The 57,377-nt window shown below is 71.8% G+C and carries 52 protein-coding genes (2 of these 52 only partly in view); 37 read left to right on the top strand and 15 right to left on the bottom strand.

The window, feature by feature from the left end:
* From AC07DU_RS18790 to AC07DU_RS18780, 3 genes are all read right to left on the bottom strand, one after another.
* On the bottom strand, positions 1–1,051 hold the 5' portion of the coding sequence (locus AC07DU_RS18790; RefSeq protein ID WP_479032648.1) for a DUF58 domain-containing protein. Its footprint begins 350 nt before the window's first position; only the first 1,051 of its 1,401 coding nucleotides appear in the window; the start codon lies at positions 1,049–1,051; its stop codon lies beyond the left edge, outside the window.
* Complete coding sequence (locus tag AC07DU_RS18785) at positions 1,051–2,061, bottom strand: AAA family ATPase (RefSeq protein WP_453374780.1); 1,011 nt, start codon at positions 2,059–2,061, stop codon at positions 1,051–1,053. The genes AC07DU_RS18790 and AC07DU_RS18785 overlap by 1 nt, the downstream gene beginning before the upstream one ends.
* 136 nt (positions 2,062–2,197) lie before the next feature.
* The gene (locus AC07DU_RS18780) at positions 2,198–2,749 is read right to left on the bottom strand and encodes a beta-class carbonic anhydrase (RefSeq protein WP_360901018.1); all 552 of its coding nucleotides are present in this window, start codon (positions 2,747–2,749) and stop codon (positions 2,198–2,200) included.
* Between the two features lie 474 nt (positions 2,750–3,223).
* On the opposite strand from AC07DU_RS18780, the gene rsmH reads away from it, so the two are divergent.
* The 16 genes from rsmH to AC07DU_RS18700 all read left to right on the top strand — a co-directional run bounded on the left by rsmH (position 3,224) and on the right by AC07DU_RS18700 (position 21,587).
* On the top strand, positions 3,224–4,183 hold the full coding sequence (gene rsmH / locus AC07DU_RS18775; RefSeq protein WP_366868553.1) for a 16S rRNA (cytosine(1402)-N(4))-methyltransferase RsmH: 960 nt from the start codon (positions 3,224–3,226) through the stop codon (positions 4,181–4,183).
* Complete coding sequence (gene ftsL, locus AC07DU_RS18770; protein WP_479112377.1) at positions 4,180–4,716, top strand: cell division protein FtsL; 537 nt, start codon at positions 4,180–4,182, stop codon at positions 4,714–4,716. The genes rsmH and ftsL overlap by 4 nt, the downstream gene beginning before the upstream one ends.
* A 231-nt stretch (positions 4,717–4,947) precedes the next feature.
* On the top strand, positions 4,948–6,969 hold the full coding sequence (locus AC07DU_RS18765) for a peptidoglycan D,D-transpeptidase FtsI family protein (protein ID WP_479112375.1): 2,022 nt from the start codon (positions 4,948–4,950) through the stop codon (positions 6,967–6,969).
* Positions 6,970–7,015: 46 nt separating this feature from the next.
* On the top strand, positions 7,016–8,752 hold the full coding sequence (locus tag AC07DU_RS18760) for a UDP-N-acetylmuramoyl-L-alanyl-D-glutamate--2,6-diaminopimelate ligase (RefSeq protein WP_479112373.1): 1,737 nt from the start codon (positions 7,016–7,018) through the stop codon (positions 8,750–8,752).
* Positions 8,749–10,179 (top strand): UDP-N-acetylmuramoyl-tripeptide--D-alanyl-D-alanine ligase, encoded by a 1,431-nt coding sequence (locus tag AC07DU_RS18755; protein ID WP_360903822.1) that lies wholly within the window; start codon positions 8,749–8,751, stop codon positions 10,177–10,179. The genes AC07DU_RS18760 and AC07DU_RS18755 overlap by 4 nt, the downstream gene beginning before the upstream one ends.
* Positions 10,176–11,246 carry a phospho-N-acetylmuramoyl-pentapeptide-transferase gene (gene mraY, locus AC07DU_RS18750; RefSeq protein WP_360903825.1) on the top strand — a complete coding sequence of 357 codons (1,071 nt, stop codon included), beginning with the start codon at positions 10,176–10,178 and terminating at the stop codon, positions 11,244–11,246. Before AC07DU_RS18755 ends, mraY begins: the two co-directional genes overlap by 4 nt.
* Complete coding sequence (murD, locus tag AC07DU_RS18745; RefSeq protein WP_479112371.1) at positions 11,228–12,790, top strand: UDP-N-acetylmuramoyl-L-alanine--D-glutamate ligase; 1,563 nt, start codon at positions 11,228–11,230, stop codon at positions 12,788–12,790. The genes mraY and murD overlap by 19 nt, the downstream gene beginning before the upstream one ends.
* Positions 12,791–12,847: 57 nt before the next feature.
* The gene (gene ftsW / locus AC07DU_RS18740; protein ID WP_360903831.1) at positions 12,848–14,209 is read left to right on the top strand and encodes a putative lipid II flippase FtsW; all 1,362 of its coding nucleotides are present in this window, start codon (positions 12,848–12,850) and stop codon (positions 14,207–14,209) included.
* 6 nt (positions 14,210–14,215) lie between these two features.
* Positions 14,216–15,310: an undecaprenyldiphospho-muramoylpentapeptide beta-N-acetylglucosaminyltransferase gene (gene murG / locus AC07DU_RS18735; RefSeq protein WP_360903834.1), complete on the top strand. Its 1,095-nt coding sequence runs from the start codon at positions 14,216–14,218 to the stop codon at positions 15,308–15,310.
* Between the two features lie 33 nt (positions 15,311–15,343).
* Positions 15,344–16,198 (top strand): cell division protein FtsQ/DivIB, encoded by an 855-nt coding sequence (locus tag AC07DU_RS18730; RefSeq protein ID WP_479112368.1) that lies wholly within the window; start codon positions 15,344–15,346, stop codon positions 16,196–16,198.
* Between the two features lie 277 nt (positions 16,199–16,475).
* Positions 16,476–17,690 carry a cell division protein FtsZ gene (ftsZ, locus tag AC07DU_RS18725; RefSeq protein WP_479112366.1) on the top strand — a complete coding sequence of 405 codons (1,215 nt, stop codon included), beginning with the start codon at positions 16,476–16,478 and terminating at the stop codon, positions 17,688–17,690.
* On the top strand, positions 17,687–18,475 hold the full coding sequence (gene pgeF / locus AC07DU_RS18720) for a peptidoglycan editing factor PgeF (RefSeq protein ID WP_360903840.1): 789 nt from the start codon (positions 17,687–17,689) through the stop codon (positions 18,473–18,475). The genes ftsZ and pgeF overlap by 4 nt, the downstream gene beginning before the upstream one ends.
* Entirely contained in the window at positions 18,462–19,181 is a 720-nt protein-coding gene (locus AC07DU_RS18715) for a YggS family pyridoxal phosphate-dependent enzyme (protein WP_479112364.1), read from the top strand. The genes pgeF and AC07DU_RS18715 overlap by 14 nt, the downstream gene beginning before the upstream one ends.
* A gap of 149 nt (positions 19,182–19,330) precedes the next feature.
* Positions 19,331–19,939, top strand: a complete 609-nt coding sequence (locus tag AC07DU_RS18710) for a cell division protein SepF (RefSeq protein WP_360903846.1) — start codon at positions 19,331–19,333, stop codon at positions 19,937–19,939.
* 60 nt (positions 19,940–19,999) lie between these two features.
* The gene (locus tag AC07DU_RS18705) at positions 20,000–20,296 is read left to right on the top strand and encodes a YggT family protein (protein ID WP_360903849.1); all 297 of its coding nucleotides are present in this window, start codon (positions 20,000–20,002) and stop codon (positions 20,294–20,296) included.
* An 82-nt stretch (positions 20,297–20,378) separates the two neighbouring features.
* Entirely contained in the window at positions 20,379–21,587 is a 1,209-nt protein-coding gene (locus tag AC07DU_RS18700) for a DivIVA domain-containing protein (protein ID WP_479032669.1), read from the top strand.
* 517 nt (positions 21,588–22,104) lie between these two features.
* Here AC07DU_RS18700 and ileS read toward each other — a convergent pair.
* The gene (gene ileS, locus AC07DU_RS18695) at positions 22,105–25,251 is read right to left on the bottom strand and encodes an isoleucine--tRNA ligase (protein WP_479112362.1); all 3,147 of its coding nucleotides are present in this window, start codon (positions 25,249–25,251) and stop codon (positions 22,105–22,107) included.
* Positions 25,252–25,823: 572 nt separating this feature from the next.
* Between ileS and AC07DU_RS18690 the strand changes: the two genes are divergently transcribed.
* The 5 genes from AC07DU_RS18690 (at position 25,824) to AC07DU_RS18670 (ending at position 30,559) form a co-directional block, all read left to right on the top strand.
* The gene (locus AC07DU_RS18690) at positions 25,824–26,759 is read left to right on the top strand and encodes a TraR/DksA family transcriptional regulator (RefSeq protein ID WP_479112360.1); all 936 of its coding nucleotides are present in this window, start codon (positions 25,824–25,826) and stop codon (positions 26,757–26,759) included.
* A gap of 76 nt (positions 26,760–26,835) precedes the next feature.
* Positions 26,836–27,396 carry a signal peptidase II gene (gene lspA, locus AC07DU_RS18685; RefSeq protein ID WP_479112358.1) on the top strand — a complete coding sequence of 187 codons (561 nt, stop codon included), beginning with the start codon at positions 26,836–26,838 and terminating at the stop codon, positions 27,394–27,396.
* A gap of 41 nt (positions 27,397–27,437) precedes the next feature.
* Positions 27,438–28,379: an RluA family pseudouridine synthase gene (locus AC07DU_RS18680; protein ID WP_360890650.1), complete on the top strand. Its 942-nt coding sequence runs from the start codon at positions 27,438–27,440 to the stop codon at positions 28,377–28,379.
* A 44-nt stretch (positions 28,380–28,423) separates the two neighbouring features.
* Positions 28,424–28,852 carry a GNAT family N-acetyltransferase gene (locus AC07DU_RS18675; protein WP_453374929.1) on the top strand — a complete coding sequence of 143 codons (429 nt, stop codon included), beginning with the start codon at positions 28,424–28,426 and terminating at the stop codon, positions 28,850–28,852.
* A 114-nt stretch (positions 28,853–28,966) separates the two neighbouring features.
* Positions 28,967–30,559, top strand: coding sequence for a Na+/H+ antiporter (locus AC07DU_RS18670; protein WP_479112356.1), 1,593 nt, complete (start codon positions 28,967–28,969; stop codon positions 30,557–30,559).
* A gap of 277 nt (positions 30,560–30,836) precedes the next feature.
* Here the strand turns inward: AC07DU_RS18670 and AC07DU_RS18665 are convergent, their stop codons facing one another.
* Positions 30,837–31,880, bottom strand: coding sequence for a mechanosensitive ion channel family protein (locus AC07DU_RS18665; protein ID WP_360890714.1), 1,044 nt, complete (start codon positions 31,878–31,880; stop codon positions 30,837–30,839).
* A gap of 86 nt (positions 31,881–31,966) precedes the next feature.
* Here AC07DU_RS18665 and AC07DU_RS18660 point away from each other — a divergent pair, with 86 nt between their 5' ends.
* Positions 31,967–32,536: a dienelactone hydrolase family protein gene (locus tag AC07DU_RS18660; protein ID WP_479112354.1), complete on the top strand. Its 570-nt coding sequence runs from the start codon at positions 31,967–31,969 to the stop codon at positions 32,534–32,536.
* 75 nt (positions 32,537–32,611) lie between these two features.
* On the opposite strand, the gene AC07DU_RS18655 is transcribed toward AC07DU_RS18660, so the two are convergent.
* From AC07DU_RS18655 to AC07DU_RS18635, 5 genes are all read right to left on the bottom strand, one after another.
* Positions 32,612–33,559: a zinc metalloprotease gene (locus tag AC07DU_RS18655; RefSeq protein WP_360890711.1), complete on the bottom strand. Its 948-nt coding sequence runs from the start codon at positions 33,557–33,559 to the stop codon at positions 32,612–32,614.
* Positions 33,560–33,781: 222 nt separating this feature from the next.
* Positions 33,782–35,443, bottom strand: a complete 1,662-nt coding sequence (locus AC07DU_RS18650; RefSeq protein ID WP_479112352.1) for an alkaline phosphatase D family protein — start codon at positions 35,441–35,443, stop codon at positions 33,782–33,784.
* A gap of 148 nt (positions 35,444–35,591) precedes the next feature.
* Complete coding sequence (locus AC07DU_RS18645; RefSeq protein ID WP_360890638.1) at positions 35,592–36,386, bottom strand: DsbA family protein; 795 nt, start codon at positions 36,384–36,386, stop codon at positions 35,592–35,594.
* A gap of 86 nt (positions 36,387–36,472) precedes the next feature.
* Positions 36,473–37,162 (bottom strand): hypothetical protein, encoded by a 690-nt coding sequence (locus AC07DU_RS18640; protein ID WP_479112350.1) that lies wholly within the window; start codon positions 37,160–37,162, stop codon positions 36,473–36,475.
* A 124-nt stretch (positions 37,163–37,286) separates the two neighbouring features.
* Positions 37,287–38,612: a DUF2252 domain-containing protein gene (locus AC07DU_RS18635; protein ID WP_360890708.1), complete on the bottom strand. Its 1,326-nt coding sequence runs from the start codon at positions 38,610–38,612 to the stop codon at positions 37,287–37,289.
* Positions 38,613–38,771: 159 nt separating this feature from the next.
* On the opposite strand from AC07DU_RS18635, the gene dnaE reads away from it, so the two are divergent.
* Positions 38,772–42,314: a DNA polymerase III subunit alpha gene (gene dnaE / locus AC07DU_RS18630; protein WP_360890632.1), complete on the top strand. Its 3,543-nt coding sequence runs from the start codon at positions 38,772–38,774 to the stop codon at positions 42,312–42,314.
* Between the two features lie 99 nt (positions 42,315–42,413).
* Here dnaE and AC07DU_RS18625 read toward each other — a convergent pair whose 3' ends face one another.
* Positions 42,414–42,578 (bottom strand): hypothetical protein, encoded by a 165-nt coding sequence (locus tag AC07DU_RS18625; RefSeq protein WP_479032686.1) that lies wholly within the window; start codon positions 42,576–42,578, stop codon positions 42,414–42,416.
* Between the two features lie 222 nt (positions 42,579–42,800).
* Between AC07DU_RS18625 and AC07DU_RS18620 the strand changes: the two genes are divergently transcribed.
* The 4 genes from AC07DU_RS18620 (at position 42,801) to AC07DU_RS18605 (ending at position 46,710) form a co-directional block, all read left to right on the top strand.
* Positions 42,801–44,111 carry an NYN domain-containing protein gene (locus tag AC07DU_RS18620; RefSeq protein WP_479112347.1) on the top strand — a complete coding sequence of 437 codons (1,311 nt, stop codon included), beginning with the start codon at positions 42,801–42,803 and terminating at the stop codon, positions 44,109–44,111.
* 28 nt (positions 44,112–44,139) lie between these two features.
* The gene (locus tag AC07DU_RS18615; RefSeq protein WP_479032691.1) at positions 44,140–45,177 is read left to right on the top strand and encodes an ABC transporter ATP-binding protein; all 1,038 of its coding nucleotides are present in this window, start codon (positions 44,140–44,142) and stop codon (positions 45,175–45,177) included.
* A 98-nt stretch (positions 45,178–45,275) separates the two neighbouring features.
* Positions 45,276–46,052: an ABC transporter permease gene (locus tag AC07DU_RS18610; protein WP_479112411.1), complete on the top strand. Its 777-nt coding sequence runs from the start codon at positions 45,276–45,278 to the stop codon at positions 46,050–46,052.
* Positions 46,053–46,086: 34 nt separating this feature from the next.
* Positions 46,087–46,710: a hypothetical protein gene (locus tag AC07DU_RS18605; protein WP_479112345.1), complete on the top strand. Its 624-nt coding sequence runs from the start codon at positions 46,087–46,089 to the stop codon at positions 46,708–46,710.
* Between the two features lie 106 nt (positions 46,711–46,816).
* Here AC07DU_RS18605 and ybaK read toward each other — a convergent pair whose 3' ends face one another.
* The 3 genes from ybaK to AC07DU_RS18590 are packed head-to-tail and all read right to left on the bottom strand — an operon-like array spanning position 46,817 to position 49,689.
* Positions 46,817–47,311, bottom strand: coding sequence for a Cys-tRNA(Pro) deacylase (gene ybaK / locus AC07DU_RS18600; RefSeq protein WP_479032697.1), 495 nt, complete (start codon positions 47,309–47,311; stop codon positions 46,817–46,819).
* A 10-nt stretch (positions 47,312–47,321) separates the two neighbouring features.
* Positions 47,322–48,059: an LON peptidase substrate-binding domain-containing protein gene (locus AC07DU_RS18595; RefSeq protein WP_453375109.1), complete on the bottom strand. Its 738-nt coding sequence runs from the start codon at positions 48,057–48,059 to the stop codon at positions 47,322–47,324.
* Positions 48,060–48,093: 34 nt separating this feature from the next.
* On the bottom strand, positions 48,094–49,689 hold the full coding sequence (locus AC07DU_RS18590) for an oxidoreductase (protein WP_479112343.1): 1,596 nt from the start codon (positions 49,687–49,689) through the stop codon (positions 48,094–48,096).
* 157 nt (positions 49,690–49,846) lie between these two features.
* On the opposite strand from AC07DU_RS18590, the gene hisD reads away from it, so the two are divergent.
* The 8 genes from hisD to hisF are packed head-to-tail and all read left to right on the top strand — an operon-like array spanning position 49,847 to position 55,542.
* Positions 49,847–51,169: a histidinol dehydrogenase gene (hisD, locus tag AC07DU_RS18585; RefSeq protein ID WP_360890608.1), complete on the top strand. Its 1,323-nt coding sequence runs from the start codon at positions 49,847–49,849 to the stop codon at positions 51,167–51,169.
* Positions 51,166–52,278 (top strand): histidinol-phosphate transaminase, encoded by a 1,113-nt coding sequence (locus tag AC07DU_RS18580; RefSeq protein ID WP_479112341.1) that lies wholly within the window; start codon positions 51,166–51,168, stop codon positions 52,276–52,278. Before hisD ends, AC07DU_RS18580 begins: the two co-directional genes overlap by 4 nt.
* Positions 52,275–52,868, top strand: a complete 594-nt coding sequence (gene hisB, locus AC07DU_RS18575) for an imidazoleglycerol-phosphate dehydratase HisB (RefSeq protein ID WP_326591415.1) — start codon at positions 52,275–52,277, stop codon at positions 52,866–52,868. Before AC07DU_RS18580 ends, hisB begins: the two co-directional genes overlap by 4 nt.
* A 2-nt stretch (positions 52,869–52,870) precedes the next feature.
* Positions 52,871–53,038 (top strand): hypothetical protein, encoded by a 168-nt coding sequence (locus tag AC07DU_RS18570; protein ID WP_360890602.1) that lies wholly within the window; start codon positions 52,871–52,873, stop codon positions 53,036–53,038.
* Positions 53,035–53,676 (top strand): imidazole glycerol phosphate synthase subunit HisH, encoded by a 642-nt coding sequence (gene hisH, locus AC07DU_RS18565; protein ID WP_361948782.1) that lies wholly within the window; start codon positions 53,035–53,037, stop codon positions 53,674–53,676. Before AC07DU_RS18570 ends, hisH begins: the two co-directional genes overlap by 4 nt.
* Positions 53,676–54,404, top strand: coding sequence for a bifunctional 1-(5-phosphoribosyl)-5-((5-phosphoribosylamino)methylideneamino)imidazole-4-carboxamide isomerase/phosphoribosylanthranilate isomerase PriA (gene priA, locus AC07DU_RS18560; RefSeq protein ID WP_360890596.1), 729 nt, complete (start codon positions 53,676–53,678; stop codon positions 54,402–54,404). The genes hisH and priA overlap by 1 nt, the downstream gene beginning before the upstream one ends.
* Positions 54,401–54,790 (top strand): RidA family protein, encoded by a 390-nt coding sequence (locus AC07DU_RS18555; protein ID WP_360890593.1) that lies wholly within the window; start codon positions 54,401–54,403, stop codon positions 54,788–54,790. The genes priA and AC07DU_RS18555 overlap by 4 nt, the downstream gene beginning before the upstream one ends.
* A complete protein-coding gene (hisF, locus tag AC07DU_RS18550; protein WP_360890590.1) occupies positions 54,787–55,542 on the top strand; it encodes an imidazole glycerol phosphate synthase subunit HisF in 756 nt (251 codons plus the stop codon). Before AC07DU_RS18555 ends, hisF begins: the two co-directional genes overlap by 4 nt.
* 426 nt (positions 55,543–55,968) lie before the next feature.
* Here hisF and AC07DU_RS18545 read toward each other — a convergent pair whose 3' ends face one another.
* The gene (locus AC07DU_RS18545; protein WP_360890587.1) at positions 55,969–56,601 is read right to left on the bottom strand and encodes a TIGR03085 family metal-binding protein; all 633 of its coding nucleotides are present in this window, start codon (positions 56,599–56,601) and stop codon (positions 55,969–55,971) included.
* Positions 56,602–56,693: 92 nt separating this feature from the next.
* On the opposite strand from AC07DU_RS18545, the gene hisI reads away from it, so the two are divergent.
* Positions 56,694–57,062 carry a phosphoribosyl-AMP cyclohydrolase gene (gene hisI, locus AC07DU_RS18540; protein WP_360890584.1) on the top strand — a complete coding sequence of 123 codons (369 nt, stop codon included), beginning with the start codon at positions 56,694–56,696 and terminating at the stop codon, positions 57,060–57,062.
* Positions 57,063–57,077: 15 nt separating this feature from the next.
* On the top strand, positions 57,078–57,377 hold the start of the coding sequence (locus AC07DU_RS18535) for an anthranilate synthase component I (protein WP_479112338.1). 1,191 nt of this gene lie beyond the right edge of the window; the window shows 300 of its 1,491 coding nt (coding positions 1–300); the start codon lies at positions 57,078–57,080; its stop codon lies beyond the right edge, outside the window.

The following is a 57,377-nucleotide window of genomic DNA, read 5'->3' as shown; positions in this document are numbered from 1 at the left end:
GGCCCGCTCCGTCGGAGTGCCCGACCACCGCGAGGGTGTCCATCATCAGCCCGGCGGCCTCCGCGGACTCCTGGCCGCCGCCGGAGGCGCCCCTGCTCTCGAAACCGCCGCCGCCCCCGGGCACCGAGTCCCCGGTGTCCATGAGGAGCCGTACCGAGAAGCCCTGCTCCAGCACGTGCAGCAGGCTGGAGGCGGCCGCCGAGACGGCCCACTCGAAGGCGGAGTCGGGACCCGCGCCGTCGTAGGCCAGGCGCCGGGTGTCGAGCAGGACCGTGGCCTTGCTGCGCTGCGGCTGTTCCTCGCGGCGGACCATCAGCTCGCCGTAGCGGGCGGTGGAGCGCCAGTGCACCCGGCGCAGGTCGTCGCCGCGCCGGTAGCCGCGCGGGATCACGTCGTCGTCGCCGGCCAGGGCCAGCGAGCGGCGGCTGCCGTCGCCGTAGCCGTTGGACTCGCCGGCCAGGCGCAGCGGCGGCAGCGGCTCGGTGCGCGGGATGACGGTGAGGGTGTCGTAGGTGCTGAACGAGCGGGTCAGCTCGACCAGCCCGAAGGGGTCGGACAGCCGCAGCTGGAGCGGCCCCAGCGGGTAGCGGCCGCGCAGGTCGGAGCGGACCCGGTAGGACACGTCGCGGCGGCCGCCCGGCTCGACCCGGTCCAGGACGAAGCGGGGCCGCGGGCCCAGGACGTAGGGCACCCGGTCCTGGAGCATCAGCAGGCCGGTGGGCAGCCGGGAGACGTTGTCCATGCGCAGCTGAACGCGGGCCTCGGCGCCCGCCGGCACCCGTCCCGGGGTCAGCCGGCGGCTGCCGGAGACCCGGTAGCGGGTGCGGTGCAGGGCGTAGACGCAGATCAGCGGCAGGGCGGCGAGCAGCAGGCCGACGCGCAGCAGTTCGCCCTGGCCCAGGACGTACGCGCAGCCCGCTGCGGCGATCCCGGCGGCCAGGAACGAGCGGCCGCGGGTGGTCAGCCCGGACAGCGACGCGCGCAGCCCGCCGTCCCCGCCCTGACCCGTACCACCCGGCCCGCCGGCGCCGCGCGGGGCACCGGCGCCCATCAGAAGCCCCGGATGCCCGCGCCGGGCGGCATCTCGCCGCGGGAGTGCGCGGCGGGGACGGGGGTGCGCTGGAGGATGTCGTGGACGACCTGCTCGGCGCTGCGCCGGGCCAGCTGGGCCTGCGCGGACACCAGCAGCCGGTGCGCGAGGACGGGCGCGGCCAGCGCCTGGACGTCGTCGGGCAGGACGTAGTCGCGGCCGGACAGCGCGGCGGAGGCCTTCACGGCGCGCAGCAGGTGCAGGGTGGCGCGGGGCGAGGCGCCCAGGCGCAGGTCGGGGTGGCTGCGGGTGGCGGCGACCAGGTCGACGACGTACCGCTTGACGGGCTCGGCCACGTACACCTCGCGGACCGCCTCGATGAGCTTGACGATCTCGTGGGCGTGCGCGACGGCCGTCAGGTCGTCGAGCGGGGAGAGCCCGCCGTGCACGTCGAGCATCTGGAGCTCGGCGTCGGGGCTGGGGTAGCCGACCGAGACGCGGGCCATGAAGCGGTCGCGCTGCGCCTCGGGCAGCGGATAGGTGCCCTCCATCTCCACCGGGTTCTGGGTGGCGACGACCATGAAGGGGGTCGGCAGCGTGTACGTGGTGCCGTCGATGGTGACCTGGCGCTCCTCCATCGACTCCAGCAGCGCGGACTGGGTCTTCGGCGAGGCGCGGTTGATCTCGTCGCCGATGACGATCTGCGCGAAGATCGCGCCCGGCTTGAACTCGAACTCGCGGCGCTGCTGGTCGTAGATGCTGACACCGGTGATGTCGGAGGGCAGCAGGTCCGGGGTGAACTGGATGCGCTGGACCGAACAGTCGATGGACTTCGCGAGCGTCTTGGCCAGCATCGTCTTGCCGACGCCCGGCACGTCCTCGATCAGCAGGTGCCCCTCGGCGAGGAGCACGGTCAGCGCGAGGCGTACGACCTCGGGCTTGCCCTCGATCACGCTCTCGACCGACTGGCGCACCCGCTCCACCGTGCTGGTCAGATCCGCGAGGCTCGCTCGGTCGTCATACGTCGTCACCTGGTTCTCCTCGGCCCATTCCCAGGGCCGACGCCCTTGGCGCATGACCGGCCCACCCCGAAACACGGACACCGGACCCGGGGGATCCCGGGTGGTGCCACCCCGCATTCTTGACGGCGTTACGGCCTTGTGTCACTCAAGAGCTGGGATCGATCTCCCGCAGGAGCCCGGTGTGCACATCGAAGACGAAGCCTCGCACATCGTCCTTGTGGGGCAGGAAGGGGTTGGTGCGAACCCGCTGCATGGACTGCCGGACGTCCTGGTCCACGTCCCGGAAGGCCTCCACGGCCCAGGCCGGACGCTGGCCGACCTCGTCCTCCAGCTCGTGCCGGAAGTCCTCGGTCAGGCTTTCGAGACCGCAGCCGGTGTGGTGGATCAGTATCACCGTGCGGGTGCCGAGGGCCCGCTGGCTGATGGTGAGGGAGCGGATGGTGTCGTCGGTGACCACGCCACCGGCGTTGCGGATCGTGTGACAGTCGCCGAGCTGCAGGCCGAGGGCGGCGTGGAGGTCGAGGCGGGCGTCCATACAGGCCACGACGGCCACCTGGAGAACGGGGCGGGCGTCCATGCCGGGGTCGGAGAACTGCGCCGCGTAGCGCTCGTTCGCCGCGACCAGCCGGTCCGTGACGGATCCGCCGCGGGGGGCCTCGGGCGCGGACTCTGCGGGGAGGGATGCGGAAGTCGTCATGGGTACGACGTTAGTGGTCACAGCAGGTAAAGGCCTTGCGTGAGTGTGGACAAAGAACGACAACGAGGCTTGTTGTGAGCTAACCCACAGGAGTGGGGGCGGGGCGGCCGTCCGGGTGATTCGCGCGTTTTGCCGGTTGGGTCCGAGAGGGGCGCACGGCGCGCGGGGCGGTTCGTTGACCGCGGCGACCGTTGCACTAAAGTGACGCGAACCGGCCGGAGCCCGGCCCTTAAGCGGTCTCTGGGAGTGGGGCACGTCTCCGCGCCGCCCGGCACGGCACCTCGCCGCACCGCCGCATCGCCCGAGTACGTCCAGTACACGGGTGATGCGGCAGCACGCCGAGGCACCGCACCGGACGACGCGGAAGCGCACCCCACTCCCGGAGACCGCTTAGCCCGGCCGCCCGGCCCCTTGGTAACACTCCGCGTGCGCGGCGCGGCGTACGCCTGCCGCGCCGTTATCTGAGAGGGCGCTTTGACTAGCGAGTCCCGACATGTCCCGGTGATGCTCCAGCGGTGCCTGGACCTGTTGGCCCCGGCGCTGGAGAGGCCGGGGGCCGTCGTCGTCGACTGCACCCTCGGCCTCGGCGGCCACAGCGAGGCCCTGCTGACCCGGTTCCCCGAGGCCCACCTGATCGGCCTCGACCGCGACAAGGAAGCCCTGCGGCTCTCCGGCGAGCGCCTCGCGCCCTTCGGGGAGCGGGCCACCCTCGTCCACGCGATCTACGCCGACCTGGCCGAGGTACTGGACGGGCTCGGCATCCCGACCGTCCAGGGCATCCTCTTCGACCTCGGCGTCTCCTCCATGCAGCTCGACGAGGCCGACCGCGGGTTCGCCTACGCGCAGGACGCGCCGCTGGACATGCGGATGGACCAGACGACGGGGATCAGCGCCGCCGAGGTCCTGAACACCTACGCGCCCGGCGAGCTCGTACGGATCCTGCGCCAGTACGGCGAGGAGAAGCAGGCCAAGCGGATCGTGTCCGCGATCGTCCGGGAGCGGGAGAAGGAGCCGTTCTCCAACAGCGCCCGGCTCGTGGAACTGATCCGTGACGCCCTGCCGCAGGCGGCGAAGCGCACCGGCGGCAACCCGGCGAAGCGCACCTTCCAGGCGCTGCGGATCGAGGTCAACGGAGAGCTGTCCGGGCTGGAGAAGGCCATTCCGGCGGCGGTGGACCGGATCGCGGTCGGCGGCCGGATCGCCGTGCTCTCGTACCACTCGCTGGAGGACCGGCTGGTCAAGCAGGTCTTCGCGGCGGGCGCGGCCTCCACGGCGCCGCCCGGGCTGCCGGTGGTCCCGGAGAAGTACCAGCCGAAGCTGAAGCTGCTGACGCGCGGTGCGGAGCTGCCGACCGAGGAGGAGATCGCCGAGAACCGGCGGGCCGCCCCGGCGAGGTTCCGCGGCGTCGAACGCATCCGGGAGGCGCGGCTGTGACCAAGGCCGGGACCGGCAAGTTCGCCACGCTCACCCGCGGCCGGGCGGCCCGTCTCGGCCGGGCGCTCGGCGCGCGGCCGGTCCGGGCCGCCCGGCCCGCCAGGCCGCGTCCCGGGGGGCAGGCCGCGCGGATGCCGTTCGTCCTGCTCGTGGTGGCGCTGCTCGGCGGCGGCCTGATCAGCCTGCTGCTGCTGAACTCGGCCCTGAACGAGGGCTCCTTCCAGCTGACCAAGCTGAAGAAGGAGACCACCGTCCTCACGGACGAGGAGCAGGCGCTGCAGCGCGACGTGGACGCCTACTCGGCCCCCGACGCGTTGCAGCGGCGGGCGCAGGAGCTGGGCCTGGTCCCGGGCGGCAGCCCGGTCTTCATCGGCCCCGACGGCAAGGTCGCGGGCACGGCGGTGGCGGCGGAACCGCCCGCGCCGCCGTCGGCTTCGCAGAGCCCGGCCGCCCCCGCCCAGCCCTCGGCGGCCGCCGCGCCGCCCCAGACCCAGCCTTCGCAGCAGCAGCCCACCCCCAACCCAGGTCGGTGACGTCGTGACGCGGACCCCTGCGGGGCCCTTCCCCACCCCACCCTTCCTCCGTTCCCCGGGCGCCGCCCGGACCCGCCGGGGGCTCCGCCCCCGGACCCCCGCGCCTCACACGCCGACGGGGCTGAATCACCCGGCCCCGCCGCACCCTCCAGCCTCGACGGCGTTCGAGGCGCGGGGTCTGGGGCGGAGCCCCGGCAGCGGCAGCCTCGGCGCCGCACCGGCGGTGTCGGCGTGAGCCCCGTGGGGGAGCCGCCGCGGCGGCGGGTGCCCGGGCCGGGGCGGCCCAGGACCGGGGAGCGGGCGCGGGCCGGGGCTCGGCCGGCGACGCGTCGGCCCGCCGCGCCGCGCAAGCCGCACACCATCCGCCTCGGCGCGCCCCGCCCCCGGCTGCGCCTCGTCAGCGTCGGCCTGACCCTCGTCATGCTCGCGTTCGTCGTCCGCCTGCTCCAGGTGCAGGCCGTCGACGCCTCGGCCTTCTCCGCCGAGGCCTCCAAGAACCGCTACACCAGCGTCAGGCTGGCCGCCGAGCGCGGGGAGATCACCGACCGCCGGGGCGTGGCCCTGGCCACCAGCGTCGACGCGTACGACATCACCGCCGACCCGAAGATGTTCACCCCGCAGGAGAGCAAGGCCCCGGACGCCCCCGCGCAGGCCGCCGCCCTCCTCGCGCCCATCCTCGGCAAGGACGCCAAGGAGCTCACCGAGCGGCTGAGCACCAAGAACACCCGCTACGTGGTCCTCGCCCAGCGCCAGACCCCGCAGGTCTGGAACCAGATCAAGGACCTCAAGCGGGTCTTCGCCGACAAGGCGGCGGCCGACAAGAAGAACAACGGCCCCGGCGCCAACGTCCTCGCCGGCGTGTTCAAGGAGGACAGCAGCAAGCGGGTGTACCCGAACGGCGACCTGGCCGCCGGGATACTGGGTTACGTCAACGCCGAGGGCAAGGGCGGCGGCGGACTGGAGTCCTCCCTCGACAAGAAGCTGTCCGGCAAGGACGGCGAGGTCACCTACGCCCAGTCCGGCGGCCGCAAGGTCCCCACCGCAGGCTCCAGCGAGAAGCCCGCCGTGCCCGGCGAGGACATCGAGCTGACCATCGACCGCGACATCCAGTGGGCGGCGCAGAGCGCCATCGCCGAGCAGGTCCAGAAGTCCGAGGCCGACCGCGGCTACGTCATCGTCCAGGACACCCGCACCGGCGAGGTCCTGGCCATGGCCAACGCCCCCGGCTTCGACCCCAACGACCTGACCGGGGCCCGCTCCACCGCCATGGGCAACGCCGCGCTCCAGGACGTGTACGAGCCCGGCTCCACCGCCAAGGTGATGTCGATGGCGGCCGTACTGGAGGAGAAGAAGGCCACCCCGGACACCCGGGTCGAGGTCCCCAACCGCCTGCACCGGGGCGACCGGCTGTTCAAGGACGACATCGACCACCCGACCTGGTACCTGACCCTCAACGGGGTCCTCGCCAAGTCCTCCAACATCGGCACCATCCTGGCCACCGGCCAGCTCGGCCCGACCCAGTCCAAGTCGAACGAGGTCCTGCACTCCTACCTGACCAAATTCGGCATCGGGCAGCCCACCGGCCTGAACTACCCCGGCGAGTCCCGCGGCATCCTCGCTAAGCCCGGCGACTGGTCCACCTCCCAGCAGTACACGATCCCTTTCGGCCAGGGACTGTCCCTCAACGCCATGCAGGCGGCCTCCGTGTACTCGACCATCGCCAACGGCGGGGTCCGCATCACACCCACCCTGGTCCGCGGCACCAAGGGCCCCGACGGCCGCTTCACCCCGGCCCCGGCGCCCGAGCGCACCCGTGTGGTCAGCCCGGAGACCGCCAAGGCCCTCGCCGAGATGCTCGAATCCGTGGTCGACGACCAGGAGGGGACCGGCACCAAGGCCCGCATCCCCGGCTACCGCGTCGGAGGCAAGACCGGCACCTCCAACCGAGTGGATCCGGCCACCGGCCGCTACAAGGGCTACACCGCCTCCTTCGCCGGTTTCGCGCCCGCCGACAACCCGCGCATCACCGTCTACTGCGCCATCCAGAACCCGACGAAGGGCAGCTACTTCGGCGGCCAGATCTGCGGCCCCATCTACAAGAAGGTCATGGAGTTCGCCCTCAAGACCCTCCAGGTCGCCCCCACCGGAACCGCCCCCGCCGGGCTCCCGGTCACCTACGAACCGGGCCCGCAGCCCGCCCAGCCGCCCGCCCAGCCCCCCGCCCAGCAGCCCAGTCCGCAGCCCGGTCAGTGACCCACCGCCCCTGCCGGCCCGCCAGAAAACGCGTGAGGCACCATCAGTGACAACGATCACCCCGAAACCCGGGAACCAGTCGGCCGACGAAGGCGGGGCCGGGCCCTCACTTCGCGGGCGGCCCGCCGCGCCCGGTACGCTCACCGCCGTGCCCCACGCTGATCAGCCCAGAACCACCCAGAAAGACGCCCCGGCAACGCCGCCGGGAGCGCCGCGGCCCGTATCCCTGCGACCGACGCCCCTGCCCGAGCTCGCCGCCCTGGTGGACCTCGAAGCCGCCGGCGAGCCGTCGGGTCCGCAGATCACCGGGATCACGCACGACTCCCGTGCGGTGCGCCCCGGCGACCTGTACGCGGCCCTGCCGGGAGCCAGGACGCACGGCGCCGACTTCGCCGCCCAGGCGGCCGCGCTCGGCGCCGCCGCCGTGCTGACCGACCCCGCCGGGACGCAGCGCGCCGAGGCGACCGGCCTGCCGGTCCTGACCGTCGCCGACCCGCGCGGCGCGATGGGCGAGCTCGCCGCCGCGATCTACGGCCGCCCCGGCCAGGACCTGCTCCAGATCGGCATCACCGGCACCTCCGGCAAGACCACCACGGCGTACCTCGTCGAGGGCGGCCTGCGCGCGGCGGGCCGCAGCACCGGACTGGTCGGCACCGTCGAGATGCGCATCGGCGACGAGCGGATCAAGTCCGAGCGGACCACCCCCGAGGCCACCGACCTCCAGGCCCTCTTCGCGGTCATGCGCGAACGCGGTGTCGAGGCCGTGGCCATGGAGGTGTCCAGCCACGCCCTGGTGCTCGGCCGCGTCGACGGCTGCGTCTTCGACGTGGCCGTCTTCAACAACCTGAGCCCGGAACACATGGAGTTCCACTCCGACATGGAGGACTACTTCCAGGCGAAGGCGCGGCTCTTCACGCCCCGCCGGGCCCGCCTGGGCGTGGTCAACCTCGACGACGAGTACGGCCGCCGCCTCGCCAAGGAGGCGACGGTCCCGGTGGTCACCTTCTCCGCCGCGGGCGACCCGGCCGCCGACTGGCGTGCCGAGGACGTGGTCTTCGGGCCGGCGAGCTCCACCCTGACCCTGCTGGGCCCCGAGGGACAGCGCGTACGGTCCACCGCGCCGCTGCCCGGCCCGTTCAACGTCGCCAACACGGTCGCCGCGGTCGTCACGCTCGCCGCGGCCGGACTCGACCCGCAGACCGCCGCCGACGGCGTCGCCGCGGTGCCCGGGGTCCCCGGCCGGCTGGAGCGGGTGGACGCGGGGCAGCCGTACCTCGCCGTCGTCGACTACGCGCACAAGACGGACGCCGTGGAGTCGGTCCTGCGCGCCCTGCGCGAGGTCACCGAGGGCAAGCTGCACATCGTGCTCGGCTGCGGCGGCGACCGCGACACCACCAAGCGGGCCCCGATGGGCGCCGCGGCCGCCCGGTTCGCCGACACGGCCGTGCTGACCTCCGACAACCCGCGCTCCGAGGACCCGCTCGCGATCCTCGCGGCGATGTTCGACGGCGCCGTGTCCGTACCGCCCGCCGAGCGGGGCACCGTCCTGGTCGACCCCGACCGGGCCGCGGCCATCGCCGCCGCCGTGGCGCGCGCCCGGCCCGGTGACACCGTGCTGGTGGCGGGCAAGGGCCACGAGCAGGGCCAGGACACCGCCGGTGTCGTGCGGCCCTTCGACGACCGCACGGTGCTGCGCGCCGCGATCGAGCGCCAGGCCGTGCTCGACGGGACGGCCGCGCCCGATCCGACGACCAGGGCCCGACAGGCCGAGGTGAACCAGTGATCGCCCTTTCCCTCGCCGAGATCGCCGACATCACCGGCGGGCGCCCCCACGACATACCGGATCCGGCGGTACAGGTCACCGGTCCCGTGGTCTACGACTCCCGCGAGGTCCGGCCGGGCAGCCTGTTCGCCGCCTTCGTCGGCGAGCGGGTCGACGGCCACGACTTCGCCGAACGCGCGCTGGCCGCCGGCGCCGTGGGCGTCCTCGCGACGCGGCCCGTCGGAGTACCGGCCATCGTGGTCCCCGACGTGGTGGCCGCCCTCGGGGCCCTCGCCCGGGCCGTCGTCGCCCGCCTGGGCACCGACGTCGTCGCCCTCACCGGGTCCGCGGGCAAGACCTCCACCAAGGACCTGATCGCCCAGGTGCTCCAGCACCACGCGCCGACCGTCTGGACCCCGGGGAACCTCAACAACGAGATCGGCCTGCCGATCACGACGCTGCGCGTCACCGAGGAAACCCAGCACCTGGTCCTGGAGATGGGCGCCCGCGGCATCGGCCACATCCGCTACCTCACCGGACTGACGCCCCCGCGGATCGGACTCGTCCTCAACGTCGGGACCGCCCACATCGGCGAGTTCGGCGGCCGCGAGCAGATCGCGCAGGCCAAGGGAGAGCTCGTCGAGGCCCTGCCGGCCGAGGCGGAGGGCGGCGTGGCCGTCCTCAACGCCGACGACCTGCTGGTTCGCGCCATGGCCGCGCGCACGAAGGCCCGTACGGTGCTGTTCGGCGAGGCCGAGGACGCCGAAATCCGGGCCACGGACGTCCGGATGACGGACAGCGGGCGGCCCACCTTCACACTGCACACACCGACCGGGTGCAGTGACGTGACCTTGCGGCTGTACGGTGAGCACCACGTGTCGAACGCGCTCGCCGCGGCCGCCGTCGCTCATGTACTGGGCATGTCCGCCCCGGAGATCGCCACCGCGCTCTCCGAAGCGGACACCCTGTCCCGGTGGCGGATGGAGGTCACCGAGCGGGCGGACGGTGTGACGATCGTCAACGACGCCTACAACGCGAACCCGGAGTCCATGCGGGCCGCACTGCGCGCGCTCGCCGCGATGGGCGGTGCCGCCAGGGCGAACGGGGGACGCACGTGGGCGGTGCTCGGCCCGATGGCCGAGCTCGGGGACGACGCGCTCGCCGAGCACGACGCGGTCGGGCGGCTTGTCGTCCGGCTCAACGTGAGCAAGCTCGTCGCAGTCGGGGGCCGGGAAGCCTCATGGCTGCAATTGGGCGCATATAACGAGGGTTCGTGGGGTGAGGAGTCGGTGCTCGTGTCCGACGCGCAGGCGGCGGTCGACCTGTTGCGCAGTGAACTGCGCCCGGGTGACGTCGTGCTGGTGAAGGCTTCCAGGTCGGCCGGTCTGGAGCGGGTGGCCCAAGCCCTGCTCGACGGTGCTGTCGAGGGCGAGGTCGCCGACCGATGAGGCAGATCCTGTTCGCCGGCGTCATCGGCCTGTTCCTGACGCTCATCGGTACTCCGCTGCTGATCAAGCTTCTGGCCCGCAAGGGCTACGGCCAGTTCATCCGCGACGACGGTCCCCGCGGCCACGCCGGGAAGAAGGGCACGCCCACCATGGGCGGCATCTCCTTCATCCTGGCGACGCTCATCGCGTACGCCCTCACCAAGGTCATCACCGGCAGCGAACCGAGCTTCTCGGGCCTGCTCGTGCTGTTCCTGATGGCGGGCATGGGTGTGGTCGGTTACCTGGACGACTACATCAAGATCGTCAAGCGCCGCTCGCTCGGTCTGCGGGCCAAGGCCAAGATGTCCGGCCAGCTGATCGTCGGCATCGCCTTCGCGGTGCTCGCGCTCCAGTTCGAGGACCAGCGCGGGCTCACCCCGGCCTCCACCAAGCTGTCGTTCGTCACGGACTTCGGCTGGTCGATCGGCCCGGTGCTGTTCGTCGTCTGGGCCCTGTTCATGATCCTGGCGATGTCCAACGGCGTGAACCTGACCGACGGCCTGGACGGCCTCGCCACCGGCGCCGCCGTGATGGTCTTCGGCGCCTACACCTTCATCGGCGTCTGGCAGTTCCAGGAGTCCTGCGTCAACGCGCAGACCCTGCCCAGCCCGAACGCCTGTTTCGAGGTGCGCGACCCGCTCGACCTCGCCGTCGTCGCCTCCGCCCTGATGGGCGCCTGCTTCGGCTTCCTGTGGTGGAACACCTCGCCCGCCAAGATCTTCATGGGTGACACCGGTTCGCTGGCCCTCGGCGGCGCGCTCGCCGGTCTCGCGATCTGCTCCCGCACGGAGTTCCTGATCGCCCTGCTCGGCGGCCTGTTCGTCCTCATCACCATGTCGGTCGTCATCCAGGTCGGCTCCTTCAAGCTGACCGGGAAGCGCGTCTTCCGGATGGCCCCGCTGCAGCACCACTTCGAACTCAAGGGGTGGTCCGAAGTCCTTGTCGTGGTCCGCTTCTGGATCATCCAGGGCATGTGCGTGATCGTGGGTCTCGGTCTCTTCTACGCGGGATGGGCAGCCGACAAGTGAGCGACGACCGCACCGTACCCGCCGAGCCCGGCTCCACCACCGAGGCGGCCCGCTACGGCCTCCCGGACCGGATCACGGTCGCCGGTCTCGGCGTGAGCGGCGTCAGCGCCGCCCGCGCCCTGGCCGGGCTCGGAGCCCGGGTGACCGTGGTCGACAACGGGGACGGCGACGCCCACCGGGCGAAGGCCGCCGAGCTCGCGGAGCACGGCATCGAGGTCCGCCTCGGTCACCTGGAGGACGGCGCCCGCGCGGGCGACGTCCTGCCCGAGGGCACCGGACTGGTCGTCACCTCCCCGGGCTGGAAGCCCGACAGCCCGCTGTTCGCGGCCGCCGCCGCGGCCGGTGTGGACGTCGTCGGGGACGTGGAGATCGCCTGGCGGCTGCGCGAGCTCGGCGTGCGCCGCCGCGCCGCCGCGTGCGAGGCGGCCGGTGGCCCGGTGGGAGACCCGGACGCGGCCCCCGCCGCCTGGCTGGCCATCACCGGCACCAACGGCAAGACCACCACCACCCAGATGCTGGCCTCGATCCTGAAGGCGGCGGGCCTGCGGACCGCGGCCGTCGGCAACATCGGCACCCCCATCATCGACGTGGTGCTCGGCGAGCAGGAGTACGACGTGCTCGCCGTCGAACTGTCCAGCTACCAGCTGCACTGGGCGCCCTCGCTGCGCGCCCACTCGGCGGCCGTGCTCAACCTGGCCCCCGACCACCTCGACTGGCACGGCTCCATGGAGGCGTACGCCGCCGACAAGGGCCGGATCTACGAGGGCAACACGGTGGCCTGCGTCTACAACGTCGCCGACCCGGCCACCGAGAAGCTGGTCGAGGACGCGGACGTCGAAGAGGGCTGCCGGGCCATCGGCTTCACCCTCGGCGCCCCGGGCCCCTCCATGCTCGGCGTCGTCGACGGCATCCTCGTCGACCGGGCCTTCGTGGAGAACCGGCACAAGAACGCCCAGGAGCTCGCCGAGGTCAAGGACGTCAACCCGCCGGCCCCGCACAACATCGCCAACGCGCTCGCCGCCGCGGCCCTGGCCCGCGCCTTCGGCGTGGAGCCGCGCGCCGTCCGCGACGGCCTGCGCGACTTCCGCCCGGACGCCCACCGGGTCGCGTACGTGGACGAGGTCGGCTCGGTCACCTACATCGACGACTCCAAGGCCACCAACACGCACGCGGCCGAGGCCTCGCTCGCGGCCTTCGAGCCGGTCGTGTGGATCGCGGGCGGGCTCGCCAAGGGCGCGACCTTCGACGAGCTCGTCCAGAAGTCCGCGAAGCGGCTGCGCGGCGCGGTGCTGATGGGCGCCGACCGGGCGCTGATCGCCGAGGCGCTGGCGCGACACGCCCCCGAGGTCCCGGTCGTCGACCTCGCACGGACCGACACTGGGGCGATGCTCGCAGCGGTCCGGGAAGCGGCCGCGCTCGCCGAGCCCGGCGACACGGTCCTGCTGGCACCTGCCTGCGCCTCGATGGACATGTTCGCGAACTACAACGAGCGTGGGGACGCATTCGCCGACGCGGTGCGCGAACTGGCCGCCGAGAGCGCCTAGGTCGAAGGATCCTCCGGCCGGCTGCTCGCCTCGTACGAGTGGAGGGGAAGATCACAGATGCCGGCCAAGCAGATGCTGCCGGGGCGGCGGCCGTCCGCCCTGAAGGCGCAGGGCCGCAAGCGGCCCCTGGTGAGTGTGCGGCGGCCCGCCGGGCGCGGGCCGCTGGCCGGGTTGCGGCGTACGCAGGGGAAGTTGCGCAAGGCCTGGGACCGCCCGCTCACCGCCTATTACCTGATTTTCGGCAGTTCCCTGCTCATCACCGTGCTCGGCCTGGTGATGGTGTACTCGGCCTCCATGATCAAGGCCCTCCAGCTCGGCCTGGGCGACGCGTACTTCTTCAAGAAGCAGTTCCTGGCCGCCCTCATCGGCGCCGGGCTGCTGCTGGTCGCCTCCCGGATGCCCGTCAAGCTGCACCGGGCGCTGTCCTATCCGGTGCTCGCCGGCACGCTCTTCCTGATGGTCCTGGTACAGGTCCCCGGGATAGGGGTCGCGATCAACGGCAACCAGAACTGGATCTCCCTCGGCGGCCCGTTCATGCTGCAGCCCAGTGAGTTCGGCAAGCTGGCCCTGATCCTGTGGGGCGCCGACCTGCTGGCCCGCAAGGGCGACAAGGGGCTGCTGAGCCAGTGGAAGCACCTGCTGGTGCCGCTGGTGCCGGTGGCCTTCCTGCTGCTCGGGCTGATCATGCTGGGCGGGGACATGGGCACCGCGATGATCCTCGGCGCCATCCTCTTCGGCCTGCTCTGGCTGGCGGGCGCCCCGACCCGGATGTTCGTCGGCGTGCTGGCCTTCGCGGCTGCGATCGTCGCACTGCTGATCAAGACCAGCCCGCACCGGATGGACCGACTGGAGTGCCTCGGCGCGACAGAACCGGGCAAGAACGACCTTTGCTGGCAGGCCGTCCACGGGATCTACGCCCTCGCCTCCGGGGGATGGTTCGGTTCCGGCCTGGGGGCAAGTGTGGAAAAATGGGGGCAACTACCCGAAGCCCACACCGACTTCATCTTCGCCATCACCGGGGAGGAACTGGGTCTGGCGGGGACGCTGTCGGTGCTCGCCCTCTTCGCGGCTCTAGGCTATGCGGGTATCCGCGTGGCCGGACGCACGGAGGACTCCTTCGTACGGTTTGCCGCGGGAGGCGTGACCACCTGGATCACGGCCCAGGCCGTGATCAACATCGGTGCGGTGCTCGGCCTGCTGCCGATCGCCGGAGTCCCGCTCCCGCTGTTCTCCTACGGGGGGTCGGCCCTGCTGCCGACCATGTTCGCGGTCGGACTGCTCATCGCCTTCGCGCGTGAGGAGCCGGCGGCGCGCGCGGCCCTCGCGATGCGGCAGCCGAAGAACGGCTGGAGGCGGACCGGGGTGAGATGGAAGTCGATGAGACGGCGCGTCAAGAAGCGACCGTCCGGAGAGCGGTGAATTTCGGTGCATGTCGTACTCGCCGGTGGGGGGACCGCCGGCCACATCGAGCCGGCGCTCGCCCTCGCGGACGCCCTGCGCAGGCAGGACCCTTCAGTGGGCATCACCGCCCTCGGCACGGAGCGCGGGCTGGAGACCCGCCTGGTGCCGGAACGCGGCTACGAGCTCGGGCTGATCCCCGCCGTACCGCTGCCCCGCAAGCCCACCCCGGAGCTGATCACCGTCCCCGGACGGCTGCGCGGCACCATCAAGGCCGCGGAGGAGATCCTCCTGCGCACCAAGGCCGACTGCGTCGTCGGCTTCGGCGGCTACGTCGCCCTGCCCGGCTACCTCGCGGCCAAGCGCCTCGGGGTGCCGATCATCGTCCACGAGGCCAACGCCCGCCCCGGGCTGGCCAACAAGATCGGCTCCCGCTACGCGCACGCCGTCGCGGTCTCCACCCCCGACAGCAAGCTGCGCGGCGCCCGCTACGTGGGCATCCCGCTGCGGCGCTCCATCTCCACCCTGGACCGGGCCGCGGTCCGCCCGGAGGCGCGCGCCGCCTTCGGCCTGGACCCCAACCTGCCGACGCTGCTGGTCTCCGGCGGCTCACAGGGCGCCCGGCGCCTCAACGAGACGGTCCAGGCGATCGCCCCGACCCTCCAGCGCTCCGGGATCCAGATCCTGCACGCCGTCGGGCCGAAGAACGAACTGCCGCGTGTCGACAACATGCCCGGGATGCCGCCGTATGTGCCGGTACCGTACGTGGACCGGATGGATCTCGCGTACGCCGCCGCCGACATGATGCTGTGCCGCGCGGGCGCGATGACCGTCGCCGAACTGTCCGCCGTCGGGCTGCCCGCCGCCTACGTCCCGTTGCCGATCGGCAACGGCGAACAGCGGCTCAACGCCCAGCCGGTGGTCAAGGCCGGGGGCGGTCTGCTCGTGGACGACGCGGAGCTGACGCCCGAGTGGGTGCTCAGCAACATCCTCCCGGTGCTGTCCGACCCGCACCGCCTGTACGAGATGTCGCGCGCCGCCGGTGAGTTCGGCCGCCGGGACGCCGACGAGCTGCTCGTCGGCATGGTGTACGAGGCGATCGCGGCCCACCGGTCCCGCTGAGGCGGGCACCGCACAGACGCAGGAGGCACAGGAGTGGCCGGAGCGACGACCGCACAGCGCGGGTCACCGTCATCTGATCGGCCCGGCCGGGGCCCCCGCGAGGGCGCCGGCTCTCCCGAGCCGCCCAAGCCTGCGAAGTCCGCGAAGTCCGCGAAGGGATCCGGTCCACAGGGCCCCGGCAAGCGTCTGCGCCGGGGCCCCGTACTGGCCTGCCTCGCCGCCGCGGTGCTCCTCGCCGCGGGCGGCACCTGGGTCCTGTACGGCTCCGCCTGGCTGCGCGTCGAGAAGGTCACCGCCACCGGCACGCAGGTGCTCACCCCCGAGCAGGTGCTCTCCGCGGCGGCCGTCCCGGTCGGCGCACCCCTGGTGGGCGTGGACACCGACGAGATCGGCGAGCGCGTCCGCACCCGGCTGCCCCGCATCGATTCGGTCGATGTGGTGCGGGCCTGGCCGCACGGGATCGGGCTGAAAGTGACAGAACGCAAACCGGTCCTGCTCATCAAAAAGGACGCCAACTTCGTGGAAGTGGACGCTTCGGGTGTGCGATTCGACACGGTTCCGAAAGCACCCGCGGGCGTCCCGGTCCTCGAATTGAACGCGGGAGGGTCCCCGAGCGGCCGCCGCTTCGACGAAGAGCGGCTGCTGCGCGAGGCCGTGGGCGTCGCGGGCGCCCTCCCCGGGCCGATCGCCGAGGAGACCCTGCAGGTCAAGGTGGGTTCCTACGATTCGGTCGTGCTGGAGCTGGCGCGGGGCCGGTCCGTGACGTGGGGGAGCGGCGAACAGAGCGAGGCGAAGGGGCGTGCACTGACCGCTTTGCTGAAAGCCGCACCGATGGCCCGCCACTTCGACGTGAGCGTTCCCACCGCCCCTGCGGCGTCCGGGAGTTGACGTTCGGTCGAACAGGGACGCACCCTGGTTGGCCAGCGATACGGGTGATCACATAGGGTGAAAAGAAAAACGGGAGGTTCGGCGTGTTCGTTGAACACGCGCTACTTGTCGACTTAGTGTCCTGTTCGGAAGAGTCCAAGGAACAGACATACCCCTAACCCTAAACTTCAGGGTGAGGGTTCGGGTCGGCGCGTTCGGACCGTCCCTATTTCGGCATCAGTCGTCGCAACGCAGGCCGCGAGGCGACGACACGTAATCGAGGCGAGAGGCCTTCGACGTGGCAGCACCGCAGAACTACCTCGCAGTCATCAAGGTCATCGGTGTCGGCGGCGGTGGTGTCAATGCCATCAACCGAATGATCGAGGTCGGTCTCAAGGGCGTCGAGTTCATCGCCATCAACACGGACGCGCAGGCGCTGTTGATGAGCGACGCCGACGTCAAGCTCGACGTCGGCCGCGAACTCACCCGGGGCCTCGGCGCCGGCGCCAACCCGGCCGTCGGTCGCAAGGCGGCAGAGGACCACCGCGAGGAGATCGAGGAGGTCCTCAAGGGGGCCGACATGGTCTTCGTCACCGCTGGTGAAGGCGGCGGCACCGGCACCGGCGGCGCACCCGTCGTCGCCAACATCGCGCGCTCGCTGGGAGCCCTGACGATCGGTGTGGTCACCCGGCCGTTCACCTTCGAGGGCCGGCGCCGCGCGAACCAGGCGGAGGACGGCATCGCCGAGCTCCGCGAAGAGGTCGACACCCTCATCGTCATCCCCAACGACCGCCTGCTGTCCATCTCGGACCGCCAGGTCAGCGTGCTCGACGCCTTCAAGTCGGCCGACCAGGTCCTGCTCTCGGGCGTCCAGGGCATCACCGACCTCATCACCACCCCGGGCCTGATCAACCTCGACTTCGCCGACGTCAAGTCCGTGATGTCCGAGGCCGGCTCGGCCCTGATGGGCATCGGCTCGGCCCGCGGCGACGACCGCGCGGTGGCCGCGGCCGAGATGGCGATCTCCTCGCCGCTGCTGGAGGCGTCCATCGACGGCGCCCGCGGTGTGCTGCTCTCCATCTCCGGCGGCTCGGACCTCGGTCTCTTCGAGATCAACGAGGCCGCGCAGCTGGTGAGCGAGGCCGCGCACCCCGAGGCGAACATCATCTTCGGCGCCGTCATCGACGACGCGCTCGGCGACGAGGTACGGGTCACCGTCATCGCGGCCGGGTTCGACGGCGGACAGCCCCCGGCCCGCCGGGACAACGTCATCGGCGCCGCCTCCACCAAGCGCGAGGAGCCGGCCCCGGCTCCGGCCCGCGCCGCCGCCGAGCCGGCCCGCCCGGCCTTCGGCGGACTGGGCACGGTCACCCCGCGCGATGAGCCCCCGGCTCCGGTCGAGCCGGCCCCGGCCCCGGCCCAGGCCGAGGCCCCCGCGCCGCAGGTCCCGACGGCCCGTCCGTACCAGGACAGCCCGGCCGAGGAACTGGACGTCCCGGACTTCTTGAAGTGACACCGGAGCAGCACCACGTGGGCGGCGCCCACTTCGCCTTCACCGACCGGTGGGGCGGAGTGAGCGCCGTTCCGTACGAAGAGCTCAACCTCGGCGGCGCGGTCGGAGACGACCCGGCCGCCGTTCTCGCGAACCGGGCCCGCGCGGCGAAGTCGCTCGGACTGGAACCGGACCAGGTGGTCTGGATGAACCAGGTGCACGGCCGGGACGTGAGCGTGGTCTGCGGACCCTGGGGCGCGGAGTCCGCCGTCCCCGCCGTGGACGCACTGGTCACCACCCGCCGGGGGCTCGCCCTCGCGGTGCTCACCGCCGACTGCACGCCCGTCCTGCTCGCCGACCCCGTCGCCGGGGTGGTGGGAGCGGCCCACGCGGGGCGGCCCGGACTGGTCGCGGGGGTGGTGCCCGCCGTCGTGGAGGCGATGCTCTCCCAAGGTGCCGAGCCCGGGCGGATCATCGCCCGGACCGGACCGGCGGTCTGCGGACGTTGTTACGAGGTGCCCGCCGAGATGCGGGAGGCGGTGGCCGAAGCGGTGCCGGCCGCCAGGGCCGAGACCAGCTGGGGGACACCGGCCGTCGACGTGGTCGCCGGGGTGCACGCGCAGCTCGCGGAGGCGGGGGTGGTCGACGTCCGCCGTTCCCCTGTCTGCACACTGGAGTCGCGGGACCACTTCTCGTACCGCCGCGACCGGGTGACCGGACGCCTTGCCGGATATGTCTGGTTGACGGAGCCTTCCCGGGGAACGACCCCCGGGCCCCCGGGGGAAAAGAAGAATGACGGATCGTAAGTCGGAGCTCGCCGAGAACCTGGCGCGGGTGGAGGAACGTATCTCGTCCGCCTGCGCGGCGGCGGGACGCGAGCGGGAAGAGGTGACTCTCATCGTGGTCACCAAGACGTATCCCGCGAGCGACGTACGACTCCTGGCGGACCTGGGCGTCCGTCATGTTGCGGAGAACCGCGACCAGGACGCCGCCCCCAAGGCCGCAGCCTGCGCGGACCTGCCTCTCACCTGGCACTTCGTCGGTCAGTTGCAGACCAACAAAGTCCGTTCCGTGGCGGGATACGCGCATGTGGTGCAGTCGGTCGACCGGCCCAGGCTCGTGACCGCCCTCTCGGCCGCCGCCTCGAACGCGGGGCGGGAGCTCGGCTGCCTCGTGCAGATCGCGCTCGACGCCGAGTCGGGGGAGCGCGGGGCCCGCGGAGGGGCGGCGCCCGAGCAGCTCGCGGAGTTGGCGGACCTCGTGGCGGGGGCCCCGGGACTGCGCATCGACGGGCTGATGACCGTCGCTCCGCTGTCCGGCCACTACGCGGGACGCGAACAGGCCGCTTTCGAGCGGTTGATGGAATTGTCATCCCGCCTGCGCGTGGACCATCCGGCTGCCACGATGGTGTCGGCCGGGATGAGCGCAGACCTGGAACAGGCCGTTGCGGCCGGTGCGACACATGTACGCGTCGGCACTGCGGTACTCGGCGCGAGACCCCGGCTCGGGTAACGTCGCGAAGAAAGTCGGACCACAGCAGAAAATATGGTCATTCCCGCAGATGAGCGGGCAGACCACGTGGATCGCGGGCAGTTGGTGACATTCGTGACACGGCGGCACCTGCGACAGGGCGATCCACCACAGAGCGGAGGACTCGGAGAATGGCCGGCGCGATGCGCAAGATGGCGGTCTACCTCGGCCTCGTGGAGGACGACCGGTACGACAACCCGGGGTACGACCCCGACGACGAGTTCGAACCCGAGCCGGAGCCGGAGCGGGATCGCCGGCGTCAGCAGCCCGTGCACCAATCGCCCGTATCGGACGAACCGGTACGAGCCGTACAGCCCCCGCCGCAGCGGGAACCCGTCCCAATTCCGGTGGAAAACGGACGGCCTGCACGAATCGCCCCCGTGGCATCCATCACACCTGACCGCTCGAACCTGGAGAAGAACGCCCCCGTGATCATGCCCAAGGTCGTCTCCGAGCGGGAGCCGTACCGCATCACGACGCTGCACCCCCGGACCTACAACGAGGCCCGTACCATCGGGGAACACTTCCGTGAGGGCACTCCGGTGATCATGAATCTCACGGAGATGGACGACACGGACGCGAAGCGTCTCGTGGACTTCGCCGCCGGACTCGTGTTCGGTCTGCACGGCAGTATTGAACGCGTGACACAGAAGGTGTTCCTGCTGTCGCCTGCTAACGTCGATGTCACGGCGGAGGACAAGGCCCGCATCGCGGAGGGCGGGTTCTTCAACCAAAGCTAGACCGATCCGTCAGATACGGGACCGGGAACAGAGCGGGAAACGGGGAGAGGGAAGCGCGGGATGGGCGTCGCACTGCAGGTGGTCTACATCGTGCTGATGTGCTTCCTCATCGTGCTGATCTTCCGACTGGTCATGGACTACGTGTTCCAGTTCGCACGTTCATGGGCACCCGGCAAGGCGATGGTGGTCGTGCTGGAGGCCACCTACACTCTTACCGACCCACCGCTCAAGCTTCTGCGGCGGTTCATCCCGCCGTTGCGTCTCGGGGGCGTGGCACTCGACCTGTCCTTCTTCGTTCTGATGATCATCGTTTACATCCTCATCAGTCTCGTCAGCGGTGCTGCGAGAAGCGTATGAACGATGAACTTCTCCGCGCGCGCGGGGACGATCCCGATACGGTCTTGCCGACTGCCGACGACTACGTAGAGGTGAAGAAGACATGCCGCTGACTCCCGAGGACGTGCGGAACAAGCAGTTCACGACCGTCCGCCTCCGAGAAGGCTATGACGAGGACGAGGTCGATGCCTTCCTCGACGAGGTCGAGTCCGAACTGACGCGCCTGCTGCGCGAGAACGAGGACCTGCGCGCCAAGCTGGCAGCCGCCACGCGTGCCGCCGCGCAGAACCAGCAGCAGCAGGGCATGCGCAAGCCCGAACCCCAGGACCAGCGCGGCCCCGGCGCCCCCGTGCCCGCGGCCATATCCGGCCCGCCGCAGCCGCAGATGGGTCCGCCCCAGCTGCCGGGTGGCCAGCCGCAGCTGCCCGCCGGTCCCGGTGGACACGGACAGCAGGGCCCGGGCCAGATGGGCGGCCCCATGCAGCAGCACCCCATGGGCGGACCGCAGGGCATGGGCCAGCAGATGCAGGGCCAGCAGATGCAGGGCCAGCAGCAGCAGTCGATGGGCGGCCAGAACGCGCTCGGCCAGCAGATGCAGCCCATGGGCCAGCAGATGCAGCAGATGGGTCAGCAGATGCAGCCCATGGGCCAGCAGATGCACCAGCAGCAGCAGCCGCAGCTCCCGCAGCAGGGCCCCGGTGGCGACAGCGCCGCCCGCGTCCTGTCGCTGGCGCAGCAGACCGCCGACCAGGCGATCGCGGAGGCCCGCTCCGAGGCCAACAAGATCGTCGGCGAGGCCCGGTCGCGCGCCGAGGGCCTGGAGCGGGACGCCCGCGCCAAGGCCGACGCGCTGGAGCGGGACGCGCAGGAGAAGCACCGCGTCGCGATGGGCTCCCTGGAGTCCGCCCGTGCCACGCTGGAGCGCAAGGTCGAGGACCTGCGGGGCTTCGAGCGTGAGTACCGCACGCGTCTGAAGTCCTACCTGGAGTCGCAGCTGCGCCAGCTGGAGACCCAGGCCGACGACTCGCTGGCCCCGCCGCGTGGTCCCGCCGGTCCCGCCCTGCCGCCGTCGCCGTCGCCTTCGATGGCTCCGGCCGGTGCGATGGGGCACACCATGGGCGGTCCCTCGATGGGTGGCCCGTCCCCCATGGGCGGCCCCTCCCCGATGGGCGCAGGCCCGTCGTACGGCGGCCAGCAGCAGATGTCCCCGGCGATGACCCAGCCGATGGCTCCGGTGCGGCCGGCTGCGCCGCAGCCGATGCAGGCGCCGTCTCCCATGCGGGGCTTCCTGATCGACGAGGACGACAACTAGGCCGCGCGTCGCCTCTCGGCGGTCAGCAGCAGTCACGGGCCGGGCCCGGTTCCCTTCGGGGTGCCGGGCCCGGCCCGTTTTGGCGTACCCGGCGGGCGCGGCGCCGTGGCCGGGGGCCAGCCCCCGGGCCCCCGCGCCTCAAACGCCGGCGGGGCTGGATGGGGCGGGCGGGGCTGGATGGGGGCCGGCGCGGCTGGATGGGCCGGGTGCGGCCCGGTGGCGGGGGCGCTGCCCCCGGACCCCCGCGCCTCAAACGCCGGCGGGGCTGAAAGAGCGGGGCTCCGCCCCGGACCCCGCGCCTCAAACGCCGGCGGGGCTGGATGGGAGCCAGCGGGGCTGGATGTGACGGCGGGGCCGCATATTCAGCCTGCCCGGCGATTGAGGGCACGGGCGCGGAGCGCGCGTACGGGGTCCGGGGCGGAGCCCCGGGAAACGGTGAAAGGGCGGGGTGGGGGAGAGGAGACGGCTGTGGCCCGGCACCCCCACACCGGGAGGCCGGGCCACAGGGGCGGAGCGGCTACGCCTTGCGGAGGCGGAACGTCAGGGACAGGGACTCGTCCGTGAAGGGGTCGCCGTACGCCGCGTCGGCCTCGCCCGCGGAGAAGTCCGTCGCCAGGACCTCGTCCGCGATGAGCGCCGCGTGGTCCGTCAGGGCCGTCACGACCTCCGGGTCCGAGGAGGACCAGCGCAGGGCGATGCGGTCGGCCACGTCGAGGCCGGAGTTCTTCCGGGCCTCCTGGATCAGGCGGATCGCGTCACGGGCCAGGCCCGCCAGCCGCAGCTCCGGGGTGATCTCCAGGTCCAGGGCGACCGTCGCGCCCGAGTCGGAGGCCACCGACCAGCCCTCGCGCGGGGTCTCCGTGATGATGACCTCCTCCGGGGTCAGGGTCACGCTCTCGCCGTTCACCTCCACCGAGGCCTCGCCCGCGCGCAGGGCCAGGGAGAGCGCCGCCGCGTCGGCCGCGGCGACCGCCTTGGCCACGTCCTGGACGCCCTTGCCGAAGCGCTTGCCCAGCGCGCGGAAGTTCGCCTTGGCCGTCGTGTCCACCAGCGAGCCGCCCACCTCGGAGAGGGAGGCCAGCGAGGAGACGTTCAGCTCCTCGGTGATCTGGGAGTGCAGCTCGGGGGAGAGCGACTCGAAGCCCGAGACGGCGACCAGCGCCCGGGAGAGCGGCTGGCGGGTCTTCACGCCCGACTCCGCACGCGTCGCCCGGCCCAGCTCGACCAGCCGGCGGACCAGCAGCATCTGCTGCGACAGCGTCCGGTCGACCTGGGAGGCGTCCGCCTGCGGCCACGTCGACAGGTGCACCGACTCCGGGGCCTGCGGGGTCACCGGGACGATCATGTCCTGCCAGACCCGCTCCGTGATGAAGGGGGTCAGCGGGGCCATCAGCCGGGTGACCGTCTCGACCACGTCGTGCAGCGTGCGCAGCGCGGCCGCGTCGCCCTGCCAGAAGCGGCGGCGCGAGCGGCGGACGTACCAGTTGGAGAGGTCGTCCACGAAGGAGGAGAGCAGCTTGCCGGCGCGCTGGGTGTCGTACGCCTCCATGGCGTCCGTGACCTCGGCGACGAGGGTGTGGAGCTCGGAGAGCAGCCACCGGTCCAGGACCGTACGGTCCGCCGGCGCCGGGTCCGACGCGGACGGGGCCCAGTTCGACGTCCTGGCGTACAGGGCCTGGAAGGCGACCGTGTTCCAGTAGGTCAGGAGGGTCTTGCGGACGACCTCCTGGATCGTGCCGTGGCCGACGCGGCGGGCCGCCCACGGGGAGCCGCCGGCCGCCATGAACCAGCGCACCGCGTCCGCGCCGTGCTGGTCCATGAGCGGGATCGGCTGGAGGATGTTGCCCAGGTGCTTGGACATCTTGCGGCCGTCCTCGGCGAGGATGTGGCCCAGGCAGACCACGTTCTCGTAGGACGACTTGTCGAAGACGAGCGTGCCGACCGCCATCAGCGTGTAGAACCAGCCGCGGGTCTGGTCGATGGCCTCCGAGATGAACTGCGCCGGATAGCGCTTCTCGAAGATCTCCTTGTTCTTGTACGGGTAGCCCCACTGCGCGAACGGCATCGAGCCCGAGTCGTACCAGGCGTCGATGACCTCCGGCACGCGGACCGAGGTGAGGGTGCAGCCCTCCGCGGTGCAGGGGAAGGTGACCTCGTCGATGTACGGGCGGTGCGGGTCCAGCTCCGAGTGGTCCTGACCGGACAGCTCGCTCAGCTCCGCGCGGGAGCCGACGCAGGTGAGGTGGTTCTCCTCGCAGCGCCAGATCGGCAGCGGGGTGCCCCAGTAGCGGTTGCGGGACAGCGCCCAGTCGATGTTGTTGTTCAGCCAGTCGCCGAAGCGGCCCTGCTTGACCGAGTCCGGGAACCAGTTGGTCTTCTCGTTCTCCCGCAGCATCGCGTCCTTGACGGCGGTGGTGCGGACGTACCAGGACGGCTGCGCGTAGTACAGCAGCGCGGTGTGGCAGCGCCAGCAGTGCGGGTAGCTGTGCTCGTAGGCGATGTGCTTGAAGAGCAGGCCGCGCGCGTCGAGGTCGGCGGTCAGCTTCTCGTCGGCCTTCTTGAAGAAGACGCCGCCGACGAGCGGGACGTCCTCCTCGAAGGTGCCGTCGGGGCGGACCGGGTTCACGACCGGCAGGCCGTACGCGCGGCAGACCGCGAGGTCGTCGGCGCCGAAGGCGGGGGACTGGTGGACCAGACCCGTGCCGTCCTCGGTCGTGACGTACTCGGCGTTGACGACGTAGTGGGCCTCGGCCTCGAACTCGACCAGCTCGAAGGGGCGCTGGTAGGTCCAGCGCTCCATCTCCTTGCCCGTGAAGGACTCGCCGGTGGCCTCCCAGCTCTCACCGAGGGCCTTCTCCAGCAGCGGCTGGGCCACGACCAGCTTCTCTTCGCCGTTGGTGGCGACGACGTACGTGACCTCGGGGTGCGCGGCCACCGCCGTGTTGGACACCAGGGTCCAGGGGGTCGTCGTCCAGACGAGGAGCGCCGCCTCGCCTGCGAGCGGGCCGGAGGTCAGCGGGAAGCGGACGAAGACCGAGGGGTCGACGACCGTCTCGTAGCCCTGGGCCAGCTCGTGGTCGGACAGGCCGGTGCCGCAGCGGGGGCACCAGGGGGCCACGCGGTGGTCCTGGGTGAGCAGACCCTTGTTGAAGATCTCCTTCAGCGACCACCACACGGACTCGACGTACTCGGGGTCCATGGTCCGGTAGGCGTCGTCCAGGTCGACCCAGTAGCCCATCCGGGTCGTGAGCTCGGTGAACGCGTCGGTGTGGCGCGTCACGGACTCCCGGCACTTGGCGTTGAACTCGGCGATGCCGTACGCCTCGATGTCCTGCTTGCCGCTGAAGCCCAGCTCCTTCTCGACGGCGAGCTCGACGGGCAGGCCGTGGCAGTCCCAGCCGGCCTTGCGGGCCACGTGGTAGCCGCGCATGGTGCGGAAGCGGGGGAAGACGTCCTTGAAGACGCGGGCCTCGATGTGGTGCGCGCCGGGCATGCCGTTCGCGGTCGGCGGCCCCTCGTAGAAGACCCACTCGGGGCGGCCCTCGGACTGGGCCAGGGTCTTGGCGAAGGTCTTGCTCTCGCGCCAGAAGTCGAGGACGGCGTGCTCAAGGGCAGGCAGGTCGACCTGGGCGGGTACCGGGCGGTACTGCGGCGGTGTGGTCATGAGGCTGAACTCTTCCTCCGGCGGGGTGTCACTTCCGTCCGGAGGGACGAGAGCCGACTGGCGCTCCCGCGGTACCACCCTCCTTGGCCGCCGGACGGGTCCGGTGGCCCCCTCATTGGGGTGCGAAGCCGGTTCTACTCGCCGTACGCAGATCCGTACGGGCTTTCTTCCGGCGGCTCCGGGGTGATCCTTCGCATCGCGCTCGCCCCCGGGCTCTCACCGTCCCCGGGTCGCTCCTGGCTGCGTCCGACGCTACTCGTCCCCATCCATGCCTTTCGCTGCGGCCAGTGTACGGGCCCGGGGAGTGCTCGGCAGACCGGTTTACGGGGGCCCGTGGCGGGGCGGCCGGCCCGGCGCGGCGGGGAGCGGCGCGGGCCTCGCCGCGGGTACGGGCGCGGGCCCCGGCGTGACCCGAATGGGCCCGACGCGCCGGTCAGGACTCGGGTGGGGCGCGAGTGGCGGATTACGGGGCCTCCGGCTGGGCACAACGGATGCAGGTTGACCTCGACGGATGCGTGCCCCGTTGCTGCGGGGTCGGAGGCGATTTATCGTTCCGGCACGATTCGCGAGCAATGATCACAGTATGTGAAGGGGCCGCGGCCATGGTGGCGAAGAAGACCGCCGGGAGTACTGCCAGGAAGGCTGTCGGGAAGGCCGCCGGGAAGGTGGAGGTCTCCCAGGACGCGGCTCCCGCCAAGAAGGCGAGCACCGCCCGCAAGACCGCCGCAGGCGCGGTGGCTCCGGCCGAGAGGGCGACCGCCGTCACGAACGCGACGGCGGTCAAGAAGGTGATCGCCGACAAGAAGGCGATCAAGAAGGTGACCGCCGAGAAGAAGGTGTCCGCGGTCAAGAAGACGACCGAGGCCAAGAAGACGACCGAGGCCAAGAAGGCGGCCTCTGAGAAGAAGACGACCGCTGTCAAGAAGACGACCGCCGTAGAAAAGCGGACGGCCGCGGCCAAGACGGCCGGGGCCGAGGGGGCGGCGCACGCCGCGAAGAAGACGGGAGTCCAGAACGTGGTTGCCAAGAAGAGCATTGGTACGGCGAGGAAGGCGGCCGAGGCCGCCACCAGCGGGCTGCCCAAGGTGCGGGCCACGGCGGCCCTCGCGCCCGGCGAGCTCGCCGTACGGCCCGGGGAGGACCCCTGGACCCCCCAGGAGGTCGACGAGGCCCGTACGGAGCTGACGTCGGAGGTCCTGCGGCTGCGCGCCGAGCTCGACGCCTCCGAGGTGGCCATCTCCGGCCTGATGCGGGACTCGGGCGACGGTGCGGGCGACGACCAGGCCGACACGGGCACCAAGAACATCACCCGGGAGTCCGAGCTCGCGCTCGCGGCGAACGCCACCTCGATGCTGGAACAGACCGAGCGGGCCCTGGAACGGCTGGAGGCGGGCACGTACGGGCTCTGCGAGAACTGCGGCCAGCCCATCGGTAAGGCCAGGATGCAGGCCTTCCCGCGGGCCACGCTGTGCGTGGACTGCAAGCAGAAGCAGGAGCGCAGGCACTAGCTCACGTGCCCTGACGTACCCTCGTGTCCGTCAGGGTCCAGGAGGAGCCTGGTTCGAGCTAGTTCGAGGGACTCACGTGGCAGAGGCGGAGCGCATCATCGGTACGCCGGAGGTCGGGGACGACGACCAGCCGGAGTCCGCCGGGCCCAGGGGGCGCCGGCGGATCGCGGCACTGCTCGTCGTGGCGGTGCTCACCTACCTGCTGGACCTCGGCACCAAGATGCTGGTCGTGGCGCACCTGGAGCACCAGCCGCCGATCGAGATCATCGGTGAGCTGCTGAAGTTCGAGGCGGTCCGCAACCCGGGCGCCGCCTTCGGTTTCGGCGAGGCGTTCACGATCATCTTCACCTGCATCGCGGCCTCCGTGATCGTGGTGATCGTGCGGCTGGCCCGCAAGCTCTACAGCCTGCCGTGGGCGATCGCGCTCGGCCTGCTGCTGGGCGGGGCGCTGGGCAATCTGACCGACCGGATCTTCCGTTCGCCGGGCGTCTTCCGCGGCGCGGTCGTCGACTTCATCGCGCCGGCCCATTTCGCCGTCTTCAACCTCGCCGACTCGGCGATCGTGTGCGGCGGCATCCTGATCGTCCTGCTGTCGTTCAAGGGTCTGGACCCGGACGGGACCGTCCACAAGGACTGATCGCGGGAAAGCTCTTCTGCCGAGTCCTGCATACTCGACGGGTGAGTACGATTCCCGAGATCCGCACCCTGCCCGTTCCCGATGGCCTCGAAGGCGAGCGCGTCGACGCCGCCATCGCCCGTATGTTCGGTTTCTCCCGGACGAAGGCGGCCGAGCTCGCGGCCGCGGGGAAGGTGTCGGTCGACGGCAGTGTCGTCGGGAAGTCCGAGCGCGTGCACGGTGGCGCCTGGCTCGAAGTCGAGATGCCCGCGCCGCCGCGCCCGGTCGAGGTCGTCGCCGAGCCCGTCCCGGGCATGGAGATCATCCACGACGACGACGACGTCGTGGTCATCATGAAGCCGGTGGGCGTCGCCGCCCACCCGAGCCCCGGCTGGACCGGCACCACCGTCATCGGCGGTCTCGCCGCGGCCGGTTACCGCATCTCCACCTCCGGCGCGTCCGAGCGCCAGGGCATCGTGCACCGTCTCGACGTCGGCACGTCCGGCCTGATGGCCGTCGCGAAGTCCGAGCGCGCGTACACCTCCCTGAAGAACCAGTTCCGCGAGCGCGTCGTGGACAAGCGCTACCACGCGCTGGTGCAGGGCCACCCGGACCCGATGAGCGGCACGATCGACGCGCCGATCGGCCGGCACCCCAGCGCCGACTACAAGTGGGCCGTGACGCAGGACGGCAAGGACTCCGTCACCCACTACGACCTGATCGAGGCCTTCCGCGCCGCCTCGCTGCTCGACATCAAGCTGGAGACCGGGCGTACGCACCAGATCCGCGTGCACATGTCCGCGCACCGCCACCCGTGCGTCGGCGACCTCACCTACGGCGCGGACCCGACGGTGGCCAAGCGGCTGGGTCTGACCCGGCAGTGGCTGCACGCGGTGCGGCTCGGCTTCGAGCACCCCTCGGACGGCCAGTGGGTGGAGTTCGAGAGCGGCTACCCGGCGGACCTCCAGCACGCGCTGGACGTGATCCGGGCCGAGAGCGAGTGACCGCCGTCGGCTTCGAAGTCCGGGTCGCCTCGGGCGAGGCCGACATGGCGGCGTGCTTCGCGGTGCGGACCGAGGTGTTCGTGGTCGAGCAGTCCGTGCCGGCGTCCATCGAGTACGACGCGTACGACGCGGACGCGGTGCACGTGCTGGCCGTGGGGCCGGACGGGGCGCCGCTGGGCACGGGCCGGCTGCTGTACGGCGACGCCGCGCTCGGCAAGACGGGTGACCCGGCGGTCGGCTCGCTGGGCCGGCTGGCCGTGACCGCCGCCGCGCGGGGGCTGGGCGTGGGCGCCGCGCTGGTCCGCGCGATCGAGGAGCAGGCCCTTCGGCTCGGCCTGTCGGCGGTGGACCTGGGCGCGCAGACGCACGCGCTCGGCTTCTACGAGCGGCTCGGGTACGTGGCCCACGGGCCGGAGTTCCAGGACGCGGGCATCGCGCACCGGGCGATGCGGCGGACCCTCGCGGGGAGCTGAGCCGCCGGTCGTGCGGATCCGGCGCCGTCGCGGGGGCCGTGCCCACCCACCCCCGCGCCCCCCACACCGGCGAGGCTGGGCGCGAACGGCGCCACGGCTGCGAAGGTAGGGGGTGTGGATCAGCTTGCTCTCCTGTTCGTACTGATGCTCGGGGCGGTCGTCACCGTGCCGCTCGGGGACCGGCTGGGACTGCCGGCGCCCGTGCTCATGACCATCGGCGGGGTCGTCCTCGCCCTGGTCCCGGACGTGCCGAATGTCGACATCCCGCCCGAGTACATCCTGCCGCTGGTGCTGCCGCCGCTGCTGTACGCCTCCGTGCAGCGCACCTCCTGGCGGCAGTTCGCCGCCAACGTCCGGCCCATCCTGCTGCTGGCCGTGGCCCTCGTGTTCGTCACGACCGCCGCCGTCGCGGCCGTCGCGCACGCCGTCGTGCCGGGGCTGCCCATCGCCGCGGCCGTCGCGCTCGGCGCGCTCGTCGCCCCGCCCGACCCGGTCGCCGCCACCGCCGTCGCCGGATCGCTCGGGCTGCCCCGGCGGATGGTGTCGATCCTGGAGGGCGAGGGGCTCTTCAACGACGTGACGGCGATCGTGCTCTACCACGTGGCCATCGCCGCCGCGGTCAGCGGCAGCTTCTCCTGGCCGGCCGCGCTCGGGGAGTTCGTGCTCTCCGCGGTGGTGGCCGTGGCCGTCGGGCTCGCCCTCGGCTGGGCCGCCAACCGGCTGATGGGGCGGCTGGGGGACGCCACGCTGCAGATCGGGCTGACCCTGCTCGTGCCGTTCGTCGCGTACGTGGTGGCGGAGGAACTCCAGGGGTCGGGGGTCCTGGCCGTGCTGACGACGGCCCTGTTCCTCGCCGAGTACGCCACCGACGCCGACGACGTGCTCGGACGCCTGGCCGGGCACACCTTCTGGGAGGTCGTCGACACGCTGGTCACCGGCGTGGCCTTCGGACTGATCGGGCTGGAGCTGCACCACGTCTTCGGGACGGCCAGGGGCCGCGAGTGGGAGATGGCCGGGTGGGCGGCGGTTGTGGTGGCGGTGGTGGTCGGGGTACGGCTGGTGTGGCTGCTGCCGGCCGGCTGGCTCGCCAAGAGGCTCCACCAGCGGCGCGACTACGACGAGGAGATCCCGCTGAGCTGGCGGGAGAGCGTGGTGATGTGGTGGGCGGGGATGCGGGGGGTCGCCTCGGTGGCGCTCGCCCTCGCGATTCCCCTCCGTACCGACGCCGGTGAGCCCTTCCCGGCGCGGGACCAGATCGTCTTCATCGCCTTCGCCGTGATCATGGCGACGCTGGTGTTGCAGGGGCTGACCCTGCCGTGGCTGGTGCGGCGGCTGGGGGTGGAGGCCGACTCGGACGCGGAGCGCGACGCCCAGCGGCTGCTCGCGATCCGGGCCGCCAAGGCCGCGAAACGGCGGCTGAAGGAGATCCAGGAGGTGGAGGAGCTGCCGGAGGACCTGTTCGATCAGCTGCACCGGCGCGCGTACGACGTCGGGGCCAGGATCAGTCCCGACATGGTGGACGAGGAGCGGCGCGAGGCCTACGCGAAGCGGGTGGAGCGGATCCGCGACATCCAGCGGATCCAGCGGGAGATGATGTCGGCCGCCCGCCACGAGGTACTCGCGGCGCGCAGCGAACCCGGCTCCGATCCGGAGATCGTGGACCGGGTACTGCGGCACCTGGACGTGCGCAGCCTGCGGAGTCCCTAGCGGGGCGTCGGGCGTCGGCGGTTCGGCACGCGCCGGGGCGGGGCGGGGCAGGGCGGGCGCCGCGGGCACGGGCTTCGTGTGCGGGTCGGCCGTGGCGGGGCCGGTGCCGGCGGGGCCGGGCGCGCGCCGGGGTGTCTCCTCGGGCGCCGAACGGTTCGGGGGGTCGGGGGGTGCGGCGGGGGTGCGTTCGACGCCCTGCGGGGACGCCCCGGCACACACCCGGGCCCGTCACAGCCGGCGGGCCGGGCGAGGTCCGGGCGGAGCCCGGGGAACGGCGTCAGCCGCCGGGCCGGGGGGCGGCCTCGGAGGTGGCGACGCGCGGCAGGGCGTACGGGTGGTGGGTGACCAGCCAGGCGATGAGACGCTCGCGGACGGCGCAGCGCAGGGTCCAGAGGTCGTCCGCGTCCTTCGCGGTGGCCGTCGCGCGGACCTGGATGGTGTGGGGTGTGGTGTCGGTCACCACCAGGGCCCAGGAGCGGCCGTCCCATTGCGGGATCTGCGGGAGGATCCGTTCCAGGTGCTCCCGCAGCAGCGGGACCGGCGCGCTGTGGTCCAGGTGCAGGAAGACGGTCCCGGTCATCTCCGCGCCGCCGCGCGACCAGTTCTCGTAGGGCTTGCTGGTGAAGTAGGAGACCGGCATCGTGATGCGGCGCTCGTCCCAGGTGCGGACGGTGAGGAAGGTCAGGGTGATCTCCTCGACCTTGCCCCACTCCTCGTCCACCACCACCGTGTCGCCGATGCGGACGGTGTCGCCGAAGGCGATCTGCAGGCCCGCGAAGAGGTTGCCCAGCGCGGCCTGGGCGGCGATGCCCGCCACGATGCCGAGGAGACCGGCCGAGGCGAGCAGGGAGGCGCCGGCCGCCCGCATCGGCGGGAAGGTCAGCAGCATCAGGGCGACCGCGACGACGGTCACCACCGCCGTCACCACCCGCTGGATGAGCGTCACCTGGGTCCGGACCCGGCGCACCCGGGCCTCGTCCGACTCGCCGGCCGCGTAGCGCGCGTAGGCGTAGTCGACGATCACCGTCGCGATGCGCACCAGCAGCCAGGCCGTCCCGGCGATCAGCACCAGGGTCAGGGCCCGGCCGACGCCGACCGGGTGGTCCGGGAGGATCCGCGCCTGGCGGTAGGTCCCCCGGAGCAGCGAGGCGCAGAGCACCACCTGGACGGGGACCCGGCAGCGGCGCAGCAGCCCCCACAAGGGCGTCTCGGCGTGGCGGGTGTCGGCCCGGCGCAGCAGCAGGTCCAGCAGCGCCCCGGCGATCAGGGTGAGGACCAGCGAACCGCCGAGGACGGTGACGGGACGCAGGAAGTTCTCCATCTCCATGGGTACGAACGTAGCGGCAAGCGGTCCGCCGGCCCCCGTGCCCGGGACGGCCGGCAGGCGGTGGCTGGCACGATGGAGGCATGAACATCATGCTTTTCCATTCGACGTACGGCCTGCGGCCCGCGGTGCACGCGGCGGCCGACCGGCTGCGCGCGGCCGGGCACCGGGTCCAGGTGCCGGACCTCTTCGGGGGACGCACCTTCGAGACCGTCGAGGAGGGCATGGCCCACCGGGACGAGATCGGCCGTGACGAGCTGCTGAAGCGTGCGGTGCTGGCCTCCGCCCCCTACTCAGACCAGGGACTGGTCTACGCCGGCTTCTCCTTCGGCGGCTCCGTCGCCCAGCACCTGGCGATGGCCGACGAGAAGGCGCGCGGGCTGCTGCTCCTGCACGGGACGGCCGACCTGGAGGAGGACGCCTCGGTGGACGAGCTGCCCGTGCAGCTGCACATCGCGGACCCGGACCCCTTCGAGCCGCACGACTGGCTGACGGCCTGGTACCTGCGGATGCAGCGGGCCGGGGCCGAGGTGGAGGTCCACAGCTACCCGGGCGCCGGGCACCTGTTCACCGACCCGGAGCTGGACGACTACGACGCCGAGGCGGCCGAGCAGGCCTGGAAGACCGCGATCGGCTTCCTCGACAGCCTGTAGGAGCCGATAGGCCATACACGGAAGGGCACGGTCCGGCGGATGCCGGGCCGTGCCCTCGTCGCACGTGTCGCAGGGTCAGGCGGCGCGGTAGGCCGTCCAGCTGCTGCTCATGCGGGCCACCTGGCCGGCGGTGAACTGGTACATGCAGGAGTCGTACGTGTAGTCCATGAAGTTGCGGATCGGGTCGACGCCCGGCTTGCTGGCGCAGCTGTCACGGCCCGTCGGGCACTCGTACGCGGCGCTCTTCTCGGCCGGGGTGTCGGAGACGTAGTCACCGTTGCCGCTGCAGCCGCCCTGGAAGGTGTGGTACAGACCCAGCCAGTGGCCGACCTCGTGGGTCGCGGTGTCACCCTCGTTGTAGTTGGCCGCGGAGCCGCCCGGCAGCGAGCTGTCGAGCACGACCACGCCGTCCATCTTGGGGGCGGAGGTGTAAGAGGTCGGGAAGGTCGCCCAGCCCAGCAGGCCGCCGGAGAGCTTGGCGGTGTACAAGTTGAGCGCGCCCGGGCCGCCCTGGCGCAGGGTGTTCTTCATGTCCTTCTCGGCCTGGGAGCCGGAGGCCAGGTTGTACCAGGTGGCGTTGTCCGTGTAATCGGTAGCCGCAAGGGTGAACTGGAAGTTCGTGTTGACATTGCCGGTGCCCTGGCCGCCGTAGGCCGCGTTGAGGACCGCCAGCTGGTTGTTGATGTCCGTGGACGTCAGCTTTCCGGTGGTGCCGGAGTGCACGACGTGGAAGTACACGGGGATGTTCACAACGGCCTCGGCAGCGCTCAGGCTGCGCTGCGGCTGGTTCTTGAGGGCCTTGTCGAGCTTCGCCTTGAGGTCGGCGTCCATGGACTTGGCCTGGGCCTCGGTGAGCTCGTTCGGCTCGTCCGCGTGCTCGTCGTGGGCGCGGGTCACACGGGCGTTGGCGGCGCCGGTGGACTCCTGCGCGCAGACCTCGGCGGGGGTCTTGGCGGCCGCGAGCGTGGTGGGGGCAGCGAGCGGCGTGAAGGCCAGGGTTCCGGCCAGGACCGCGGTGCCCATCAGGCGGCGGCGAAGAAGGGGGGATATGCGGGCAATTGCGCGCACGGGTGCTCCTCGCGGTGGGGGGTTGGTGGCGTGAAGGATCTCTTCAGCTGGCGCGAAGCTTATGTGTGCATGACATATTCAGGTCAAGGGTCTTACGTAAAAGATTTGTTGCGTGACACGCACAGGGGCGCCTGGTATGTACCAGGCGCCCCGTGGCTCAGGAGAATTGACGGTCTATCAGTGAACGGGCTGGTAGGAGCGCTCCACCCGTTGCGTCCCGTTCAGGGTGCGGTACGAGCGCTGCCACGCGGCCGTGGCGTTTGGGTTCCGCTTATCGGATACGACGTAGTAGTCCATCTGCGAGCGCTCCGCCGTCACGTCCAGGACCCCGTAGCCGTGAGCGTCCATGTCCAGCCACTTCACGTGCCAGTTACCGGCCTTGACGGCCGATTCCGCAACCAGCGAGACCGTGTCGGGCAGCACGTGCAGCACGTCGTCGAGATTGTCGGAGGTCACCGACGTGACGACGAACTCGGTCGCCGCCGTCCCCGAGGCCGGATAGGTGGCCTTGTGCACCGGGACCTCGTTCGCCCACGCCATGTGGATGTCCCCGGTCAGGAACACCGTGTTCTTGATGTTCCGGTCCCTGAGGTGGCCCAGCAGTTCCTTGCGGTCGTCCGTGTACCCGTCCCACTGGTCCACATTGGCCGCTATGCCGCCTTCCGGCAGGCCGAGCAGCTCGGTGAGCGGCCCCAGCAGGTGCGCGGGCAGCGAGCCGAAGGCCACCGGCGAGATCATCACCGAGGTGCCGACCAGCTTCCAGGTCGCGTTCGAGGCCGCGAGGCCCGACTTGAGCCAGTCCAGCTGGGCGCGCCCGGTGATGGTGCGCTCCGGGTCGTCCACCGAACCGCTGCCCACCTCGACCTGCTGGGACCGGAACGAGCGCAGGTCGAGGAGGTGCAGATCGGCGAGGGTGCCGAAACGCAGCCGCCGGTAGACGGTGCCCGCGATGGAGGCGCGTACGGGCATCCACTCGAAGTACGCCTGCTTGGCGGCGGCGGCGCGGGCCGCCCACTCGCCCTCGGCGCCCGCCGTGTGGTTCTCGGCGCCGCCCGACCAGGCGTCGTTGGCGAACTCGTGGTCGTCCCATATCGCGACGACCGGGTGCGCGTGGTGCAGGGCCTGGAGGTCGGCGTCCGTCTTGTACGCGCCGTGCCGGGTGCGGTAGTCGGCGAGCGTGACGATCTCGTGCCGGGGCTCGTGCGGGCGGACGACCTCCTCGGCCTTCGGGTAGGCCCCGGACTGGTACTCGTAGAGGTAGTCGCCCAGGTGCAGGATCGCGTGCAGGTCGGTGCGGGCGGCCAGGTGGCGGTAGGCGGAGAAGTAGCCGGACTCCCAGTTGGCGCAGGAGACCACGCCGAAGCGGACCCCGGCGGTCGTCGCGTCGTGGCCCGGGGTGGTCAGGGTGCGCCCGACCGGGGAGACGGCGGAACCGGCGGTGAACCGGTACCAGTAGGGGGTCTGCGGCTGGAGCCCGCGCACGTCCACCTTGACCGTGTGGTCGGTGGCGGCGCTCGCGGTGACGGTGCCGGAGGCGACGGTCCGGGAGAAGGCCCTGTCCGCGGCCACCTCCCAGTCCACCTGGACGGGCGCGCCCAGACCGGAGCCGGGCACGGCCTCGGGCGCCGGGGTGAGGCGGGTCCACAGCAGGACCCCGTCGGGCAGCGGATCGCCCGAGGCGACGCCGTGCAGGAAGGCGGGTCCGGTCCCCGCCGCATGGGCGGCCGGGGCGCCCAGCGAGGTCAGGGGGGCCAGCGCGGCGGTGGCCGCGGCGGCGAGGACGACCGTACGGCGACGGGGATGCGCCGAGGTCGGAGCGGGGGTGAGATGACTGGTCACGGACCATCACATTACCGGCGGGTACACCGGCCCGAACAGACGTCGGAACGCAACGAGCGGGCGAACTCCAGGAATCCGCCCGCCCGTTGGTGCGCGCTGTCGTGCAGCCGGCCCGGGCCCATGCGCCCGGGCCGGCCGCGGGCCGGGATCAGCCCTGCAGGGCCTTGTCGATCGCCGCCGTGAACTGCTCCGCCGTCTGCGGGGTGTCGATCTTCTTGCCGTCCATCTTCAGCGTCGGGGTACCCGTCACGCCGGACTTGTTGAAGGCCTTCGACATCTCCAGCGCCCACCGGTCGTAGGTGCCGTCCTCGACGGCCTTCTTGAACTCGGCGTTGCCCTTGAGCGCCGGGACGGTGTCCGCGACCTTCAGCAGGTAGTCGTCCTTCGCGAAGCTGTCGACGGTCTCCTGGGGGTGCAGGGCCTTGGAGTACAGGGCCGCCTTGTAGTCGAGGAAGGCCTCCGGGCTGACGTTCAGCGCCGCGCCCAGCGCGCTCAGCGCGTTCTTCGAGCCCTCGCCCTTGGCGGCGTTGTCGATGAAGGTGGCGCCGAGGTACTGGAGCTTGTACTTGCCCGCCTCCACGTCCTTCTTGACCGTCTCGCCGACCGCCTGCTCGAAGCCGGCGCAGGCCGGGCAGCGCGAGTCCTCGTAGAGCTCCAGCGTCTTCTTCGCCTCGGCCTTGCCGACGACGACCGTGGTGCCGTCCTCGCCCGTGGCGTTCTTCGGCTTGACGAGCTCGGCCTTGGCGGCCTTCTCCCAGTAGCCGGGCTCGTTGCTCTGCACGATCGCGTAGCTGACGGCGCCGATCAGGCCGAGGCCGGCGAGGAGCGCGCCCGCCACGATCACCTGGCGGCGCACCTTGTCCTTCTTCGCCTGCGCCTCGCGCTCGGCGCGCAGCCGCTCGCGGGCCGCGGCCTTGTTCGCCTGGCTGTTGCGTGAACTCATCGTGATCTCCGTGGGGTGTGACATGTCGGGGGGACTGTGAGGGGCCCGTCCCCCGGCTACCGCCGGGAGCTGCCCCCGTACGTGCGTCAGGCGCTCGCGAACGCGCCGTGCACGGGAGGTCCCCGCCGCCCCACGGAATGTGCGGGGAAGCGCGTACGGGCCCCCGCGCCCGCCGCGGCCGGGCGCGGCACCCGCCGTGTCCACCCGCGGGCCACCGCCCCCGCGGTCACCGCCAGCAGCAGCGGCCGGAACGCGGACGCGGCCACCGCCCGCAGCAGCCGGCCCAGCGCCCGCTCGCCGTGACGCAGCCACCCGGCGGCGAACAGCCCGACCGAGACGTGCGCCGCGAGCAGCAGCCAGGGGGCCCACGGTCCGGGCGAGGCCAGCAGCGCGGCCGGGTCGGCGGCCGGCCCGGCCACCTCGCTCAGCGGCCCGCCCACCGGCGTGCCGCCGCACAGCGCGTCCAGGCCCATCGCGCGCAGCGTGCCGGAGACGGGGCCGCCGGCCGGGCCGTAGCAGAGGTGCTGCCCGGAGGTGAAGGCGGTGTCGGCGGCCAGCTCCAGCGGTACGAGCAGCCCGGCGATGGGGCCGAAGCCCCGCTCGCGGCCCGCGAGCGCGTAGGCGAGGGCGAACACGCTCGCGAAGGCCCCGCCCACCAGCGCGGGCGGCAGTGCGACCCCGGACATGAGGACGTGCGAGCCGGCCGAGAGCAGCACGACGAACGCGCTGAACAGCGCGGCCCGCAGCCCCCGGAGCCCTACCCCTGAAATGTCCATCGCCGCGAGTCTGCCATGCGTCCCTGTGAAGGCGGGCCCCAGGTCACGGCTGTGCCGGGGGCGCGCGCCGCTGCCCTCGACGCGCGCCGCCGCCCACGACGCGCGCCGCCGCCCACGACCGGGCCTACCGGGTGATGCGCCCGTTGCGGAAGAGGTCCACGAAGATCTGGTGGTCGGCGCGGGCCCGGGCCCCGTACGCGTGGGCGAAGTCCACGAGCAGCTCCGCGAAGCCCTCCTCGTCGGCCGCGATCGCCGCGTCGATGGCCCGCTCGGTGGAGAACGGGACCAGCGTCTGCCCGCTCTCGGCCGCGTCGGCCGCCCCGTGCATGGTCGCCGTCGCCCGGCCCAGGTCCGCGACGACGGCCGCGATCTCCTCCGGGTCGTCCAGGTCCGACCAGTCCAGGTCCACCGCGTACGGAGAGACCTCCGCCACCAGCTGTCCCGTCCCGTCCAGCTCCGTCCAGCCCAGCCACGGGTCGGCGTGCGCCTGCAGGGCGCGCTGCGAGATCACCGTGCGGTGGCCCTCGTGCAGGAAGTACTCCCGCACCGCCCGGTCCGTGATGTGCCGGGAGGCCGCCGGGGTCTGCGCCTGCTTGAGGTAGATCACGACGTCGTTCTCCAGGGCGTCGCTGTGCCCCTCCAGCAGGATGTTGTACGAGGGCAGGCCCGCCGAGCCGATGCCGACGCCGCGGCGGCCCACCACGTCCTTGACCCGGTAGGAGTCGGGCCGCACGAGGGACTCGTCGGGGAGGGTCTCCAGGTACCCGTCGAAGGCGGCCAGCACCTTGTAGCGGGTGGCCGCGTCCAGCTCGATGGAGCCCCCGCCGGCCGTGAAGCGGCGCTCGTGGTCGCGGATCTCCGTCATCGAGTCCAGGAGGGCGAAGCGGGTGCGCGAGCGGGCCGAGCGCAGGGCGCCCAGCAGCGGCCCCTGGGCGGTGTCCAGGTCGAAGGAGGGCACCTCCTCGTGCTTGGCCCCCGCGGCCAGGCGGTGGATCCGCTCCCGATAGGCGCCGGCGTAGATCCGCACCAGCTCGGTTATCTGGCCGTCGCTGAGCGCCTTGGTGTAGCCGATCAGGGCGACGGAGGCGGCGAACCGCTTCAGGTCCCAGGTGAAGGGGCCGACGTAGGCCTCGTCGAAGTCGTTGACGTTGAAGATCAGCCGGCCGTTGGAGTCCATGTACGTGCCGAAGTTCTCGGCGTGCAGATCGCCGTGGATCCACACCCGGCCCGTCCGCTCGTCCAGGTACGGGCCGCCGTGCCGGTCCCGCTCCAGGTCGGAGTAGAAGAGGCAGGCCGTGCCCCGGTAGAAGGCGAAGGCCGAGGCCGCCATCTTGCGGAATTTGACCTGGAAGGCAGCGGGGTCGGCGGCGAGCAGCTCACCGAACGCGGTGTCGAACACGTCGAGGATCTGCTCGGCGCGCTGCTCGTCGGTCGTCTCGGGAACCGCCATGGCGGATGCCTCCTGGTGGTGCTTGGTGGAACGCATTTCGGACAGGTGTCCTTGGCTCTGCAACGCATGAAGGTACCCGCCGGTGCCCGTGATCTGTCACCCGGGAGACGTAGGATTCGTAGCTGCCGCCCCCTCTCTCCCCGCCGGAGGACCCCCACCGTGACCAAGCCGCCATTCACGCACCTGCACGTCCACACCCAGTACTCGCTGCTGGACGGTGCCGCGCGGCTGAAGGACATGTTCAACGCGTGCAACGAGATGGGCATGACGCACATCGCCATGTCCGACCACGGCAACCTGCACGGCGCCTATGACTTCTTCCACACCGCGAAGAAGGCCGGCATCACGCCGATCATCGGCATCGAGGCGTACGTCGCCCCCGAGTCCCGGCGCAACAAGCGCCGCATCCAGTGGGGCCAGCCGCACCAGAAGCGCGACGACGTCTCCGGTTCCGGTGGTTACACCCACAAGACGATCTGGGCGGCGAACGCCACCGGCCTGCACAACCTCTTCCGGCTGTCCTCCGACGCGTACAAGGAGGGCTGGCTGACCAAGTGGCCGCGCATGGACAAGGAGACCATCAGCAAGTGGTCGGAGGGCCTGATCGCCTCCACCGGCTGCCCCTCCGGCGAGCTCCAGACCCGGCTGCGCCTCGGCCAGTTCGACGAGGCCCTGAAGTCGGCCTCCGAGTACCAGGACATCTTCGGGAAGGACCGGTACTTCCTGGAGCTGATGGACCACGGCATCGAGATCGAGCGCCGGGTCCGCGACGGGCTGCTGGAGATCGGCAAGAAGCTCGGCATCCCCCCGCTGGTCACGAACGACTCGCACTACACCTACGCGAGCGAGGCCGGCGCCCACGACGCCCTGCTGTGCATCCAGACCGGCAAGAACCTCTCGGACCCGGACCGCTTCCGCTTCGACGGCACCGGCTACTACCTGAAGTCCACGGACGAGATGTACGCCATCGACTCCTCGGACGCCTGGCAGGAGGGCTGCGCCAACACGAGGCTGGTCGCGGACCAGATCGACACCGAGGGCATGTTCAAGTTCCGGAACCTCATGCCGAAGTTCGACATCCCCGAGGGCCACACCGAGGTCAGCTGGTTCCGCGAGGAGACCATGCGCGGCATGCACCGCCGCTACCCCGGGGGCATCCCCGAGGACCGGATGAAGCAGGCCGAGTACGAGATGGACACGATCATCTCGATGGGCTTCCCGGGCTACTTCCTCGTGGTCGCCGACTTCATCATGTGGGCCAAGAACCAGGGCATCGCGGTGGGCCCGGGCCGTGGCTCCGCGGCCGGCTCGATCGTCGCGTACGCCATGGGCATCACCGACCTCGACCCGCTCACCCACGGTCTGATCTTCGAGCGCTTCCTGAACCCCGAGCGCGTCTCCATGCCCGACGTCGACATCGACTTCGACGAGCGCAGGCGCGTCGAGGTGATCCGGTACGTGACCGAGAAGTACGGCGAGGACAAGGTCGCCATGATCGGCACGTACGGAACGATCAAGGCCAAGAACGCGATCAAGGACTCCGCGCGCGTCCTGGGCTACCCCTACGCCATGGGCGACCGGCTCACCAAGGCCATGCCCGCCGACGTCCTTGGCAAGGGCATCCCGCTCTCCGGCATCCTCGACCCGAAGCACCCGCGCTACAGCGAGGCCGGCGAGATCCGCGGGATGTACGAGAACGAACCGGACGTGAAGAAGGTCATCGACACCGCCATGGGCGTCGAGGGCCTGGTCCGCCAGATGGGCGTCCACGCGGCCGGCGTGATCATGTCCAGCGAGACGATCACCGACCACGTGCCCGTCTGGGTGCGGCACACCGACGGCGTCACCATCACCCAGTGGGACTACCCGAGCTGCGAGTCGCTCGGCCTGCTGAAGATGGACTTCCTGGGCCTGCGCAACCTCACGATCATGGACGACGCCGTCAAGATGGTGAAGGCCAACAAGGGGATCGACATCGATCTCCTGGCCCTGCCGCTCGACGACCCCAAGACCTTCGAACTGCTCGGCCGCGGCGACACCCTCGGCGTCTTCCAGTTCGACGGCGGGCCCATGCGCTCCCTGCTGCGCCTGATGAAGCCCGACAACTTCGAGGACATCTCCGCCGTCTCGGCCCTGTACCGGCCGGGCCCGATGGGCATGAACTCGCACACGAACTACGCCCTGCGCAAGAACAAGCAGCAGGAGATCACCCCGATCCACCCGGAGCTGGAGGAGCCCCTCGAAGAGGTGCTCGCGGTCACCTACGGCCTGATCGTCTACCAGGAGCAGGTCCAGAAGGCCGCCCAGATCATCGCCGGGTACTCGCTCGGCGAGGCCGACATCCTGCGCCGCGTGATGGGCAAGAAGAAGCCCGAGGAGCTGGCGAAGAACTTCGTCATCTTCCAGGAGGGCGCCAAGAAGAACGGCTACAGCGACAAGGCCATCCAGGCCCTGTGGGACGTCCTGGTCCCCTTCGCCGGCTACGCGTTCAACAAGGCCCACTCGGCCGCGTACGGGCTGGTCTCCTACTGGACCGCCTACCTCAAGGCGAACTTCCCGGCCGAGTACATGGCCGGCCTGCTCACCTCGGTCAAGGACGACAAGGACAAGTCCGCGATCTACCTGAACGAGTGCCGCCGGATGGGCATCAAGGTGCTCCCGCCGAACGTGAACGAGTCCGAGCCGAACTTCGCCGCCCAGGGCGACGACGTGATCCTCTTCGGCCTGACCGCCGTGCGAAACGTCGGCCAGAACGTCGTCGAGTCGATCATCAAGACCAGGAAGGCCAAGGGGAAGTTCTCCTCCTTCCCCGACTTCCTGGACAAGGTCGAGGCCGTCGTCTGCAACAAGCGGACCATCGAGTCGCTGATCAAGGCCGGCGCCTTCGACGAGATGGGCCACACCCGCAAGGGCCTGGTCGCCCACCACGAATCGATGATCGACAACGTCGTCGCGGTCAAGCGCAAGGAGGCCGAGGGACAGTTCGACCTCTTCGGCGCCATGGGCGACGAGGACGCGAGCGACGAGCCGGGCTTCGGCCTCGACGTGGAATTCTCCGACGTCGAGTGGGAGAAGTCCTACCTGCTCGCCCAGGAACGCGAGATGCTCGGTCTCTACGTCTCCGACCACCCGCTCTTCGGGCTGGAGCACGTCCTGTCCGACAAGACGGACGCCGGCATCTCCCAGCTGACCGGCGGCGAGCACTCCGACGGCGCGGTCGTCACCATCGGCGGCATCATCTCGGGCCTCCAGCGCAAGATGACCAAGCAGGGCAACGCCTGGGCCATCGCCACCGTCGAGGACCTGGCCGGCTCCATCGAGTGCATGTTCTTCCCCGCGACCTACCAGCTCGTCTCCACGCAGCTGGTCGAGGACACCGTCGTCTTCGTCAAGGGCCGCCTCGACAAGCGCGAGGACGTCCCGCGCCTGGTCGCCATGGAGATGATGGTCCCCGACCTCACCTCCGCCGGCACCAACGCGCCGGTCGTCCTCACCATCCCCACCGTCAAGGTCACCCCGCCGATGGTGACCCGTCTGGGGGAGATCCTGCGCCACCACAAGGGCAACACCGAGGTGCGGATCAAGCTCCAGGGGCCGCGGACCACCACCGTGCTGCGCCTCGACAAGCACCGCGTACAGCCAGACCCGGCGCTCTTCGGCGACCTCAAGGTGCTGCTCGGGCCGTCCTGCCTGGCGGGATAGCGGCGGCGCGGTCGCGGTCCCGGACTTCGGCGACGCACGTACGGAAGGGCCCGACCGGCTGCCGCCGGTCGGGCCCTTCCGTACGTCACGTGCGCGTCGTCAGTTGTGGCCGAACTTCTTCTGCTTGCTCTTGTGCGCCAGATCCATCGGACTCGGCGACGGATGCACCGATTGGCTCGGGGAGTCCATGGAGCCCTTGGACGGGTCCTGCGAGGAGCTGGCCTGCTGCTTCGACGGCTGCTTCTGGTTCTTGTTCTTGGCCATGGGGGAACCTCCACGAGGGTCTAGGGGGCCAGGACCGCCTTCACACTCACACAGCGCCAGAAACCGCGCATTTTGGATCATTACTGCGCGTAGCCGGTGCTCCGTCCCGCCACTCTGTGAGATCCGCCACGCCGATGATCGAGTTCCGGCCTTCAACACCCTTGAGGTCGGGCAGACTCGGGGCACCCGCCGAAAAAACACAGAGGACCCCCAGGGAAGAGGGTGGAACACGTGGACCGCTGCGTCGTCCTGGTGGACGCCGGCTACCTGTTGGGCGCCGCCGCCAGCCTCCTCGCCGGGGAGCCCTCCCGGTCCCGGATCACCGTCGACCACGCCGCCCTCATCCAGGGCCTGCGCGAGCGCGCCGAGGCCGACACCGAACAGCCCCTGCTGCGCATCTACTGGTTCGACGGCGCACCCGACCGGGTACCGCAGCCCGAACACCGGCGGCTGCGCGTCATGCCCCGCGTCACCGTACGGCTGGGAGCCCTGACCCGCAGCGACGGCCGCTGGGCGCAGAAGGGCGTCGACGCCGCCATGCACGCCGAGCTCACCGAGCTCGCCCGCAACCGCGCCTGCTCCGACGTGGTCCTGGTCACCGGTGACGGCGACCTGCTGCCCGGCCTGATGTCCGCCAAGGAACACGGGGTCGCCGTCCACCTGTGGGCCGTCCAGGCCGCCGACGGGGACTACAACCAGTCCGAGGACCTCGTCGCCGAAGCCGACGAACGCCGCGTCCTGGACCGCGCCTGGATCACCCGGGCCGTCCGCGCCAAGGACCTCACCGGCCTGTGCTCACCGCCGCCCGCGCCGCGCCCCGACATCGCCGCCATCCTCTCGGCCCCGCTGCCCGAGGCGGCGCTCGCCGAGGCCGCCCGCAACGGCTCCGCCGCGGGCAGCGGCGCAGAAGACCGCGAGGGGACCCCCGTACCGCCGCCGGCCGCCCCGGGCGGCAAGACCGTACCCACGCCCAAGGACCTCGCCGGAGCCCTGCGCGCCCCCGGCCAGCAGAGCCCGCCGTCCACCGGCCCGGGCAGCGGCCACGCCCCGGCCAGTGCGCTGCGCTGGTCCTCCGACAAGGGGTGGATCGACCGGGCCGGACCGCTGGGCGAGCCCGCCGAGACCGCCTCGCTGCCCACCCTCGCCCAGCTCACCAGCGCCGAGCAGCGCTGGGCGGACCGGGAGGAGGACATCACCACCGTCGGCGGTGACCCGTTCGAGGTGGGACAGGTGTTCGCCCGGCGCTGGATGGAACGCCTCCCCGAGACCGTGCACCTGCAGAAGCTGGCCACCATGTACCCGCGCATCCCGCACCGGATCGACGGCGAGCTGCTGCGCTACGCCGCCCGGTTCGGGCTGCTCGCGCACAAGGACGACCAGATCGACGAGCACGACCGGTACGCCATCCGCGCCGGGTTCTGGCGGGAGATCGACGTCCGCGCCGCCGCCGAGCACGTGGCCGGGGCACCGGCCGCCGAGCACGGAGCCGGCCCCGGCGAGGTCTCCGCCCCGCTGACCCCGGCGGCCGAGTAGGGGCGGGAACCCCGTAGGCTGCTCCCTCGTGAGTACGGGCACAGCACAGGCGCGGAACGGCACGGCGGCACCCGCTGGTGGAGCCCGCGACGTGGTGTGCGCGGTGCGCGACCTCGTCAAGACGTATCCCGCGGTACGGGGACGGCGCGGGGCGCCCGCACTGCCCGAGACCCGCGCCAACGACGGCATCTGCCTGGACGTGCGGCGCGGCGAGATCTTCGGCCTGCTCGGCCCCAACGGCGCCGGCAAGTCCACCCTCGTCCGCCAGCTCACCGGGCTGATGCGCCCCGACGCGGGCAGCGTGACCCTGCTGGGCCACGACCTCGTACGCCACCCCGAGCGGGCCTCGCGGCTGCTCGCCTACCTGGGCCAGGAGTCCACCGCCCTGGACGAGCTCACGGTGTCGCTGGCCGTCGAGACCACCGGGCGGCTGCGCGGACTCGACGCACGGGCGGCGCGGACCGCGCGCGACGCCGTACTGGAGGAGCTCGGGCTGACCCCGCTCGCCGGGCGGCCCCTGAAGAAACTTTCCGGCGGACAGCGACGCCTCGCCTGCTTCGCCGCGGCGCTGGTGGGGGAGCGGCCCGTACTGGTCCTCGACGAGCCCACCACCGGCATGGACCCGGTGGCCCGGCGGGCCGTGTGGTCGGCCGTGGACCGGCGGCGCGAGCAGCACGGCGCGACGGTCCTGCTCGTCACGCACAACGTCATCGAGGCCGAGACCGTACTCGACCGGGTCGCCGTCATCGACCAGGGCAAGGTCATCGCCTGCGACACCCCGGCCGGACTGAAGGCCGAGGTCTCCGGCGAGGTCCGGCTGGAGCTGGTGTGGCGCGAGGGCGCTCCGCTGGCTGTTCCCGAGGTCGCGGCGCTGCGTGCGCTGGCCGTCGAGTCCGGGCGGCGCTGGGTCCTGCGGCTCGGGCCGGACGAGGCCCGCGCGGCGGTCGCCGCGGTGACCGGAGGACCGGCCTTCGCGGCGCTCGACGACTTCACGCTGGCCACGCCGAGCCTGGAGGACGTCTACCTCGCGCTCGGCGGGAAGACGAAGGGGCTGGTGAAGTCGTGAGCGACCGTACGGCAGGCGCTGTCGCGCCGCTCGGGACCGCAGTGACCGGAGCCACGGAGGTCGATGCCACGGCGGTCGGTGCCGCGGCGGTCGATGCCGTGGCGACGGCCGCGGGGAGCGCCGCGCCGCTGGCGCCGAGGGCTCGGTTCTTCCCCTCGCTCGCCGCCGTGTACCGGGCCCAGCTGTCCCGGGCGCGGGTGGCCCGGATCCCGCTGCTCTTCGTGGCGACCTTTCAGTCCGTCGGGATCATGATCCTGATGCGGGGTGTGGTCGACGGGGGCTCGGAGGCCCGGGCCGTCGTGGCCGGCTCCTCGGTGCTGGTCGTCGCCTTCGTGGGGCTGAACCTGCTCGCGCAGTACTTCGGCCAGCTGCGGGCCGGCGGCGGGCTCGACCACTACGCGACCCTGCCCGTGCCGCCCGCCTCGGTGGTGCTGGGCGCGGCCGCCGCGTACGCCTCCTTCACGCTGCCCGGGACGCTGGTCACCGCCGTCTTCGGGTGCGTGCTGTTCGGGCTGCCGATGGGCGGGCTGTGGATCCTGGCCGCGGTGGTGCCGCTGGCCGGGGCCGCGCTGGCCGGGCTCGGCGCCGCGCTGGGGCTGCTGGCACCGCGGCAGGAACTGGCCACGCTGGCCGGGCAGCTCGGGATGTCGGCCGCGCTGCTGCTGGGCGTGCTGCCGCCCGAGCGGATGCCGGACCTGATCGTGTGGGCGCGGGACCTGATGCCGTCGACGTACGGGGTGGAGGCGTTCGCGCGCACCTTCGCCCCGCAGCCCGACTGGGCCGCGGTCGCCTTCGACCTCGGCGTGTGCGGGGCGGTGGGCGTCCTGTCGCTGGCCGTCGCGACGTGGGCGTACCGTCGGGCGGCGGTCCGCTGACGCCACCGGCGCACGGACCTGGCACGATGTGGGAGTGACCGAAGCCGTGACCCCGCCGTCTCCATTCGACCCGCCGTCGCTCCCGCCCGAAGAGCCGGGCGGCGGCGCCGGAGCCATCACCCCGGCGGACATCCGTGACGGAGCCGCCGTCGCCCTGGTGGTCGGGGTGGCCGGTGTGCTCCTGGGCCTGCTGTGGGTGTGGCTGGCGCCGCGGGTGCAGTACGTCTCCAACGGCGAGGCCGTGTTCCAGCGCGGCCCCGAGAGCGAGGCGCGGATCGCCGCCGACGGGACCTTCTTCCTGCTGGCGGTGGGGCTCGGCGTGCTCAGCGCGGTCGGCACCTTCCTGTGGCGCCGGGCCGGCGGTGTGCCGCTGGTGATCGGGCTCGCGATCGGGTCGATGTTCGCCGCGCTGGTGGGGTGGCGGCTCGGGCTGTGGCTGGGGCCGTCGTCGGACCTGGCGGCCGCCGCGGCCAAGGCGGGCAAGGGCGTGCCGTTCGACGCGCCGCTGGAGCTGCTCGCGCACGGGGCGCTGCTGGCCTGGCCCATGGCCGCCGTCCTGGTCCACCTCGGCCTCACGGCCCTGTGGTCCCCGCGCGACCCCGACCCCGCCCAGGTCCCCTGGGCCGGCTACTACCAGCCCGCACCGCCCCAGTCCTGATCCAGCCCTGGAAATTCAGCCCCGCCGGCGTTTGAGGCGCGGGGGCCCGGGGGCGGAGCCCCCGCAACGCCGCCGCACCGGTGAGCCCGCGACCCCCGCCGGGAGGCTACGCGCGGGCCACCGGGGCCACGACGGCTTCGGTGAGGGTGGCCAGCGCCGAGGGGGCCAGTTCGACCTCCAGGCCGCGCCGCCCGGCCGAGACGCAGATCGTGGCGTGCGCCGAAGCCGACGCGTCGAGGACCGTCCGCAGGCGGCGGCGCTGCCCCAGCGGGGAGATGCCGCCGCGGACGTAGCCCGTGGTGCGTTCCGCCAGCGCGGGGTCCGCCATCGCGGCCCGCTTCCCGCCGACGGCCGTCGCCAGGGCCTTCAGGTCCAGGGAGCCCGAGACCGGGACCACCGCCACCGTCAGCACCCCGTCCACGTCCGCGACCAGGGTCTTGAAGACCTGCGCGGGCGAGACGCCGAGCGCCTCGGCGGCCTCCTCGCCGTACGAGGGGTGCGCCGGGTCGTGCTCGTACGCGTGCGTGGTGAACGCGACGCCCGCCGCCGTGAGGGCGACGATCGCGGGGGTGCCGGCCGCCTGCTTGGGCTTCTTCGCCATCAGCGCCCCGTCAGTTCGGGCTCGTCGGGGAGCGGGTCAGGTCCACCGCCGGCAGGGACGGGAGGTGGCGGATCACCGCGGTCTCCGTGCGCAGGAGCTTGAGCTCCTCCGCCAGGCGGGTCGCCGTGTCCGGGGCCTGGAGCAGCCGCTGCTTCGCCGGGATGTCCAGTACCGCCGCCGCTGCCACCAGGTAGGAGACCACCGACGGCTCGTCGGGGAGCTCGGCGCCCGTCAGGGACCGCTCGCGGGCTCCGGCCAGCCGCTTCTGGTAGTTGCGAAAGGCCCGCAGCACACCTTCGGCCAGGACGCCCGCGCCGTCCCCCGCGTCCTCCGGGAGCTCTTCCAGCTCCGCCGTCAAGAAGGGGCCCGAGGCATCGACCGACAGCAGCCGGACCCGCGTCGTGCCCGTCGCCAGCACCTCGAAGCTGCCGTCCTCCCGCTCCCGGATCGTCGCCGCGTCGGCGATGCAGCCCACCCGGTGGAAGGCCTGGATCGGGTCGGAGCCGAAGCCCGCGGTGGGGCCCTTCTCGGGCAGCGCCGTCGGGTCGGGCAGGCCGGGCGCGGTCGGCGCGACCTCCCGGCCGTCGCGGATCGCGACGACCGCGAAGCGGCGCGGCTCCTCCTCGCCCGACTTCAGCAGCTCGCGCATCATGGCGCGATAACGCTCCTCGAACACGTTCAGCGGGAGGACGAGTCCCGGGAACAGCACCGAGTTGAGCGGAAAGAGGGGCAGGCGAACGGTGGTCACGAGGCACAGGGTAGTGGCCGTGGAGCCGGCCCCGTCACCCCCGCCTCAGCAGCCGGGAGGCCCCCGCGGCCACCGTCGTGGCCAGGATCCACCCCAGGATGACCAGAGCCGCAGCCCCCCACTGCCAGCCGCCCTCCAGCTTCCACCGGCCCTCCTGACCGAGGTCGATCACAGGGAGCAGCAGGTCCAGGGCGTACAGCGGGGCGCTCCACTGCGGGGACTCCTCCTGCTTGAGCGGGGCCGGATCGTGCTGGGAGAACAGCAGGGCCCCCGCCGCCCACAGGACGAACATCCACCCGGCCGCCTTGCCCGGGCGGTAGCCGTACGCCACGGTCCAGTCCTGGAGGTGCCCCCAGGCCCTCGCCGCCGGAGGCAGCGTGGTCCGGCGCCTGCGCTGCTTGGCCAGCAGCACCTCGCGGGCGTCGGCGTCCTCACCGCTGGCCCGAAGGACGGCGGCCAGCCGCTCGTACGGCTCCGGCGAGTACTCGGGGGTGGCCGCCTCCACCCACTCCAGCCGGCGCGCCAGGGGGAAGTGGCCGCGGGGCGCGAGGTTCTCGTAGACGAAGCCCTCGATGGACACCCCGCCCGGGCCCGGCCAGCTCGTGGAGGTGTCGACGAGCTTGACCACCTTGGCCCCGGACACCACCACCCGCCCCCGCTCCGGCCGCTCGCCCACGAAGCGGAACTCGGGAGTCTGGATCCGCCGCAGGGATATCTCCTGCTCGGCGGTGAGCGTGAACCGCGCGCCGTAGAAGTCGATCGCGTCCCCGAAACGGCCGTCGTCCAGCCGCAGCCCGCCCCGGCAGACGAACCGCTGGGCCCGCTGACCGCGCGTCGGCGTCAGGCCCAGGCCGTACGGGGGAGTGGAGGAGTTCGAGCCGGGGACGTAGTCCAGCGCGATCGACGTCAGGTACAAGGTCCGCTCGACGGTCAGCTGCGGGGCGTTCAGCGCGTACTTCCCGTACGGATTGCGCAGGCGGGCCCCGCGCAGGTTCATCGACACGCCGACCTTCGCCCCGCGCAGGCTCACCTCCCCGTACGTCTCCAGCAGCTCGCCCTGGAAGTCCTGCGCGACCGACATCCCGTCGGCGGTGATCGCCCGGCCCTTGTTGTCGCGCTGCACCACGGCCTGGCTGATCAGCAGATCGGTGCCGATCTGCGCGTCCGTCAGCCGGATGCCCCGGGCCACCCGGCAGCGCGGCATGTGCAGGTCGCCCTCGGTGTGCAGACGGGCCGCCTCCAGCCGCGGTATCGCGCAGTCGATCAGCCGCAGCGTCCCGAAGCGGGCCTCGGACAGCTGGATCTCGCTGTCGAAGCGGCAGGACTGGATCTCCACGTACGGGGCCACCGCCCCGCCCGACAGATCGAGCCGCCCGGTGATCCGTACGCCGCGCAGCTTCAGCGAGGCCACCCGGCCCGGCACCGGCGGCGGCCCGTGGAGCAGCAACGTCGCCACCACCTGGGCGCGGACACTGCGTCCGGTGCCCCAGAGGTGGTCGGCGTGCGGATCGTCCTGGTCGGGCGTGCGGGAGCTGAGGTCGCACAGACCGCCCGTGCGGAAGGCCTCCCACATGCGGCGCTCGGAAGCGGTGAGGTCCGCCGGCGCCTCGCCCACGCGCACCTCGGTCATGGCGGCCCCCTCCGCTGTCAACCCGCACGCCCCCGCGCCCACACCCGTGGGAGAGACGTCTTGATCAAAACGTATCGGGCACCTGTGACATCCGGGGCGTGTATCAGCCAGTGATACAGGCGAACGGTGGCGCGAGACGGTCTGAGAGAATTGGGACGTGATCTCTCGTATCGACCTGCGCGGTGACGCCCTCCCCGAGGGCGGCGCCCTACGCGACCTGCTGCCCCGTGCCGAGTTCGACGTAGAAGCTGCCCTGGAGAAGGTGCGGCCCATCTGCGAGGACGTCCATCATCGTGGCACGGCGGCGCTGATCGAGTACGCGCAGAAGTTCGACGGGGTCGAGCTCTCGCAGGTCCGGGTACCCGCGCAGGCCATCGAGGCCGCCCTGGAACAGCTGGACCCGGCCGTCCGCGCCGCCCTGGAGGAGTCGATCCGGCGCGCCCGGATCGTGCACCGCAACCAGCGCCGCACCGAGCACACCACCCAGGTGGTCCCCGGCGGCACCGTGACCGAGAAGTGGGTTCCGGTGGAGCGCGTGGGGCTGTACGCTCCGGGCGGCCGCTCGGTGTACCCGTCCTCCGTCGTGATGAACGTCGTACCGGCGCAGGAGGCGGGCGTCGAGTCGATCGCGCTCGCGTCCCCGCCGCAGAAGGAGTTCGGCGGACTGCCGCACCCCACCATCCTCGCCGCGTGCGCGCTGCTCGGTGTGGACGAGGTGTACGCGGCGGGCGGCGCCGTCGCCGTCGCGATGTTCGCCTACGGCACGGAGGACTGCCTGCCCGTGAACATGGTGACGGGCCCCGGCAACATCTGGGTCGCCGCCGCCAAGCGCTACTTCACCGGCAGGATCGGCATCGACACCGAGGCCGGCCCGACCGAGATCGCGGTCCTCGCCGACTCCACGGCCGACCCGGTGCACGTCGCCGCCGACCTCATCAGCCAGGCCGAGCACGACCCGCTGGCCGCGGCCGTCCTGGTCACGGACTCCGAGGAGCTCGCCGCAGCCGTCGAGCGGGAGCTGGAGCCGCAGGTCGCGGCCTCCAAGCACATCCACGACCGGATCAAGCCGGCCCTCGCGGGCAAGCAGTCCGCGATCGTGCTGGTCGACAGCCTGGAGGACGGCCTCAAGGTCGTCGACGCCTACGGCGCCGAGCACCTGGAGATCCAGACCGCCGACGCGGCCGCCTGGGCCGCCCGCGTGCGCAACGCTGGCGCGATCTTCGTCGGCCCCTGGGCGCCCGTCTCCCTCGGCGACTACTGCGCCGGGTCGAACCACGTGCTGCCCACCGGCGGCTGCGCCTGCCACTCCTCGGGCCTGTCCGTACAGTCCTTCCTGCGCGGCATCCACATCGTCGACTACACGCGCGACGCCCTCGCCGAGGTCACCCACCACGTGGTGACGCTGGCCGAGGCCGAGGACCTGCCCGCGCACGGCGCCGCCCTCAAGGCGCGCTTCGGGTGGAAGGTGCCGACCGCATGACGACCATCGGCATCGACGACCTGCCCATCCGCGACGAACTGCGCGGCAAGACCCCGTACGGCGCCCCGCAGCTCGACGTGCCCGTCCAGCTGAACACCAACGAGAACCCGTACGAACTCCCCGAGGAGCTCGTACGGCGCATCGCCGAGCGCGTCGCCGACGCCGCCCGCACCCTCAACCGCTACCCCGACCGGGACGCGGTCGAGCTGCGCACCCAGCTGGCCGCCTACCTCACCCGTACGGGCAAGCACCCGGTCGCGCGGGAGAACGTATGGGCCGCCAACGGCTCCAACGAGGTCATCCAGCAGCTGCTGCAGACCTTCGGCGGGCCCGGCCGCACCGCGATCGGCTTCGAGCCCTCCTACTCGATGCACGCCCTGATCTCCCGGGGCACCGGCACCGGATGGATCTCCGGCCCGCGCCGGGACGACTTCACCATCGACGTGGAGGCGGCGGAGCGGGCCATCGCCGAGCACGCTCCCGACGTCGTCTTCATCACCTCGCCCAACAACCCCACCGGGACCGCGGTCGGGGCCGAGACGGTCCTGGCCCTGTACGAGGCCGCGCAGGCGGCCAAGCCGTCCCTCGTGATCGTGGACGAGGCGTACGTGGAGTTCAGCCACCGCGACTCGCTGCTGCCCCTCATCGAGGGACGGCCGAACATGGTGGTCTCCCGGACCATGTCCAAGGCCTTCGGCGCCGCCGGACTGCGCCTGGGCTACCTGGCCGCGCACCCCGCCGTCGTCGACGCCGTCCAGCTGGTGCGCCTGCCGTACCACCTGTCGGCCGTCACCCAGGCCACCGCGCTGGCCGCCCTGGAGCACACCGACACCCTGCTCGGCTACGTCGAGCAGCTCAAGGCCGAGCGGGACCGCCTGGTCGTCGAACTGCGGGCCCTCGGATACGACGTCACCGACTCCGACGCGAACTTCATCCAGTTCGGGACGTTCGACGACGCGCACACCGCCTGGCAGAAGATCCTCGACCAGGGCGTCCTGGTCCGTGACAACGGCGTACCGGGCCGGCTGCGGGTCACCGCGGGCACCCCGGCAGAGAACGACGCGTTCCTGGAAGCGGTTCGCGCACTGAAGAAGGAGCAGCACGCATGAGCCGCATCGGACGGGTCGAACGGACCACCAAGGAGACCTCCGTGGTCGTCGAGATAAACCTCGACGGCACCGGCCAGGTCGACGTCTCGACGGGCGTGGGCTTCTACGACCACATGCTCGACCAGCTCGGCCGCCACGGCCTCTTCGACCTCACGGTCAAGACCGACGGCGACCTGCACATCGACACCCACCACACCATCGAGGACACCGCCCTCGCGCTCGGCGCCGCCTTCAAGCAGGCCCTCGGCGACAAGGTCGGCATCTACCGCTTCGGCAACTGCACCGTCCCGCTCGACGAGTCCCTCGCCCAGGTGACGGTGGACCTGTCCGGCCGCCCCTACCTCGTGCACACCGAGCCCGAGAACATGGCGCCGATGATCGGCACGTACGACACGACGATGACCCGGCACATCTTCGAGTCCTTCGTCGCGCAGGCCCAGATCGCGCTGCACATCCACGTCCCGTACGGCCGCAACGCCCACCACATCGTGGAGTGCCAGTTCAAGGCCCTCGCCCGCGCCCTGCGCTACGCCGCCGAGTTCGACCCGCGCGCGGCCGGCATCCTGCCCTCCACGAAGGGCGCCCTCTAGCCGTGAACGGCCTCAACACCATCCTGATCGTCCTCGGCCTGTTCCTGGCCGGCGGCGTCTACTCCTTCCACAAGCAGCAGATGCCCAAGTCGGTCATCGTGCTGCTCGCCATCGGCTCCGCGATGTGTCTGGCCGCCGGAGTCCTGCGGATCCAAGGAATCTGGGAATGAGCGCAACAAAGAGCGTGGTCGTCTTCGACTACGGCTTCGGCAACGTCCGCTCCGCCGAGCGCGCCCTCGCCCGCGTCGGGGCGGACGTCGAGATCACCCGCGACTACGACAAGGCCATGGACGCCGACGGACTCCTCGTCCCCGGCGTCGGCGCCTTCTCCGCCTGCATGCAGGGCCTCAAGGACGTCCGCGGCGACTGGATCATCGGCCGCCGGCTGTCCGGCGGCCGCCCCGTCATGGGCATCTGCGTCGGCATGCAGATCCTCTTCGAGCGCGGCATCGAGCACGGCGTCGAGACCGAGGGCCTCGACGAATGGCCCGGCACCGTCGGCCCGCTCAAGGCCCCGATCGTCCCCCACATGGGCTGGAACACCGTCGAGGCCCCGGCCGACAGCCAGGCCTTCGCCGGGCTGGACGCCGACGCCCGCTTCTACTTCGTGCACTCCTACGCCGCGAAGGACTGGAGCCTGGAAGTCACCAACCCGCTGATCCGCGCCCCGAAGGTCACCTGGGCCACGCACGGCGAGCGGTTCGTCGCGGCGGTGGAGAACAGCGCCCTGTGGGCCACCCAGTTCCACCCCGAGAAGTCCGGCGACGCCGGAGCCCAGCTCCTCACCAACTGGATCGAGACCCTCTGATGCCGAAGACGCTGGAACTCCTCCCCGCCGTCGACGTCCGCGACGGACAGGCCGTCCGCCTCGTCCACGGGGTGTCCGGCAGCGAGACCTCCTACGGTTCCCCGCTGGAGGCGGCCCTCGCCTGGCAGCGCTCCGGCGCCCAGTGGCTGCACCTGGTCGACCTGGACGCCGCGTTCGGCACCGGTGACAACCGCGCCCTCGTCGCGGAGATCACCGCCGCCATGGACATCAAGGTCGAACTCTCCGGCGGCATCCGCGACGACGCCTCGCTGGCCGCGGCCCTCGCCACCGGCTGCACCCGCGTCAACCTCGGCACCGCCGCCCTGGAAACCCCCGAATGGGCCGCCAAGGCCATCGCCGAGCACGGTGACAGGATCGCGGTCGGGCTCGACGTGCGCGGCACCACCCTCAAGGGCCGCGGCTGGACCAGCGAGGGCGGCGACCTGTACGAAACCCTCGCCCGCCTCGACTCCGAGGGCTGCGCCCGGTACGTCGTCACCGACATCGGCAAGGACGGCACGCTCACCGGCCCCAACCTGGAGCTGCTGAAGAACGTCTGCGCCGCCACCGACCGGCCCGTCGTCGCCTCCGGCGGCATCTCCTGCCTGGACGACCTGCGGGCGCTGTCGGAGCTGGTGCCGCTGGGCGTCGAAGGCGCCATCGTCGGCAAGGCCCTGTACGCCAAGGCATTCACCCTCGAAGAAGCCCTGAAGGTGGTCTCCGCATGAGCAGCCCCTCCGAAGTCCGCCGCATCTCCTCCGGCGGCCCCTACGAGGACGTCATCGGCTACTCCCGCGCCGTCCAGCTCCCCAACGGCCTCGTCCTCGTCTCCGGCTGCACCGCGGCCGACGGCGGAGGCCCGTACGACCAGGCGATCACCGCCTTCGGCGTCGCCTTCAAGGCGCTCGCCCAGGCCGGTCTGGGGCCGGAGCACGTGGTCCGCACCCGCATGTACCTCACGCACGCCCGCGACGTGGACGACGTGGGCCGCGCCCACAAGGAACTGTTCGACGCGGTGCGCCCCGCCGCATCGATGATCATCGTCTCCGGCTTCGTCGACCCGGGCATGGTCGTCGAGGTCGAGGTCGAGGCGTACAAGGGAGACGCGGCATGACCCTCGCCGTACGCGTGATCCCCTGCCTGGACGTGGACAACGGCCGGGTCGTCAAGGGCGTCAACTTCCAGAACCTGCGCGACGCCGGCGACCCGGTGGAGATGGCCAAGCTGTACGACGCCGAGGGCGCCGACGAGCTGACCTTCCTCGACATCACCGCGTCCTCCGGGAACCGCGAGACCACGTACGACGTGGTGCGCAGGACCGCCGAGCAGGTCTTCATCCCGCTCACGGTCGGCGGCGGCGTCCGCACCGCCGACGACGTCGACAAGCTCCTGCGGGCGGGAGCGGACAAGGTGGGCGTGAACACGGCCGCCATCGCCCGCCCCGAGCTCATCCAGGAGATCGCGGAGCGCTTCGGCCGCCAGGTCCTCGTCCTGTCGGTGGACGCGCGGCGCACCGAGTCGGGCTCCTTCGAGGTCACCACCCACGGCGGCCGCCGGGGCACCGGCATCGACGCCGTCGAATGGGCGCACCGGGCGGCGGAGCTGGGCGCGGGCGAGATCCTGCTCAACTCGATGGACGCGGACGGCACCAAGGACGGCTACGACACCGAGATGATCGCGGCCGTACGCAAGCACGTCTCGGTCCCGGTGATCGCCTCGGGCGGCGCGGGGCGTCTGGAGCACTTCCCTCCGGCCATCGCGGCGGGGGCGGACGCGGTGCTGGCGGCGTCGGTGTTCCACTTCGGCGATCTTCGGATCGCGGAGGTCAAATCCGCGCTGCGCTCCGCGGGTCATCCCGTCCGCTGATCCCGGGTGCGGCCCGGTGGCCGCGCCTCAATCGCCGGCGGGGCTGGGTTTGTGCGGCCTGACCGGCCAGGGGGCTGGCTTCGAGGTGGGGCGGTGCCCCTGCGGGGGCTCTCCTCGGCTTGCGAACCTTGGCTGGATCGGAGTCTGGAGCCGTGGTTGGTTCGCCGCGCCTGCGGGGAGCCCCCGCAGTGTCCCCGCCCCACGGCCCCTGCGTGGATCGGCCCGGGTGGGGGTGCGGGGACGGCGGGGGGTGTCCCCGCAGGCGCGGCGAACCAAACCCCCCGCACTTCGGATCCTGCCAAGGTTCGCAAGCCGAGGAGACACCCCCCGGCGGCCCCGTGCCCCCACCCCGCACTCCGGTCCCGCCCAGGGGACACCCACCAGCCCCGCCGGCGATTGAGGCGCGGGCACCGGCCCCAGCGGGAGTCAGACGCCCAGCTCGGCCGTCGTCAGTTTGGCGACGGCCTCCTTGTCGCCGTCGAGGGTCACCGCCGCGGCGTCCTGCCGGCCGAAGCAGAACAGCGTCAGCTCGCCCGGCTCGCCGGTCACCGTCACCACCGGCGCACCCTTGTGCGCCACCGCCGTCTGTCCGTTCGGGCGGCGCAGCACCAGGCCCACCGGCGAGCGGCGGCCGGTCAGCCGGGCCAGCTTCTCCAGGCGGGACCACAGCGAGTTGGAGAACACCGGGTCCAGCTCCCGCGGGGACCAGTCCGGCTGGGCCCGGCGCACGTCCTCCGCGTGGACGTAGAACTCGACCGCGTTCGCGGCCTCGTCGATCTGCTTCAGCGAGTACACCGACATCCGCGGCGGACCCGTCCGGATGAGCTGGATCAGTTCCTCGTACGGCTTGGCCGCGTACTCGGCCATGGCCTTGTCCAGGCGGGCCTTCAGGACGTTGAGCAGGAGCCCGCCCGCCGCGTCCGGCCGACGCTCCCGCACCACCACGTGCGCGGCCAGGTCCCGGCACGTCCAGCCGTCGCACAGAGTGGGGGCCTCCGGGCCGGCCGCCTCCAACAGGTCGGCCAGCAGCAGGCGTTCACGCTTCGCATGGGTAGACATGCCAGCCAGCGTACGCGCCGGGGCGCGCCGGGCGCCCGCCCAGCAGGCGGACGGGGACCATCGTGTCCGTCCGCGCCCGGCACAATGGCCCCATGAGTACGTCCCCCCGCCCCGGCACCCTCGATCCCGCCGTCGCCGCGCGCCTCAAGCGCTCCGCCGACGGACTGGTCCCGGCCATCGCCCAGCAGTACGACACCGGCGAGGTGCTCATGCTCGGCTGGATGGACGACGAGGCCCTGCACCGCACCCTGACCACCGGCCGCTGCACGTACTGGTCCCGCAGCCGCCAGGAGTACTGGGTGAAGGGGGACACCTCCGGCCACTTCCAGCACGTGAAGTCCGTCGCCCTGGACTGCGACGGCGACACCGTGCTCGTCCAGGTCGACCAGGTCGGAGCCGCCTGCCACACGGGCGCCCGTACCTGCTTCGACGAGGATGTCCTTCTCCGCGCCGCAGACTAGGTAGGGTCCCGAGCCATGGATCTTGAGACGTTCCGCAAGCTCGCGGCCGACCGCCGCGTGATCCCCGTGAGCCGCAAGCTGCTGGCCGACGGGGACACCCCCGTCGGGCTCTACCGCAAGCTGGCAGCCGAACGCCCCGGCACCTTCCTGCTGGAGTCCGCCGAGAACGGCCGCTCCTGGTCCCGGTACTCCTTCGTCGGCGTACGCAGCGACGCGACGCTGACCGTCCGGGACGGCGAGGCCCACTGGATCGGCACCCCGCCCGTCGGCGTCCCCACGGGCGGCGACCCCCTCGACGCCCTGCGCGTCACCATC

The sequence above is a fragment of the Streptomyces sp. NPDC045695 genome, assembly GCF_056432025.1.
The sequence above is the reverse complement of the archived record's forward strand: the minus strand, read 5'-3'. Positions and strand labels throughout refer to the sequence as shown.

Excerpts from the sequence above, each read along its gene's own strand:
- ileS (WP_479112362.1), bottom strand. The coding sequence starts at position 25,251 with ATGACCACACCGCCGCAGTACCGCCCGGTACCCGCCCAGGTCGACCTG.
- ftsW (WP_360903831.1), top strand. The coding sequence starts at position 12,848 with ATGCCGGCCAAGCAGATGCTGCCGGGGCGGCGGCCGTCCGCCCTGAAG.
- hisH (WP_361948782.1), top strand. The coding sequence starts at position 53,035 with ATGAGCGCAACAAAGAGCGTGGTCGTCTTCGACTACGGCTTCGGCAAC.
- AC07DU_RS18665 (WP_360890714.1), bottom strand. The coding sequence starts at position 31,880 with ATGGAGAACTTCCTGCGTCCCGTCACCGTCCTCGGCGGTTCGCTGGTC.
- AC07DU_RS18635 (WP_360890708.1), bottom strand. The coding sequence starts at position 38,612 with ATGGCGGTTCCCGAGACGACCGACGAGCAGCGCGCCGAGCAGATCCTC.
- AC07DU_RS18675 (WP_453374929.1), top strand. The coding sequence starts at position 28,424 with ATGGCGGCGTGCTTCGCGGTGCGGACCGAGGTGTTCGTGGTCGAGCAG.
- AC07DU_RS18700 (WP_479032669.1), top strand. The coding sequence starts at position 20,379 with ATGCCGCTGACTCCCGAGGACGTGCGGAACAAGCAGTTCACGACCGTC.
- AC07DU_RS18710 (WP_360903846.1), top strand. The coding sequence starts at position 19,331 with ATGGCCGGCGCGATGCGCAAGATGGCGGTCTACCTCGGCCTCGTGGAG.
- mraY (WP_360903825.1), top strand. The coding sequence starts at position 10,176 with ATGAGGCAGATCCTGTTCGCCGGCGTCATCGGCCTGTTCCTGACGCTC.
- hisB (WP_326591415.1), top strand. The coding sequence starts at position 52,275 with ATGAGCCGCATCGGACGGGTCGAACGGACCACCAAGGAGACCTCCGTG.
- AC07DU_RS18590 (WP_479112343.1), bottom strand. The coding sequence starts at position 49,689 with ATGACCGAGGTGCGCGTGGGCGAGGCGCCGGCGGACCTCACCGCTTCC.
- AC07DU_RS18705 (WP_360903849.1), top strand. The coding sequence starts at position 20,000 with ATGGGCGTCGCACTGCAGGTGGTCTACATCGTGCTGATGTGCTTCCTC.
- hisF (WP_360890590.1), top strand. The coding sequence starts at position 54,787 with ATGACCCTCGCCGTACGCGTGATCCCCTGCCTGGACGTGGACAACGGC.
- AC07DU_RS18580 (WP_479112341.1), top strand. The coding sequence starts at position 51,166 with ATGACGACCATCGGCATCGACGACCTGCCCATCCGCGACGAACTGCGC.
- AC07DU_RS18625 (WP_479032686.1), bottom strand. The coding sequence starts at position 42,578 with ATGGCCAAGAACAAGAACCAGAAGCAGCCGTCGAAGCAGCAGGCCAGC.
- AC07DU_RS18660 (WP_479112354.1), top strand. The coding sequence starts at position 31,967 with ATGAACATCATGCTTTTCCATTCGACGTACGGCCTGCGGCCCGCGGTG.
- AC07DU_RS18645 (WP_360890638.1), bottom strand. The coding sequence starts at position 36,386 with ATGAGTTCACGCAACAGCCAGGCGAACAAGGCCGCGGCCCGCGAGCGG.
- AC07DU_RS18780 (WP_360901018.1), bottom strand. The coding sequence starts at position 2,749 with ATGACGACTTCCGCATCCCTCCCCGCAGAGTCCGCGCCCGAGGCCCCC.
- murD (WP_479112371.1), top strand. The coding sequence starts at position 11,228 with ATGGGCAGCCGACAAGTGAGCGACGACCGCACCGTACCCGCCGAGCCC.
- AC07DU_RS18545 (WP_360890587.1), bottom strand. The coding sequence starts at position 56,601 with ATGTCTACCCATGCGAAGCGTGAACGCCTGCTGCTGGCCGACCTGTTG.
- hisI (WP_360890584.1), top strand. The coding sequence starts at position 56,694 with ATGAGTACGTCCCCCCGCCCCGGCACCCTCGATCCCGCCGTCGCCGCG.
- AC07DU_RS18640 (WP_479112350.1), bottom strand. The coding sequence starts at position 37,162 with ATGGACATTTCAGGGGTAGGGCTCCGGGGGCTGCGGGCCGCGCTGTTC.
- ybaK (WP_479032697.1), bottom strand. The coding sequence starts at position 47,311 with ATGGCGAAGAAGCCCAAGCAGGCGGCCGGCACCCCCGCGATCGTCGCC.
- AC07DU_RS18655 (WP_360890711.1), bottom strand. The coding sequence starts at position 33,559 with ATGGGCACCGCGGTCCTGGCCGGAACCCTGGCCTTCACGCCGCTCGCT.
- AC07DU_RS18715 (WP_479112364.1), top strand. The coding sequence starts at position 18,462 with ATGACGGATCGTAAGTCGGAGCTCGCCGAGAACCTGGCGCGGGTGGAG.
- priA (WP_360890596.1), top strand. The coding sequence starts at position 53,676 with ATGCCGAAGACGCTGGAACTCCTCCCCGCCGTCGACGTCCGCGACGGA.
- AC07DU_RS18555 (WP_360890593.1), top strand. The coding sequence starts at position 54,401 with ATGAGCAGCCCCTCCGAAGTCCGCCGCATCTCCTCCGGCGGCCCCTAC.
- AC07DU_RS18690 (WP_479112360.1), top strand. The coding sequence starts at position 25,824 with ATGATCACAGTATGTGAAGGGGCCGCGGCCATGGTGGCGAAGAAGACC.